Annotated in this window: 54 protein-coding genes (1 of these 54 running past the window's edge); 39 read left to right on the top strand and 15 right to left on the bottom strand. The window is 61.4% G+C overall.

Annotated elements, in window-relative coordinates:
* On the bottom strand, positions 1–615 hold a 615-nt coding region (locus MOD31_RS16610; protein ID WP_250821151.1), incomplete at its 3' end, for a DUF222 domain-containing protein.
* A gap of 140 nt (positions 616–755) precedes the next feature.
* Between MOD31_RS16610 and MOD31_RS16615 the strand changes: the two genes are divergently transcribed.
* Positions 756–1,739, top strand: coding sequence for a dienelactone hydrolase family protein (locus tag MOD31_RS16615; RefSeq protein WP_250821152.1), 984 nt, complete (start codon positions 756–758; stop codon positions 1,737–1,739).
* Between the two features lie 18 nt (positions 1,740–1,757).
* Here MOD31_RS16615 and MOD31_RS16620 read toward each other — a convergent pair whose 3' ends face one another.
* Positions 1,758–2,846 (bottom strand): YhcG family protein, encoded by a 1,089-nt coding sequence (locus tag MOD31_RS16620; protein ID WP_250821153.1) that lies wholly within the window; start codon positions 2,844–2,846, stop codon positions 1,758–1,760.
* Between the two features lie 60 nt (positions 2,847–2,906).
* Here MOD31_RS16620 and MOD31_RS16625 point away from each other — a divergent pair, with 60 nt between their 5' ends.
* Together MOD31_RS16625 and MOD31_RS16630 are read left to right on the top strand one after the other, a co-directional pair.
* Positions 2,907–3,389: a DNA alkylation repair protein gene (locus MOD31_RS16625; protein ID WP_250821154.1), complete on the top strand. Its 483-nt coding sequence runs from the start codon at positions 2,907–2,909 to the stop codon at positions 3,387–3,389.
* 75 nt (positions 3,390–3,464) lie between these two features.
* The gene (locus MOD31_RS16630) at positions 3,465–4,967 is read left to right on the top strand and encodes an FAD-dependent oxidoreductase (RefSeq protein WP_250821155.1); all 1,503 of its coding nucleotides are present in this window, start codon (positions 3,465–3,467) and stop codon (positions 4,965–4,967) included.
* Here the strand turns inward: MOD31_RS16630 and MOD31_RS16635 are convergent.
* A complete protein-coding gene (locus MOD31_RS16635; RefSeq protein ID WP_250821156.1) occupies positions 4,964–5,953 on the bottom strand; it encodes a hypothetical protein in 990 nt (329 codons plus the stop codon). The genes MOD31_RS16630 and MOD31_RS16635 overlap by 4 nt on opposite strands.
* 78 nt (positions 5,954–6,031) lie before the next feature.
* On the opposite strand from MOD31_RS16635, the gene MOD31_RS16640 reads away from it, so the two are divergent.
* The 3 genes from MOD31_RS16640 to MOD31_RS16650 are packed head-to-tail and all read left to right on the top strand — an operon-like array spanning position 6,032 to position 8,104.
* Positions 6,032–6,520, top strand: coding sequence for a VTT domain-containing protein (locus MOD31_RS16640; protein ID WP_250821157.1), 489 nt, complete (start codon positions 6,032–6,034; stop codon positions 6,518–6,520).
* 31 nt (positions 6,521–6,551) lie between these two features.
* Complete coding sequence (locus tag MOD31_RS16645; protein ID WP_250821158.1) at positions 6,552–7,355, top strand: thioesterase family protein; 804 nt, start codon at positions 6,552–6,554, stop codon at positions 7,353–7,355.
* Positions 7,355–8,104 (top strand): lipoate--protein ligase family protein, encoded by a 750-nt coding sequence (locus MOD31_RS16650; RefSeq protein ID WP_166840580.1) that lies wholly within the window; start codon positions 7,355–7,357, stop codon positions 8,102–8,104. The genes MOD31_RS16645 and MOD31_RS16650 overlap by 1 nt, the downstream gene beginning before the upstream one ends.
* 36 nt (positions 8,105–8,140) lie before the next feature.
* Here MOD31_RS16650 and MOD31_RS16655 read toward each other — a convergent pair whose 3' ends face one another.
* From MOD31_RS16655 to MOD31_RS16665, 3 genes are all read right to left on the bottom strand, one after another.
* The gene (locus MOD31_RS16655) at positions 8,141–8,779 is read right to left on the bottom strand and encodes an MBL fold metallo-hydrolase (protein WP_250821159.1); all 639 of its coding nucleotides are present in this window, start codon (positions 8,777–8,779) and stop codon (positions 8,141–8,143) included.
* The gene (locus MOD31_RS16660) at positions 8,776–9,861 is read right to left on the bottom strand and encodes an S-(hydroxymethyl)mycothiol dehydrogenase (RefSeq protein ID WP_250821160.1); all 1,086 of its coding nucleotides are present in this window, start codon (positions 9,859–9,861) and stop codon (positions 8,776–8,778) included. Before MOD31_RS16660 ends, MOD31_RS16655 begins: the two co-directional genes overlap by 4 nt.
* Before the next feature lie 142 nt (positions 9,862–10,003).
* The gene (locus MOD31_RS16665; protein ID WP_018777778.1) at positions 10,004–10,261 is read right to left on the bottom strand and encodes a mycoredoxin; all 258 of its coding nucleotides are present in this window, start codon (positions 10,259–10,261) and stop codon (positions 10,004–10,006) included.
* Positions 10,262–10,429: 168 nt separating this feature from the next.
* On the opposite strand from MOD31_RS16665, the gene MOD31_RS16670 reads away from it, so the two are divergent.
* A complete protein-coding gene (locus MOD31_RS16670) occupies positions 10,430–11,176 on the top strand; it encodes an SOS response-associated peptidase (protein WP_250821161.1) in 747 nt (248 codons plus the stop codon).
* A gap of 30 nt (positions 11,177–11,206) precedes the next feature.
* Here the strand turns inward: MOD31_RS16670 and MOD31_RS16675 are convergent, their stop codons facing one another.
* Together MOD31_RS16675 and MOD31_RS16680 are read right to left on the bottom strand one after the other, a co-directional pair.
* The gene (locus MOD31_RS16675) at positions 11,207–11,596 is read right to left on the bottom strand and encodes a hypothetical protein (RefSeq protein ID WP_014921999.1); all 390 of its coding nucleotides are present in this window, start codon (positions 11,594–11,596) and stop codon (positions 11,207–11,209) included.
* Positions 11,597–11,642: 46 nt separating this feature from the next.
* Positions 11,643–12,179: a TetR/AcrR family transcriptional regulator gene (locus MOD31_RS16680; RefSeq protein WP_250821162.1), complete on the bottom strand. Its 537-nt coding sequence runs from the start codon at positions 12,177–12,179 to the stop codon at positions 11,643–11,645.
* Positions 12,180–12,237: 58 nt separating this feature from the next.
* Here MOD31_RS16680 and MOD31_RS16685 point away from each other — a divergent pair, with 58 nt between their 5' ends.
* From MOD31_RS16685 to pdxS, 7 genes are all read left to right on the top strand, one after another.
* Positions 12,238–13,293: an FAD-dependent monooxygenase gene (locus MOD31_RS16685; RefSeq protein ID WP_250821163.1), complete on the top strand. Its 1,056-nt coding sequence runs from the start codon at positions 12,238–12,240 to the stop codon at positions 13,291–13,293.
* A gap of 79 nt (positions 13,294–13,372) precedes the next feature.
* The gene (locus tag MOD31_RS16690; protein WP_142939048.1) at positions 13,373–13,717 is read left to right on the top strand and encodes a DUF6504 family protein; all 345 of its coding nucleotides are present in this window, start codon (positions 13,373–13,375) and stop codon (positions 13,715–13,717) included.
* 3 nt (positions 13,718–13,720) lie between these two features.
* Positions 13,721–17,221: a DNA polymerase III subunit alpha gene (locus tag MOD31_RS16695; protein ID WP_250821164.1), complete on the top strand. Its 3,501-nt coding sequence runs from the start codon at positions 13,721–13,723 to the stop codon at positions 17,219–17,221.
* 151 nt (positions 17,222–17,372) lie between these two features.
* Complete coding sequence (gene thrS / locus MOD31_RS16700) at positions 17,373–19,382, top strand: threonine--tRNA ligase (RefSeq protein WP_142939050.1); 2,010 nt, start codon at positions 17,373–17,375, stop codon at positions 19,380–19,382.
* Positions 19,383–19,400: 18 nt separating this feature from the next.
* Positions 19,401–19,994, top strand: coding sequence for an HIT domain-containing protein (locus MOD31_RS16705; RefSeq protein ID WP_166840592.1), 594 nt, complete (start codon positions 19,401–19,403; stop codon positions 19,992–19,994).
* Complete coding sequence (pgsA, locus tag MOD31_RS16710; RefSeq protein WP_142939052.1) at positions 19,984–20,613, top strand: phosphatidylinositol phosphate synthase; 630 nt, start codon at positions 19,984–19,986, stop codon at positions 20,611–20,613. The genes MOD31_RS16705 and pgsA overlap by 11 nt, the downstream gene beginning before the upstream one ends.
* A gap of 255 nt (positions 20,614–20,868) precedes the next feature.
* Positions 20,869–21,795, top strand: a complete 927-nt coding sequence (gene pdxS, locus MOD31_RS16715) for a pyridoxal 5'-phosphate synthase lyase subunit PdxS (protein ID WP_017197521.1) — start codon at positions 20,869–20,871, stop codon at positions 21,793–21,795.
* Positions 21,796–21,856: 61 nt separating this feature from the next.
* Here the strand turns inward: pdxS and MOD31_RS16720 are convergent, their stop codons facing one another.
* On the bottom strand, positions 21,857–23,869 hold the full coding sequence (locus MOD31_RS16720; RefSeq protein ID WP_250821165.1) for a M3 family metallopeptidase: 2,013 nt from the start codon (positions 23,867–23,869) through the stop codon (positions 21,857–21,859).
* Between the two features lie 73 nt (positions 23,870–23,942).
* On the opposite strand from MOD31_RS16720, the gene MOD31_RS16725 reads away from it, so the two are divergent.
* On the top strand, positions 23,943–25,208 hold the full coding sequence (locus MOD31_RS16725; protein WP_250821189.1) for a CapA family protein: 1,266 nt from the start codon (positions 23,943–23,945) through the stop codon (positions 25,206–25,208).
* A gap of 3 nt (positions 25,209–25,211) precedes the next feature.
* On the opposite strand, the gene MOD31_RS16730 is transcribed toward MOD31_RS16725, so the two are convergent.
* Positions 25,212–25,982: a type 1 glutamine amidotransferase gene (locus MOD31_RS16730; RefSeq protein WP_250821166.1), complete on the bottom strand. Its 771-nt coding sequence runs from the start codon at positions 25,980–25,982 to the stop codon at positions 25,212–25,214.
* Positions 25,979–27,310 carry a Mur ligase family protein gene (locus MOD31_RS16735; RefSeq protein ID WP_142939057.1) on the bottom strand — a complete coding sequence of 444 codons (1,332 nt, stop codon included), beginning with the start codon at positions 27,308–27,310 and terminating at the stop codon, positions 25,979–25,981. The genes MOD31_RS16730 and MOD31_RS16735 overlap by 4 nt, the downstream gene beginning before the upstream one ends.
* 102 nt (positions 27,311–27,412) lie before the next feature.
* On the opposite strand from MOD31_RS16735, the gene pdxT reads away from it, so the two are divergent.
* The 9 genes from pdxT to MOD31_RS16780 all read left to right on the top strand — a co-directional run bounded on the left by pdxT (position 27,413) and on the right by MOD31_RS16780 (position 37,291).
* Complete coding sequence (gene pdxT / locus MOD31_RS16740) at positions 27,413–28,114, top strand: pyridoxal 5'-phosphate synthase glutaminase subunit PdxT (protein WP_142939058.1); 702 nt, start codon at positions 27,413–27,415, stop codon at positions 28,112–28,114.
* 3 nt (positions 28,115–28,117) lie between these two features.
* A complete protein-coding gene (locus MOD31_RS16745) occupies positions 28,118–28,873 on the top strand; it encodes a YebC/PmpR family DNA-binding transcriptional regulator (protein ID WP_166840600.1) in 756 nt (251 codons plus the stop codon).
* Between the two features lie 65 nt (positions 28,874–28,938).
* Positions 28,939–29,517 carry a crossover junction endodeoxyribonuclease RuvC gene (gene ruvC / locus MOD31_RS16750; protein ID WP_142939060.1) on the top strand — a complete coding sequence of 193 codons (579 nt, stop codon included), beginning with the start codon at positions 28,939–28,941 and terminating at the stop codon, positions 29,515–29,517.
* Positions 29,518–29,630: 113 nt separating this feature from the next.
* Complete coding sequence (ruvA, locus tag MOD31_RS16755) at positions 29,631–30,275, top strand: Holliday junction branch migration protein RuvA (protein WP_142939061.1); 645 nt, start codon at positions 29,631–29,633, stop codon at positions 30,273–30,275.
* Complete coding sequence (gene ruvB / locus MOD31_RS16760) at positions 30,268–31,344, top strand: Holliday junction branch migration DNA helicase RuvB (protein ID WP_024816851.1); 1,077 nt, start codon at positions 30,268–30,270, stop codon at positions 31,342–31,344. Before ruvA ends, ruvB begins: the two co-directional genes overlap by 8 nt.
* 143 nt (positions 31,345–31,487) lie before the next feature.
* On the top strand, positions 31,488–31,871 hold the full coding sequence (yajC, locus tag MOD31_RS16765; RefSeq protein WP_024816850.1) for a preprotein translocase subunit YajC: 384 nt from the start codon (positions 31,488–31,490) through the stop codon (positions 31,869–31,871).
* 114 nt (positions 31,872–31,985) lie between these two features.
* On the top strand, positions 31,986–33,737 hold the full coding sequence (gene secD, locus MOD31_RS16770) for a protein translocase subunit SecD (protein WP_250821167.1): 1,752 nt from the start codon (positions 31,986–31,988) through the stop codon (positions 33,735–33,737).
* Entirely contained in the window at positions 33,737–34,732 is a 996-nt protein-coding gene (gene secF / locus MOD31_RS16775; RefSeq protein WP_142939063.1) for a protein translocase subunit SecF, read from the top strand. Before secD ends, secF begins: the two co-directional genes overlap by 1 nt.
* 165 nt (positions 34,733–34,897) lie before the next feature.
* Positions 34,898–37,291 (top strand): bifunctional (p)ppGpp synthetase/guanosine-3',5'-bis(diphosphate) 3'-pyrophosphohydrolase, encoded by a 2,394-nt coding sequence (locus MOD31_RS16780; RefSeq protein WP_024816847.1) that lies wholly within the window; start codon positions 34,898–34,900, stop codon positions 37,289–37,291.
* A gap of 22 nt (positions 37,292–37,313) precedes the next feature.
* Here MOD31_RS16780 and MOD31_RS16785 read toward each other — a convergent pair whose 3' ends face one another.
* From MOD31_RS16785 to MOD31_RS16795, 3 genes are all read right to left on the bottom strand, one after another.
* Positions 37,314–37,925 (bottom strand): hypothetical protein, encoded by a 612-nt coding sequence (locus tag MOD31_RS16785; protein WP_142939064.1) that lies wholly within the window; start codon positions 37,923–37,925, stop codon positions 37,314–37,316.
* Positions 37,926–38,028: 103 nt separating this feature from the next.
* Positions 38,029–39,687: a DUF349 domain-containing protein gene (locus MOD31_RS16790; protein WP_250821168.1), complete on the bottom strand. Its 1,659-nt coding sequence runs from the start codon at positions 39,685–39,687 to the stop codon at positions 38,029–38,031.
* Between the two features lie 66 nt (positions 39,688–39,753).
* On the bottom strand, positions 39,754–40,548 hold the full coding sequence (locus MOD31_RS16795; RefSeq protein ID WP_208095845.1) for a peptidylprolyl isomerase: 795 nt from the start codon (positions 40,546–40,548) through the stop codon (positions 39,754–39,756).
* Positions 40,549–40,754: 206 nt separating this feature from the next.
* Here MOD31_RS16795 and hisS point away from each other — a divergent pair, with 206 nt between their 5' ends.
* The 3 genes from hisS (at position 40,755) to MOD31_RS16810 (ending at position 44,877) form a co-directional block, all read left to right on the top strand.
* Positions 40,755–42,104 carry a histidine--tRNA ligase gene (gene hisS, locus MOD31_RS16800; RefSeq protein WP_250821169.1) on the top strand — a complete coding sequence of 450 codons (1,350 nt, stop codon included), beginning with the start codon at positions 40,755–40,757 and terminating at the stop codon, positions 42,102–42,104.
* A gap of 109 nt (positions 42,105–42,213) precedes the next feature.
* Positions 42,214–44,007 carry an aspartate--tRNA ligase gene (gene aspS / locus MOD31_RS16805; protein WP_142939067.1) on the top strand — a complete coding sequence of 598 codons (1,794 nt, stop codon included), beginning with the start codon at positions 42,214–42,216 and terminating at the stop codon, positions 44,005–44,007.
* A gap of 87 nt (positions 44,008–44,094) precedes the next feature.
* Positions 44,095–44,877, top strand: a complete 783-nt coding sequence (locus MOD31_RS16810; protein ID WP_223940391.1) for a GNAT family N-acetyltransferase — start codon at positions 44,095–44,097, stop codon at positions 44,875–44,877.
* A 26-nt stretch (positions 44,878–44,903) separates the two neighbouring features.
* Here the strand turns inward: MOD31_RS16810 and MOD31_RS16815 are convergent, their stop codons facing one another.
* Entirely contained in the window at positions 44,904–45,503 is a 600-nt protein-coding gene (locus MOD31_RS16815; RefSeq protein ID WP_250821170.1) for a Vms1/Ankzf1 family peptidyl-tRNA hydrolase, read from the bottom strand.
* Positions 45,504–45,544: 41 nt separating this feature from the next.
* Here MOD31_RS16815 and MOD31_RS16820 point away from each other — a divergent pair, with 41 nt between their 5' ends.
* From MOD31_RS16820 to MOD31_RS16875, 12 genes are all read left to right on the top strand, one after another.
* Positions 45,545–47,038, top strand: coding sequence for a replication-associated recombination protein A (locus MOD31_RS16820; RefSeq protein ID WP_250821171.1), 1,494 nt, complete (start codon positions 45,545–45,547; stop codon positions 47,036–47,038).
* A 204-nt stretch (positions 47,039–47,242) separates the two neighbouring features.
* Positions 47,243–47,863, top strand: coding sequence for a 30S ribosomal protein S4 (gene rpsD / locus MOD31_RS16825; RefSeq protein ID WP_142939071.1), 621 nt, complete (start codon positions 47,243–47,245; stop codon positions 47,861–47,863).
* Between the two features lie 158 nt (positions 47,864–48,021).
* Positions 48,022–48,396: a DUF948 domain-containing protein gene (locus MOD31_RS16830; RefSeq protein ID WP_250821172.1), complete on the top strand. Its 375-nt coding sequence runs from the start codon at positions 48,022–48,024 to the stop codon at positions 48,394–48,396.
* 48 nt (positions 48,397–48,444) lie between these two features.
* The gene (locus tag MOD31_RS16835) at positions 48,445–48,675 is read left to right on the top strand and encodes a hypothetical protein (protein WP_187697181.1); all 231 of its coding nucleotides are present in this window, start codon (positions 48,445–48,447) and stop codon (positions 48,673–48,675) included.
* Positions 48,676–48,789: 114 nt separating this feature from the next.
* Positions 48,790–51,468, top strand: coding sequence for an alanine--tRNA ligase (gene alaS / locus MOD31_RS16840; RefSeq protein ID WP_250821173.1), 2,679 nt, complete (start codon positions 48,790–48,792; stop codon positions 51,466–51,468).
* A gap of 2 nt (positions 51,469–51,470) precedes the next feature.
* Positions 51,471–52,061 carry a Holliday junction resolvase RuvX gene (gene ruvX / locus MOD31_RS16845; RefSeq protein ID WP_142939074.1) on the top strand — a complete coding sequence of 197 codons (591 nt, stop codon included), beginning with the start codon at positions 51,471–51,473 and terminating at the stop codon, positions 52,059–52,061.
* Positions 52,058–53,851 carry an endolytic transglycosylase MltG gene (gene mltG, locus MOD31_RS16850; RefSeq protein WP_142939075.1) on the top strand — a complete coding sequence of 598 codons (1,794 nt, stop codon included), beginning with the start codon at positions 52,058–52,060 and terminating at the stop codon, positions 53,849–53,851. The genes ruvX and mltG overlap by 4 nt, the downstream gene beginning before the upstream one ends.
* On the top strand, positions 53,848–54,702 hold the full coding sequence (locus MOD31_RS16855) for a shikimate dehydrogenase (protein ID WP_142939076.1): 855 nt from the start codon (positions 53,848–53,850) through the stop codon (positions 54,700–54,702). Before mltG ends, MOD31_RS16855 begins: the two co-directional genes overlap by 4 nt.
* Before the next feature lie 26 nt (positions 54,703–54,728).
* Entirely contained in the window at positions 54,729–55,928 is a 1,200-nt protein-coding gene (gene aroC, locus MOD31_RS16860; protein ID WP_142939077.1) for a chorismate synthase, read from the top strand.
* Complete coding sequence (locus tag MOD31_RS16865; protein ID WP_142939078.1) at positions 55,928–56,485, top strand: shikimate kinase; 558 nt, start codon at positions 55,928–55,930, stop codon at positions 56,483–56,485. The genes aroC and MOD31_RS16865 overlap by 1 nt, the downstream gene beginning before the upstream one ends.
* Positions 56,482–57,573, top strand: a complete 1,092-nt coding sequence (gene aroB / locus MOD31_RS16870) for a 3-dehydroquinate synthase (protein WP_142939079.1) — start codon at positions 56,482–56,484, stop codon at positions 57,571–57,573. Before MOD31_RS16865 ends, aroB begins: the two co-directional genes overlap by 4 nt.
* A protein-coding gene (locus MOD31_RS16875; protein WP_142939080.1) for a lipopolysaccharide assembly protein LapB crosses the window boundary here: on the top strand, positions 57,570–57,671 show its beginning. 420 nt of this gene lie beyond the right edge of the window; the window shows 102 of its 522 coding nt (coding positions 1–102); its start codon is at positions 57,570–57,572; the stop codon falls past the right edge of the window. The genes aroB and MOD31_RS16875 overlap by 4 nt, the downstream gene beginning before the upstream one ends.

Consider the following 57,671-nt stretch of genomic DNA (forward strand, 5'->3'; position numbering starts at 1 on the left):
GTACGTCATGGTGTCCGGCGCCGGACGCAAACTCACCATCCGCTCAGCAGCGGCACGACTGGCACGACCCACCACCGACCGCGGATCCCGCCGATACGCAGCAGCCTTCACCGCCGCAACAATCGCCTTATCACCCTTGCCATCAAAAGTCCCGGTATCGGCGGCGAGTTCCTCATCCACCGCACACCGATCCTCAACAGACAAACACGCCGTTTCCTTCACGAGCAACGTGGCCCGCCATTCATTCAAGAGCCCGGCCCGCAACGCTGCCAAAGTGTGGGGCATCTCCACCACCAACGCCTTCGCAAAACCCAGCAAACGCGACCCCCGGTTCGGGGACTCCCGCCTCGCCAACGCCACCTGAGCCCCCACCCCTTTACCTTGGTCAGAGGCGGGAACGCCTTGCTGTGCCTGCTCCTGCCTCTGGGCCAGGTCAAAGGCAACAGCGATCTTGGCCTGCAAACTCGAGATAGCTGACTTCATATCTTCAAGCACCCGCAACTGCTGGATCAGATCACCACTGACGGTGCCCGACAGAACGAACCCTCCGGAGGTGGCAGGAAGACGCGCAGCGGAAACCGCCGCCTCCACTTGCCTTTCCCGAATCCGCTCCATGTCATAACTCTGGCAGGGGGCACTGACATTATTAGAGTCTCATTCCCGGGGAGGTGGCGACAGATCCGGCACTGAACCATCTCACCCTTGCTCACGTCTTCACATCAAGGGAGGATCATCACATCGTCGGGAGGATCGCCGTGGTGCAGCTGGAGAAGTTCGAGAAGTACTTGATCGAAGAGTTCTACGATGACTACCGCTCGGGAGAGATGTCGCATAAGACATTCACCCGGCGGGTGGCGTTCATCATGGGAAGCATGTCGGCTGCAGGGGCGGCCATGGCCTTGGTGGGTTGCACGCCGGAGGAGGTTCCCAAGACCACGGACCCGATGCCCACGCCATCGACCACGTCGTCGGCGGCTTCTCCGGGGAACACCGTGAACGCCACTACCGCGGTTCCCAACGCCAAGAGCCCGTTGTCCGTTCCAGAGGGCGCGGCGGGTCTGGTTACTGCCACAGTGAAGTTCGACTCCGGCGGGACGGAGATCAGCGGTTACCTCGCCCGGCCTGAGGGAAGCCAGAGGGGCCCAGGCGTGTTGATCTGCCACGAGAACAGAGGCCTCACCCCGCACATCCAGGATGTCGCACGGCGTTTTGCCAAGGAAGGGTATGCGGCGTTGGCACTGGACCTCCTCAGCAGGGAGGGCGGGACAGCGTCGATGGACCCGGATGCCGTCCCGGGCGCTCTGACGCAGGCGGGTGCCCAAAGGCACGTGGGTGACTTTAAAGCCGCCTTTGAGTACCTCAATGGCCAGGGTTATGTGGAGGAGGGCCGGATCGCGATGGTTGGCTTTTGCTTCGGTGGCGGGATCACGTGGCAGGCGTCAACAGAGATAGGCGGGCTCAAGGCCACATCGGCCTTCTATGGCCCCGCACCGGACTTGACCAAAGTCCCCACTCTCAAGCCGGCTGTGTTCGGTGTCTACGCCGAGAAGGATGCCCGCATCACCGGCTCCATGCCTCAACTCCAAGAGGCGCTGGATAAAACCAACGTCAAGCACCAGCTCAAGGTGTACCCCGGCGTTGACCACGCCTTCCACAACGACACCAGTGAACGCTACGTGGAGGCCCAAGCCACAGCAGCCTGGAACGACACCCTGGCTTGGTTTAGGGACAACGTCTAGGGGACCCTGCCCGAGAACTCAACGCTGCAAGCGCGCAGCCTCACTAGCCAGCTCGGCCTCCAAGGTCTCAATACTGGGCAGGCTCGCCACCAATTCATCCGGCAAGGAATCGGCGATGGAGGTTTTCCACTCTGCGATGCCAACGGGGGCGTTGAACCCACGCAGTGCGTACTCGGCCACCACGCTGTTCTTCTCCTTACACAACAGCAGTCCGATGGTGGGCTTGTCGTCCGGGTGCGCCAGGAGATCGTCCACCGCAGCCATGTACATCCCAAGCTGGCCCAGGAACCCGGGTTCGAACTTCACGGCCTTGAGCTCTATCACCATGTAGCAGCGCAACTTCAGATGGTAAAAGAGCAGGTCCGCGAAGAACTCGTCGCCGGCAATTTCCAGCCGGACCTGCTCGCCCACAAAGGCGAAACCCTGGCCCAGCTCCAACAGGAATTTCTCCACATGCTTCACCAACTGCTGCTCCAGGTCCCGTTCAGTGTGCCGGTCACTCATGGACAAAAAGTCAAAGACGTAGGGGTCCTTGGTTGCCTGCTGCGCGAGATCCGAATCTGCAGGGACCATAGTGGCCGCAAAGTTGGTGATGGCTTGGCCTGATCGCTCATGGAGACGCGTTGAAATCTGGTGCGTCAGCACGTTGCGCGACCAACCGTGTTGGGCCGCTGCCGATGCGTACCAAAGGCGCGTGGCGGCGTCGTCGAGCTTTTCCAGCAGCGCGATCTGGTGGTACCAGGGCAATGTTGCAAGCGGCGCTTGCAACATTGGGAAGTCAGGCCACGCCTGCGCGAAGCTCTTCATATACCGAAGGTTCCTGGGGGAGAAGCCCTTCGCGTCAGGGAACCGGGTGCGGATGTCGGCGGACAGCCGGGTGACTACTTTGGCACCCCAGCCTTGCTCGGATTCACGTTCGGCCAGCTGTCGGCCAATGCTCCAGTAGGAGTTCAGCAACTCACTGTTGGCGGCCGCCAGAGCCCGGGTCCTGCCGACGCGGACCTGGTCAGCCACCGTGTTGAGCAGTGTGGGGTACCAGTGGGGCATGGACGAGGCCGCCGGGACACCCGGAAATGATGCCTCGGTGGCGAGCTCTTGGGACGGCATGTTGCTCCTGTCGATTGCTGGTGGCACCACGCTATGGGAAGGCACTGACAAAATAGACGGGTGAGTGAAGCCGGTGAATTCGTGGACTACACACTGCAGATGGAGTCCACCTGGGAGAAAGCTGCAGAGGCCAGTGAGCGTTTGGGCGGGACCTTGAAGGTGTATGGCGCGTCGGTGGGCGCCATAAGGGGAATCGTGAGGGATACGCTCAAGCGGTATAAGAACCTCAGCCATGACCACATCACCGCCCTGAGTTCAGAACTGTGGGAAGAGCCGGTCTTTGAGCGTCGCCTCGCGGCTGTGGTTCTGTTGCAGACCAAGGTGCGCATCCTGGTCAACACGGACCTGACCCGCATCGAGGGGTTCATCAGGAGCGCCGGCACCAGGGAATTGGTGGACCCGCTGGCCAAGGATGTGGTGGGACCCCTGCTGGCCCGGCTTGAGGGTTTGGCGAGGGAAAGGGCCGATCGGGTGTTGGATCGTTGGGCGAGTGATCCGGACCCTGAACTGCAACACGCCGCAGCCCTCGTCGTGGCACCCTAAGCTCTTGATAAGCATCAGCGAGGCGCCTAGCGTTTCCCTCAACACATGCCAGTGGATTGGGAGGCGGGTTGTTTGATGAAATCGCTGTGGTTGGACCGCGAATCCCCGTTCACCTCTGATGCGCTTCCCGACGAAAAGCACTATGACACGATTGTGGTTGGCGCGGGCCTCACGGGGATGGTGACGGCGCTGTTGTTGTCCCGGTCCGGCCAGCGTGTTGTGGTTTTCGAAGCCCGCACGTTGGGGGCTGTGAGTACCGGTAACACCACAGGCAAGCTCAGCCTCCTGCAGGGAGGTGTGCTCTCCGCGCTGCGCAGCCAGTACTCCTTGAAGGTGGTCAAGGCGTATGTTGAGGCGAACAAGAGCGGGCAGGCGTGGCTCACGCAATATCTGGAGCAGCAGGGCATCCCGTTTCAACGCCGGACCGCGGTCACCTTCGCAACCACGGACGACGGCGGCCAGCGGCTCCGCAAGGAGGCTGCGGTTTCGCGGGACGCAGGTTTGGACGTCCACTTCAGCCGTGACGCCGGGCTGCCGTTCCCCATAGTGGAGGCTTTGGAACTCGAAGGCCAGGCCCAGATTCACCCCATGGATGTGCTGGAAACCCTTGCCAGGGACATTCGAGGCCATGGCGGCCTCATTGTCGAGGGCATGCAGGTGGAGAACGTAGCTTCCGGGCAGCCTATGGAGGTCTCCACGGGCAAGGGCACTTTCACTGCAGACACTGTGGTGATAGCTACGGGCACCCCAATCCTGGACCGCGGACTGTATTTTGCCAAGCTTGAGCCCAACCGCTCCTATGCGGCTGCGTTGAAGGTCCCGGGCGATCTTCCGACGGGCATGTATCTGTCCATCGATTCACCTACCCGCTCGCAGCGCACCCACCCTACACCCGAGGGAGAGCTGCTCCTGGTCGGTGGTTATGGGCACACGGCGGGCCGGGCTGCATCACCTAAGTCGCATTTGGATGACCTGCTGGGGTGGGCCACCCGGCACTACCCCGGAGCAGAGGTCACCCATACGTGGTCGGCTCAGGATTACCAAGCCACCAACCTGATGCCGTTCTTCGGCAAGCTTCCCCGCGGCCACGGACGCATCTTTTTCGGCACCGGCTACAACAAGTGGGGGATGAGCAACGGGGTAGCGGCAGCCCTATCCATCACCTCGGACATCCTGGGCGGCCAATCCGATTGGGCCACCACCATCCATCACCGCGTCACCTCGCCCCAAGGAGCGCTCCAAGCCGTGCGGTTGAACGCGAGCACCACCAAGCGAATGGTGGAGGACAGGGCAAGAATCAAGGCCAATCCTGACATCACGGATCAAACGCGTCCAGCCGAAGGAACCGGCGTTGTGGGGCTGTACAAGGGTGAACCAGCCGCAGTGTCCACCGTGGACGGCAACGTTTGCATGGTTTCGGCCAGGTGCTCACACCTGGGTGGCATCGTGACGTGGAATGATGCCGAAAAATCGTGGGACTGCCCTCTGCACGGTTCGCGCTTCACCCCCGAGGGCAAATATCTTGAGGGTCCTGCAACCCATCATTTGCAGGAGTCGCCGGTCAAGAAGAAGGACTAGCTCAGCCGATCGATGCGCCGTTGGGCTTGATCGGCGGCGCGGCGTTGCTGGGTTGCGGCCCGCACGGCCCGTTTCTTTTCTGATTCCGCGGATTCTGCATCACGGGTGACTCCAATGAGTTCGGCTTCAAGGGTTGCCAGACGTTTCTTGAGGTCTTCAATGTCGGCTTTGAGTTTGGTTCGGCGATCAGCCAGTGCATTGACGGTGTCCCACGCTTCGGATGCTGCCGCTTCTGCTTCCCTGGCCGTTTGGTCGGCGACGTCGAACTCGCTGCGGGCCTCTTTCAGTGCTGCTTGCTGCTTGGCGGCCCGCCGATCGGCCAAGGACGTCGCTTCTTCCTTGGAGGACTTCTGTTGCGGTGCCTTCCCCTTGGGCGGAGTGTCTTGGGACGTCGGAGTGCTCTTGGCGTGTGGTGGGGGCACCTTCTTGACTGATCTCTCGACTGATCGCTCTTGTGTAGCTTCGGTCGCTTCGTCATCGGGACCTGCCGCAGCTATTGCTCCTGCAAGGTCCACTGCTTCGAAGCCGCTGCCGCTGAGCCCCCTGACCAGCCTGCCCGTTCGTACCGCGGCGGCTGCCCCGGCATCGGCCATGGCCGCCCTGAAAGTCTGCTCAACATCGGACGTTGCGGCCGCGCTCAGTGGAGCCCCCAGCTCTGCAGCGAGATCCCTGGCCGAATGGACGGCTGTTGTCAGCTGACTTTGGCGTTGCTGCCCGAGTTCACGGAATGCTTCGGTGTCCTGCTCCTCCTGGGCGGCTCGTAACGAAATGCCAAAACGTACGACGCCGTCAATTACCTCGGGTTTGTGAACGGCCAGGATGTTGATGGCCCAGGCTCCGGCAGCCGGCTTGGGAAGGCTGCCGATCTCTTGAGCCAAGTCTTTTTGCCCGGCGTCCTTCGCTTTGCGCACCAGAGCAGTACGTTCCGCCGTGAATTCACGAGGTGTCACGGCGTACAACTCCTGGGCGGCGTCGCGGAGGTCCATGGAATCATCCTAGGGTTTGACCGTAGGAGTCCGGGACCTGGTCTTCAGCGAAGCGCTGCTTAGGGTAGCCTAAGTCGAGTGGATCAGATCATGAGTTTGCCCTTCGGCGTCGCACTCGCAGCGCTCTTCGCGATTGTCATGATCCGTGTCAACGTTACTTATTGGATCGGGCGGGGGGCCATGGCCGGGTTCGCACATACCCGCTTCGGTGGTTCTTTGGAGCGGCCCAAAGCTGCCCGCGCCCAGGCGCTGATCCAGCGCTGGGGTCCGTACGCCGTCGTACTGTCTTTTCTGACTGTTGGCCTCCAAACTGCCATTAACCTCGCAGCCGGTGCCGCCCGTATGCCACTCCGACGATATTTGCCCGCAGCTGTGGCGGGGTCTGTGATCTGGGCCCTGCTCTACGCAACCATTGGTCTTGCCGCTCTGGAGGCATGGTTGGCGGTAGCCGCCGCATCACCTGGTGGAGCTGCTGTGGGCGTGGCGGTCCTGGTGACCGCCATTACGTGGGTTGTTGTGTTCCGTCGGCGTCGGGCGAGGGCCAAATCAGCGGATACAGTGGTCTGAGTTCTACAGCTGGATCGGCGAAAGGCCTGGGTTGACTACTGCATTACCGGAACTGGCGGACGGCGACTTTTACTACGAATCACTGGGTGGGGGCCGCTACCGGTCCACCCTTCACGCCCAAGGTGCCTGGAATCCCCACGAACAACATATGGCTCCGGCGTCGGGCATCATCGCAGATGCCTTGGTCCGCCATGAGCCGCGGAACGACGTCCGCCTGGCGCGGATCAGCTACGAAATCCTCGGGCTGATTCCCGGCGGTGAATTCCAGGTCACCACCTCGACGCTGAGGCCGGGAAGGACCATTGAACTCCTTCAGGCAGAGCTTTCGGCAGGGGGTCGCGTGGCTATCCGTGCCGCCGCGTGGCGCATGATCACCAGCGACACCAGCGCCGTGGCCGCGGTGGAGGATGAGTCCATGCCGGCCCCTGATGAATGCAAGCCATGGGATGGGGCGAGCGTGTGGCCCGGTGGTTACATCCGGTCTTTGGAGATGCGCATCGCTGAGGGACACCGTCCTGGATCAGGCAAGGTTTGGATCCGGACGTCTCATCCGCTGACGAACCACAACGACAGCTCCGATGTGGCCCGCCTGTTGGGGCTGGTGGACACCGCAAATGGCATAGCAGCACGCGTTCCTCCGGGTGAAAACAGCTACATTTTTCCAAACGTGGATCTTCAAATCCATATGTATCGCGCTCCGGCCGGTGAATGGCTGGGTCTGGATAACAAGGTCTCTTTCGGAGCGGACGGCATCGGCCTGACCTCCACTGTGCTCCATGACCTCAACGGACCCTTCGGGCGGGCCGAGCAGATCCTGACCCTGAGGAAAAGCTGATGAGCGGGTTGGAAGCAGGGGCCCGCCAGCTCACTGTCTACCGCCAGAAGGAATCCATGGGTGCGGCTGCGGACCTTGATTTCGCTTTGGAGCTGCTTCAGCGTGCCCGTAGCGGAAATCTGGGCCCGTCCCTTCGCCTGTATCGACCACAGCCCACGGTTGCTTTCGGTCAGCGCGACGCCAACTTGCCAGGGTTTCAGGCTGCGGCAGAGGCGTGCCGGGAGCTGGGGTTCGAGCCGCTCATACGCAAAGCCGGAGGCCGCGCCGCTGCGTATCACCAGGGGACCTTGGTCATTGATCACATTGAGCCTCACCCTGACGCGATCGTTCGCGCCAAAGCCCGTTTTTCCGAGTTTGGTGAGCTGCTGGCCGGAGCGCTGAGAAGCGTAGGCGTTCATGCCGCCGTCGGTGAGATTCCCGGTGAATACTGTCCGGGGGAGTTTAGTGTCCACGGCGAGGACCCCGATTTCCCTGCACACCGCATCAAACTGATTGGTACAGCCCAGCGTGTGGTTTCCGGCGGGTGGTTGTTCAGTTCGGTGATTGTGGTGGAGGATTCCAAGCCCATTCGTGAAGTCCTGGCGGCGAGCTACGCGGCGCTTGGATTGGAGTGGGATCCTGCTACTGCTGGTGCGGCCAATGACCTGCTCCCGCACCTGGATGTTCAGTCGGTGGAGGACGCCGTTGTTGAGGCTTACCGCGGGTACGCGGAAGTTCTCGACGGCGACTTCCGCAGCCTAGTGGGGTAGGGGCGTCAGCCCGTACCCCACTATTTGCGCTTGGTGTCAGTGCCCGCGGGCGATCCATTCATCCAGGTGCGGCTTCTCTGCGCCGATGGTGGTGGAATCGCCGTGTCCCGTGCGGACCACGGTTTCCTCCGGTAGTGGCAGGAGCTTTGTCCGGATGGACTCGATGATGGTGGGGAAATCGCTGTAGGACCGTCCGGTCGCACCGGGTCCGCCTTGGAAGAGCGTGTCTCCGCTGAAGAGTGTCTCTTCGCTTGCAAGGTGGAACGAAACGGATCCTGGAGAGTGTCCGGGAGTGTGGATCGCTTTCACCGTTGCGCCGGCCACGGTGAACTCGTCACCGTCCACGATCGCCACATCAGGGTCAACGTGGGGGAACACGGCCTTCCACAGCATCCAGTCTTCCTGGTGCAGGTGGATGGGTGCTGTGACGAGCTCCCGGAACGCACCCGCGGAACTGATGTGGTCATCATGGCCGTGCGTCAGCAAGATGGCTTTGACGGTTCGGCCACCCACGGCCTGGCGAATTGCTTCGGGGTTGTGCGCGGGGTCGATGACGATGCATTCGGTGGCGTTGCCGATGATCCAGACGTTGTTGTCCACGTCCCAGGTTCCGCCGTCGAGGGAGAACGTCCCGGAGGTGACAACGCGATCGATGGTGACGTTTCCGGTGCTCACAGCTCAACCACCGATCGGAGGACTGCGCCATCGTGCATCTTGTCGAACGCTTCTTCCACCTGGTTGATGGTGATGCGTTCGGTGACGAAGGCGTCCAGGTCCAGCTTGCCCTGCTTGTACAGGTCCACCAGCATGGGGAAGTCCCGGGAGGGCAGGCAGTCGCCATACCAGGATGACTTGAGTGATCCGCCGCGGCCGAAAACATCCAACAGTGGCAGTTCCAAGGTCATCTCCGGCGTGGGGACACCAACCAGGACAACGGTGCCTGCGAGGTCGCGGGCGTAGAACGCCTGCTTGTAGGTTTCGGGACGTCCGACGGCGTCAATCACCACGTCTGCGCCGAAGCCACCTGTCAGAGCCCTGATTTCTTCAATGGGGTCGCTTGAGGATGAATCCACGGTGTGTGTTGCACCGAGGTCCTTGGCGCGCTCGAGCTTCTTGGCGTCGATGTCCACGGCGATGATGGTGGTGGCGCCTGCGAGCGCGGCGCCGGCGATGGCTGCTACGCCCACTCCTCCGCAGCCGATCACAGCAACGGAGTCGCCTCGCTTGACGTTGCCGGTGTTGAGCGCTGCGCCCAAACCTGCCATGACGCCGCAGCCGAGCAGGCCGACGGCGGCGGCATCGGCGTCGGGGTCTACCTTGGTGCATTGGCCGGCGGCGACCAGGGTCTTTTCGATGAACGCGCCGATGCCGAGGGCCGGTGAGAGTTCCGTGCCGTCTTCGAGGGTCATTTTTTGGGTGGCGTTGTGGGTGTTGAAGCAGTACTGGGCTTGGCCGCGGTTGCATGCGCGACAGTTGCCGCAGACTGCACGCCAGTTCAGGACGACACGGTCGCCCGGGGCTACGTCTGTGACGTCGGGGCCTACTGCGCTGACAACGCCGGTGGCTTCATGGCCGAGGAGGAACGGAAAGTCGTCGCTGATGCCGCCGAGTTTGTAGTGGAGATCGGTGTGGCAGACGCCGCTGGTGAGGATGTCCACCAAGGCTTCGCCGGAGCCGGGTTCCGGGACGAGGATGGTTTCCAGGGTTGCGGGGGCGCCTTTGGAGCGGACGACGACACCTTTGACTGCGTGGACCATGGGATGTTCCCTTCGGGCTTTTGGGGCGCGGGTCCTTTCTGTGGTGCAAAAAGGGCCCGCTACGGATTCCCATTCTGTCTATCACAGGTGGCAGACAGAGTGGGATTGTTCCGTGCGGGCCCAACAGCGGTGGTGTGGCAGACTATGCGGCCAGTCGGCTCTCCACCTCGGAAGCGGACGGGTTGGTGGCCGCGGTTCCGTCAGGGAAAAGCACGGTGGGTACGGTGCGGTTGCCTCCGTTGAGCTGCTCGACGAGTTCGGCCGTGCCATCTACTTCTTCGATGTTGATCTCGGTGTAGCCGATGCCCTTGGCGTCCAGCTGCTTTTTGAGGCGGTTGCAATAACCGCACCAGGTGGTCGAGAACATGGTGATGGTGCCGGAGTCGGGAGTGAAGTCCACAGAGCTCTCCTCAGTATGGGTTGTTAATGCAGGGTGGTTCGTCGGTAACAACGGTAACCCGCGTCCGAATAATTCCCGTTCGGCAGCAGGGCCGGGTTACGTCACATGCCGGTGCTGGTGCGTTGTCCGAGGAGAGGGCAGACTGTTGCCATGTGTGGACGTTATGTAATGGCTCGTGCGGTGGGGGACCTCCTCGCTGATTTTGACGCCGAACTTGAGAACGAGATTGCGCTGGAGAAGTCGTGGAATGTGGCTCCGACCGATGCCGTTCCTATTGTTTTGGAGAGGCTGATTGACGAGGACGTGAAGCGGCAGCTCCATGTGGCGAAGTGGGGTCTGGTGCCATCATGGGCGAAGGATCCCAAGGCTGGTGCCAGGCTTATCAACGCTCGAAGCGAGACGCTGTTGGAAAAGCCGTCCTTCAAGAAGGCCGCCGTTGCCAGGCGTTGCGCAGTTCCGGCAGACGGTTATTACGAATGGAAGAAGGGCGAGGGTAAGAACAAGCAACCGTATTATGTGCACCCGGGGGATGGCCACGGTTTGGTCTTTGCAGGCTTGTATGAGTGGTGGCGTGACCAGTCTGCATCCGATGATGATCCGGGGCGTTGGTTGCTGTCCATGTCCATCCTGACTGCCGATACCCCAACGGCGGATGAGGCCAAGACCCGGCGCAGTGCCTCGGTGTTTGACGAACTGACTGCCCTCCATGACCGCGTTCCCTTGCCGATGAGCACTGAGACGATGGAAGCGTGGTTGGATCCGAGGGAGAAGGACGCTCAAGGGTTGGTGGATCTGGTCCGCTCCAAGGCGCACGACGCCGCGGCCGGGTGGACGTTGGACGCTGTGGGCGCAGCGGTGGGAAATGTCCGCAATAACTCACCGGAACTCATTGAACCGGTGGAAGCTCTCTTCTAGGAACTACAGGAACTCCAAAGCGTCCAGGACCTACAGAGCTTCGGTGACGGGCACGCCGGATTGGAACTCCCGGCCATCGGCTTCGCTGAAGCCTGTCATGACGTGGCCTTTGCTAAGCCCGTGGATGGCAGACATCGGAAAATTCCCTGTGATGACGTTGCCGGAATGCTCTACGCCTTTGATGTCGTAGTTCTCCTCGGCACTGAGGGAGTGGTTGAACGAATAGAAGGAGATCGCCTCGCCGTTCATGAACTCTATGCCGAGCCTGCGCTGTGAGGAATAGTCCTCGCTGGCAGCAACAAGGCCCACGACGTAAGCGCCGGAGCCTGGTATGTTGCCATCGATTTCGAACCTTGCCACGAGGTTGTCGTCTTCGGCCGAGATGTTGACCTGCTTCAGGAGTGCGTCATTGGTGCTCATGCCACAATCCTGCTCTGTGGACCGGCTGCCGTCCACCCCTTGACTTTCATCCCTCCAACAGACGCAGGATGTTGCGCGCCACTATGGCTGTGTCAATGTCCTGCCCCGTCCTCGCGGTCAGCAGGTGAAGGGCGAGCCCGTCGCTGTAGTCGGAGATTGCTTCCGCCCGGCTGCGTGCTTCAGATATGCCCATGGCGTCGAGCAATTGCGCCAAGGCCGATACCAGCCGCTCGTGCCCGGCAGTGACAACACCTGGCTGGTCTAGGGCAAAGGCGAACCTGGCGCGGGTCAGTTCGGCGTTCTGGTGCGCGAGTCCCATGACTGCTCCGGCGATCTGATCCGCCAAGTCGGCTACCGACGTCGGTATGTCCGTTCCACCCTGCTGCAGCAGGAGGCGGTCACGTTCTTCAACGCGGTCGACGGCGGCCCCCATGAGTGCTGCCCGGTTGCGGAAATAGTTCGAGGTAGTTCCGACGGCGACACCTGCCTGGGCGTCGACGGCCCTGTGCGTGAGTCCTTTGAGTCCCTTGGCAGCAACGACGGCGAGGGCGGCGTCGGCTAGTTCACTTCGGCGGTCCGGCATGGCGAAAGTCTAGCTTCAACCCCTACCGGCACTACAAATGTAGTAGTACTGTGAACCCATGGAAAAGGTGGACATCATTGGTGGAGGGATCGCCGGGCTGGCGCTCGCAGGAATACTGGACCCCGGCAAGTTCGACGTCACCATCTACGAGCAGCGCCCCGAACTCCCCACTGTTGGAACAACCCTCGCCATGTGGCCGGAAGCCCAACGCGCGCTCTCAGAGCTGGGGATACTCGGAGCTGTACGGAGTCGCGGAGCCAAGATCAAAACCGGCGCCCTCCGCCGCCCTTCGGGAGAACCCCTGCTGTCCATGGAAGGTGAAGGCCTCCTTGGAATATCCCGGCCCGAACTCCTGAGGCTGCTGGACACGGCAGTGCCTCGTTCCGTGAGCCGGGCAGTAGCCAGAGTGGACAAGCTGCCGGGTACTGCCGGGCTGACCGTGGGCGCAGATGGCGTCAACAGCATTGTCCGGCGGCACTTCAGAGGCCCGCAGAGCGAAGCAAGGCCAACACCATTCCTGGCCGTCAGGGGAGTCATCCCCGGAACCCCGCTCCCGGAGGACATCGGCGAATACTGGGGGCGTGGCGAGATATTCGGCTTGGCGCCAGCCGAAGGCGGCAGCAACTGGTACGCTTCATTCCGCTCAGACCTGGGGCCGGACAAAGTAGACGTCGCAGAAGCCCTCGAAGTGACACGAAACCGCTACGAAAACCACGCGAGCGCCGTACAGGAAGTACTCGCAAAGGCCAGGCCGGACACCACGCTTGCCCAACGCATCTGGATCTGCCCTCCCCTGATCAAATACTCGCAGGGAAACGTTGTGTTGATAGGGGATGCCGCCCACGCCATGACACCAAACCTGGGGCGGGGCGCCTGTGAAGCGCTGATCGATGCAGTGACACTGGGCAAACTTCTAAATGGGCTGCCCAGTGAAAAGGCGCTCGCAGTCTATGGCAGGAAGCGCATCATGCGCACGCAACTACTCCGGGCTGCTTCTTCCCTCATGGGGACTGTCGCCCTCGCCCAGGGTGCACAACCATGGCGAGACGCCTTGCTCAAGCAAGTTGGAAAGCGAGTATCGCGAACCCGGGAAAGGGCATCAACTTCGAACTAGGTTTTGTCAGGGCGTCGGCGTAAACTGAAATTATTCGAACATACTTTCGAATCAATATTCCGGCGTAAGAGGTGAAGACATGGGGCTGTTCAGCGAGTCAGTAAGCGTGAGCTGCACGGACACCGGCCAGCCGCAGGAAGTCCACTGGAAAGGAACGCAGTACACCGTCACCAACGAACCCGTTCGCTGGTACGAGCGCCGGCAATGGTGGCTTGAAGAAAGCCGTGCACCCCTGGGCGCCGGAGCCGGCCTGGTTGACCACGAGATCTGGCGCGTACAGCTCCTGCCCGCCACCGTCGAATCGAAAACCAGCCACACCATCACCCTCGACCTCGTCCGGCACCTGGGCAGCGGGCGCTGGAGACTCCTGCGCATCCACGACGCCGCGCCATCCAGCGCCGTAGAACCAGAAGAAGCAGCGTGAACCTTGAGCTTTACCCACCTGCACGTCTCCACAGCCTTCAGCGCACACTACGGCGTCTCCTGGCCGGATGAACTAGCCCAAACAGCCGCAACAAACGGAGCCACAGCTCTCGCCTGTACCGACCGTGACGGCCTGTACGGCACCATCAAACACCTCAAAGCATGCATGGACGCAGGCATCCACCCCATCGTCGGGGTAGACCTGGCCGTATTCGACGACGACGGCGACCACCGCACCCAAGTGGCGGGCCGCGTCGTCGTACTCGCCCACGGAAACAACAACGGCGCCGGATACAGGGCACTGTGCCGCCTCATATCCGACGCCCACGCGCGCACCTCCGGGAAAGCCGGGGGAGCAATCCCACCTGCGGTCACCCGAGGCGAACTCGCCTCCAGAACCCTGGACCCCAAAACCCTCAAACCAGTCCTCACCGTACTCGTAGGGCCCGACTCCGACGTAGGCCGGGCCATGAGCGGACGCAAATACCTCAAGCCCAGAACCCTCTTCAAACAATGGATCGACGCCATGCCCCCCGGCACCATGGTGGCCGAAGTCGTTTCCCACCTCAGCGCCCCCGGACAACCACTCAGCACAGCCCACGCCGTACGCATGCTCAAACTCGCCCTCGAATTCAACACCCCCGCAATACTCAGCAACGCCGTCCGCTACTGCGCCCAGGACGGCGCCGCCACTGCAGATGTACTCGACTCCGCACGCACCCTCAAATCCCTTCCGGAACTCTCAACTGAACCCCTCCTCCAGCCAACAGGGCAGGGATGGCTGAAGACCCCGCAACAAATGCACCAACTCGGCAAAGAAATCATGAACGCCGCGGGCCAGGGGAAAGCCGACCTCACCAAACTCCTCGCAAACACAGAAGCGCTCGCCGACAAATGCCGCATCGACCCCATTCTCGACATGGGTTGGAAGAAGCCGGTAGTCCCTGAAGCCTCCATCATCGGCATCACCGCAGACCCCATGGTTGAACTCACCCAACGCTGTGAAGCAGGAATCAACAGACGGTTCCCAGGCATCAACGGAAACCTGGAAAAAAACCTGCGCTCGCGGTTGGAGCATGAGCTGGAAATCATTGCCGGACTCGGTTTTGCTTCGTACTTCCTCACCGTGGCAGAGGTCACCACAATGATCCTCGATATGGGTGTCCGTGTTGCTGCAAGGGGATCCGGCGCGTCAAGTCTGGTCAACTACTTGATCGATATCAGTCAGGTTGACCCGATACGCCACGACCTTATTTTTGAACGTTTTCTCTCCGGCCGGCGGTCCACCCTGCCTGATATCGACATTGATGTGGAAAGTGCTGAAAGGCATAACGTCTACCGAAAGATTTTTGACCGCTTCGGGGCTGAACGAGTCACCCTGATGAGCATGCAAAACGGGTACAGGGCACGTGGTGCAGTGCGGGATGCGGGCATGGCACTGGGGATGCCTGACGAAGAAGTGGGCGAAATTGCCAAGCAGCTGTGGAGATTCTCTGCGCGCAAATTCCGTGAAGCCCTGGTGGAGAAGCCGGAGCTTCGGGATTTTGCGGGGCGGGTGGAACGAGGAGCCCTGGAGGAGAACCAGCAGCTGGATTTGCTGGTGGATCTTACAGAAAGGCTGGATCGCTTGCCCCGGCATATTTCCATGCACCCTTGCGGAGTGATTTTGGGAGATGCCACCCTCCTGGATAGAACTCCGGTCCAACCCAGCGGTATGGGTCTGCCCATGAGCCAGTTCGATAAACACGATATGGACCCCATGGGCATGCTAAAGCTGGATGTCCTGGGAGTGCGCATGCAAAGTGCCATGGCCTTTGCGGTCCGGGAAGTGATTCGGCTTCATCCTTCCAAAGCTGAGGTTGTCGCAGCGGGTAAGCACCCCGTGGAGCCGGGCGGGAATGGTCCCGACTACATTGCTCATGACGGCAGGATTAACCTCAATGCCGTCCCTTTCGACGATCAGGCCACCTTTGAGCTGATACGTAGTACCCACACACTTGGTTGCTTCCAGATCGAGTCCCCGGGGCAGCGTGAACTCATCGGAAAAATGGCTCCCCGGGAATTCAATGACCTGATCATCGATATCTCTCTTTTCCGGCCTGGACCCATGAAGTCGGACATGGTGCGGCCCTTCCTGGAGCATCGCCATGGGTTTGCTCCTGAGATTTACCCCCACCCGGACCTCAAGCCAGTTCTCCAGGAAACGCACGGGGTCACGGTTTTCCATGAGCAGATTTTGAAAACCTTCCACGTTATGACCAATTGCGGCTTGGACAGGGCCGACGAATTTCGTCGAGCCCTGGGCGACGAAGTACATGAGCCGGGAGTAGAAAAGTACTTCCGACGGGAAGCAATCAAAAAATACCCTCCAGAAGTGGTGGATAAAGTTTGGGGGACCCTGAAAGCCTTCGGTAGTTTTGGCTTCTGCAAAGCCCACGGTGCTGCATTTGCCGTACCTACCTATCAGTCAGCCTGGCTCAAGGCCCATCATCCCGAGGCCTTTCTTGCTGGATTGTGGGAACACGATCCCGGGATGTATCCCAAACGGCTGTTGGTCGCTGAAGCGCGCAGGCTGGGGATCCCCATCCTGCCTTTGGATATCAACAGGAGCAAGGCTGAATACAGGGTGGAGAAAATCCATCATGGCTCGGATCAGGGCAAGCTGGGCATCCGCTTGAGCCTGACTGGTATTTACGGGCTTTCAGGAGTGGAACTCAAGAGGATCGTTGCCGGGCAACCTTTCGATTCCCTGGCAGACCTGAGGGCGCGGGCGCGGGTCAGTAAACCGAACATCAAAAGACTGGCCCAGCTGGGCGCCTTTGATGCTTTGCATAAGGACTCCGGAGGAACTGCGAACCGTGCTGACCTTGTGCACCATCTGCAAGCGCTCCAAAGCAGCCCCTCCAAGAAGGCCCCCGATGTCATAGAAGGGCAGCTGTCCTTTGCGCTGGGCGATGTTGAACTGAGAAACCTTGCTCCTGAGCTTCCTGAGCCAACCATGGTGGATAACGTCAGGGCAGAACTTGATCTCATGGCGGTGGATGTCAGCGAACATCTGATGGAAAGTCATCGGCCACTCCTGGACAAATTGGGGGTCACCACGGCAGACAAGCTCCTGGGCTTGCGCAACGGGACCGAAGTCCTGGTAGCAGGGGTCCGAATTGCCACTCAAACCCCGCCCATGCGTGGCGGGCGTCGCGTTGTCTTCATCAGCATCGATGACGGTACTGGCTGCGTGGATTCGGTCTTCTTCCATGAGGCTCAGGAAGACTCCGGGCCTCTGTTGTTTGGTACCCGCCTCCTGCTTATCCGGGGGACCACCAGAAGGACCGGCCCCAAAGGAATCAGCCTCAGTGCCAGCAAAGCCTGGGACCTCAGCCGTCCGGAAGCGTTGCCTTATGCCGAGCTTCTCCCCGCCGAAACCGGGCTACCTGATGGATACACCCACCATGGGCCGCTCCACGGTATTTCCAGGAACCTTGCCATTACTGGTCTGGGAAGCTGAAACCTTGGCACAACCCTGCCTTGAGTAGCCTGATTTAGCCCCGGCGCGCTGCTTTGGCCACCTTCGCTGCAGCGGATACGATTGACGGTGGCTGGCTGTGGTCCCCGTACGCCACAAGCTATGAAGCCTTAACTATGAATAGGAGACACCCGTGTCAGATGCCCAACAGATCACCCTCATCGTCGATGGCGAAGAGACCAAGGTGACGGAAGGGACTACCGGCGCGGAACTCTTCTTCGAGCGCCGCGACGTCGTTGTAGCCCGTGTCAATGGTGTACTCAAGGACCTTGACCAGGTCCTCACCGAGGGTGCAAACGTCGAGGGCGTCACCATCGATTCCCCTGATGGACTCAACGTTCTTCGCCACTCCACGGCCCATGTCATGGCACAGGCTGTGCAGCAGTTGCGCCCCGACGCCAAGCTCGGTATCGGTCCCTACATCACTGACGGCTTCTACTTCGACTTCGACGTTGCTGATCCGTTCACCCCGGAAGACCTGCGCACGCTGGAAAAGATGATGCAAAAAATCATCAACCAGAACCAGAAATTCGTTCGCCGTGTTGTCACTGAAGACGAAGCCCGTGTGGCGATGGCCAATGAGCCCTACAAGCTTGAGTTGCTGGGCAAGAAGAACGATGCAAGCGACGCCGCTGAGGGCGTCAACGTTGAGGTCGGTGCCGGCGACATCACGATTTACGACAATGTAGATCGCAAGAGCGGTGAGAGCATCTGGTGCGATCTTTGCCGCGGACCGCACCTGCAGAACACCAAAATCATCGCCAACGCCTTCGCGTTGACCCGCTCTTCAGCTGCGTACTGGTTGGGTAACCAGAACAACCAGCAACTGCAGCGCATTTACGGCACGGCGTGGCCCACCAAGGAAGCCCTCAAGGCATACCAGGAACGCATCGCCGAAGCAGAGCGACGCGACCACCGCAAGCTCGGCGTCGAGCTGGACCTGTTCTCGTTCCCGGACGAACTGGGCTCGGGCCTTCCTGTCTTCCACCCCAAGGGCGGAATCATCCGCAAGGCCATGGAGGATTACTCACGCCAGCGCCACGTGGACGCCGGATACGAGTTCGTCTACACACCCCACATCACCAAAGGCCACCTCTATGAGGTCTCCGGCCACCTTGACTGGTACAAGGACGGCATGTTCCCGGCGATGCAGGTGGACGCCGAATTCAACGAAGACGGCACAGTGCGGAAGCCGGCGCAGGATTACTACCTGAAGCCGATGAACTGCCCCATGCATAACCTGATCTTCCGTTCCCGGGGGCGCTCTTACCGCGAACTTCCGCTGCGCCTGTTCGAATTCGGATCGGTATACCGCTACGAGAAGTCCGGCGTTGTGCACGGGCTGACCCGCGTCCGCGGCATGACACAGGACGACGCCCACATCTACTGCACCCGCGAGCAGATGAAGGACGAGCTCACCACCACGCTGAACTTCGTTCTGGGCCTGCTCAAGGACTACGGGCTGGATGATTTCTACTTGGAGCTTTCCACCAAGAACGAAGAGAAGTTCGTTGGCGACGACGCTGCGTGGGAGGAAGCCACGCGCACTCTTTCCGAGGTCGCCGCAGCCTCGGGTCTGGAACTCGTTCCGGATCCGGGTGGAGCAGCATTCTATGGCCCCAAGATCTCCGTCCAGGCAAAGGATGCCCTTGGCAGGACCTGGCAGATGTCCACCATTCAACTGGACTTCAACCTGCCGGAGCGCTTCGAACTGGAGTACCAGGCGGCCGACGGCACACGCCAGCGGCCTGTCATGATCCACCGGGCACTGTTCGGTTCGGTGGAACGCTTCATGGGTGTGCTCACCGAGCACTACGCCGGAGCGTTCCCGGCTTGGCTCGCTCCTGTCCAGGTAGTGGGCATTCCTGTGGCCGAGACCTTCAATGACTACATGTTCGACGTCGTCGGCCAACTCAAGGCAGCGGGCATCCGTGCCGAGGTGGACATCTCCTCTGACCGGTTCCCCAAGAAAATTCGTACAGCCAGCAAGGACAAGATCCCGTTCGTCCTGATTGCCGGCGGTGAGGACGCCGAGGCCGGTGCCGTGTCATTCCGCTTCCGGGATGGCAGCCAGGACAACGGCGTGCCCGTGGCCGAGGCGGTCCGCAGGATCGTTGACGCCGTCAAGAACCGCGAGAGCTGACGGAACGGAACACAGACGGTGCAGGAGAACACAGGCGCGGCAGCTGGCCTTCCGGGTGATGCCGACGTAACCGATGACTTCGGATTGGCCGGCGTACCGGACGCGTTTCAGCGCCTGTGGACTCCACACCGGATGGCTTACATCAAGGGCGGGCAGGATCAATTCAAGAACAAGGACGACTGCCCGTTCTGTGTAGGACCCACGCGCTCAGATGAGGAATCCCTGATCGTCCACCGCGGGCGGACCTGTTACGTCGTCCTGAACCTGTTCCCCTACAACCCGGGTCATCTCTTGATCTGCCCCTACCGGCACGTTCCCGATTACACAGACATCACCGTGGAAGAAACCGCCGAGTTCGCCGACCTCACTCAGACGGCTATGCGCGTGTTACGGAAGGTTTCAAATCCGAGCGGCTTCAACCTGGGCATGAACCAAGGGGTGACAGGGGGTGCCGGCATCGCCGCGCATCTGCACCAGCACGTGGTTCCTCGGTGGGGCGGGGACGGAAACTTCTTCCCGATCATCGCACAGACCAAGGCCATCACGCAGACACTCGATGAGGTCCGCAAGCTTGTGGCTGAAGCCTGGCCGGGGGAGTCGAATGCTCAATAGGCATGCGCGCGGCTTCTTCACTTCACTTTTTACTCCTTTAGCGCGTTGGCTCCTGAGGATCGGTGTGTCTCCGGACGCCGTGACTATTGCCGGGACCCTAGGGGTGATTTTGGGCGGACTCGTCCTCTACCCGCTGGGCTTCCTATGGTGGGGCTCTGTGGTGGTCGCCTTCTTCGCCTTCTCGGACGTCGTCGATGGCATCATGGCGAGGCTGCAGGGCCGCAGCGGTGGCTGGGGTAATTTCTTGGATTCCACCTTGGACAGGCTCGCCGATGGTGCGATCTTCGCAGGCCTCACCATCTGGTATTTCACCGGAGGTGAAGATCCTGCTATTGGTACTGCCGCCGTCATCTGCCTGGTACTCGGCATGGTTGTTTCCTATGCCCGGGCTAAAGCCGAGTCCTTGGGCTACCAGGCGAGCGTGGGAATCGCCGAACGCGCGGAACGTTTGGCATCAGTGTTGCTCATCACCGGGCTTACGGGATTGGGCCTCCCACCGGTGGTGTTATTCGGGACCCTGGTGCTCCTGGCCCTGGCGAGTGTCATCACCATTGTTCAGCGCATGTCCACCGTCCGGCGGCAAGCCATGGCCGAAGCCGATGGAACTGCGCCGGCGTAAAGGCCAGAGAACCATAGCTCACGTGTGGAACTGGCAACCGACCAGAGTCCCTGGGCCGCAGTTGTGCACTTGACCTACCACAGTCCGTTGTGTTGCCCTCCAAGGTGGTAATGAATGTACTGCCGGCATGCAAGGTGCGACTACTATTACTAGTACTTGGTCACCTTGACCTGAAACCCGGTGTGCGCTGATTGCGGTCGTGTGGCTGCGCGTGCCTCCGGCAAAAAGGTCGTTTATCTACCCATAGGGGTTTTTGTGTCTACACCAGATGTAAGCAACGAAGCCGGTTCGTCCGCGAACAGCGTCACGGGCAGCAGCCGCGTTAAGCGGGGCATGGCGGAGATGCTCAAGGGCGGCGTCATTATGGACGTCGTTAACGTCGAGCAGGCTCGCATCGCCGAAGATGCCGGTGCCGTGGCCGTCATGGCTCTCGAGCGTGTCCCGGCCGATATCCGCGCCCAGGGCGGCGTGTCCCGCATGTCCGATCCGGACATGATCGATGCGATCATCGCCGCCGTGTCCATCCCGGTCATGGCCAAGGCCCGCATCGGCCACTTCGTCGAAGCCCAGGTCCTGCAGTCCCTCGGTGTTGACTACATCGACGAGTCCGAGGTCCTGACCCCGGCCGACTACATCAACCACATCGACAAGTGGAACTTCACCGTTCCCTTCGTTTGTGGTGCCACAAACCTTGGTGAGGCCCTGCGCCGCATCAACGAGGGCGCGGCCATGATCCGTTCCAAGGGCGAAGCCGGCACCGGCGATGTTTCCAACGCCACCGGGCACATGCGCAAGATCCGCTCCGAGATCGCCAAACTCGCAGCCCTGCCCGAGGACGAGCTGTACGTTGCGGCCAAGGAACTGCAGGCCCCGTACGAGCTGGTCAAGGAAGTTGCCGCCACCGGCAAGCTTCCCGTGGTGCTGTTCACCGCCGGTGGCATCGCGACCCCGGCTGATGCTGCGATGATGATGCAGCTCGGCGCCGACGGTGTGTTCGTCGGTTCCGGTATCTTCAAGTCCGGCAACCCGGCAGAGCGCGCCGCCGCCGTCGTGAAGGCCACCACGTTCCACGACGACCCCGACGTCATCGCCAAGGTCTCCCGCGGCCTGGGCGAAGCCATGGTCGGCATCAACGTCGACGACATCCCCCAGCCCCACCGCCTCGCAGAGCGCGGCTGGTAAACAGCTAAAGAAGTACGACGCCGGGCCGGTCACCTTCCAAGGTGACCGGCCCGGCGTCGTTCTACTCCAGTCCGCGGCGCTTCAGGAGGGGTCCCAGCTCTGCGTCGCGGCCCCGGAAGGCGCGGAACGACTCCAGGGGATCGCGGCTGTTGCCCCGGGAAAGCAGCTCTGATCGGAAGTGATCGCCGTTCGCGCGTGTGAGGCCACCGTGTTCCTTGAACCACTCCACAGTGTCGGCGTCCAGCACCTCGCTCCAAATGTAGGAGTAGTAGCCCGCTGCATACCCCGCACCGGCGAAGATGTGTTGGAAATACCCGGTGCGGTACCGCGGCGGGATCAGCGGGTGCACGATCGCCGCATCAGCCAGCGCCTTGGTTTCGAAGGCGAGAACGTCCTGCGGAACTTCGGACTCGGACAGCACGTGCCAGGCCACGTCCAGAAGTGCGGCCCCGAGGTATTCGGTGGTCGCAAACCCTTCTCCCCATAGCAAGGACTCGTTGAGATTGTCCACGGTGTCAGGGGGGAGTGCCTCCCCCGTGGAATAGTGGCGAGCATAGTTGGCCAGGACCTCGGGCCACATGATCCACATTTCGTTGACCTGGGACGGATACTCCACAAAGTCCCGAGGTACGGACGTCCCGGAGAACCGCGGATAGGTCACGTCGGAAAACAGGCCGTGAAGCGCGTGGCCGAACTCATGGAAAACTGTACGGACTTCGTCCAAGGACAAGAGCGTGGGCTCACCCGGTGCCGGTTTGGTGATGTTGAGGTTGTTGATCACCACGGAACGGGTTCCCAGCAGGCTGGATTGTTCTACAAGGGAATTCATCCAGGCACCTCCGCGCTTTGACTCACGGGTGTAGTAGTCGCCCAGGAAGAGGCCCAGCCCGCTGCCGTCTTCATGTCGGACCTCCCAGACGCGGACGTCAGGGTGATAGCCTTCCAAATCATCGCGCTCATGGAAAGTCACCCCGAAGAGTTGTGTCGCAGCATGGAATACTCCGTCGTTGAGCACAGCATCGAGGCTGAAAAAGGGGCGGAGAGCCTGTTCATCCACCTTAAACTTTTCCTTGCGAACCCGGGCAGAGTAGTACGCCCAATCCCACGGCTCAAGTTCGTGGCCGGCGACTTCCGCTAAAGCCTCCGCCTCCGATTCGGCATTCCTCACGGCTGCGGGGGCCAGCCGAGCCAGCATTGCCTTGACCTCACTGAACCCGGGTGCCGTCTGCTGGTCAATCACCAGCTCAGCAAAGTTGGCAAATCCCAAGAGCGCCGCCTTCTCAGCCCGCAATCGGGCAGTGGCCTTCACCAGGTCACGAACGTCCAAGGCGCCGCCATCGGTGCCGCGTGCCAGGGATGCTTCGTAAAGCCGACGGCGGATGGCCCGGTTTTCCAAGGACGCCAAAGCGGGTTGGTTGCTGGGCTGGATCAGGGTCAGTAAGTACTTACCGTCATGCCCCGCATTCCTGGCTGCTTCCGCGGCGCCGGTGATCGCTTCAGCCGGCAGCCCTGCCAGCTCCTCGGCGTCGTTCAGGAGAAGGGCGGCAGACTTCATGGCCTCTTTGACGCGTTGGCCAAATTCAGTGCCCAATCGTGAGAGCTCGGCGTTGACTTCACGCAGGCGGTGTTGTCCGGCGGCATCGAGCTGGATGCCTGACTGCCGGAACTCTTTGAGGTACTCCTGCACCAGCCGGGACGACTCCGCATCCAATCCTGCTGTGTCGATTGCGGCGAATCGCTCATAGAGTCCGCGATTCATGTAAACCGCGTCTTGATGTGCTGACAGTTTGGGGGACAGCTCTGTTTCCAGCGCTTTGATGGCGTCCGAAGCATCAGCGGAAACCATTGTGAAGAAGGCTGCGGCAGCCCTGCTGAGCAGTTGTCCTGACCGTTCCATGGCCACGGCTGTGTTTTCCAGGGTGGCGGGCTCCGGGTTGTTCGTGATGCTGGCGATTTCATCCAGATGTGCGCTCAAACCCTCCTCTACGGCCTGGGAGTAATGCTCGGCCGAAATGCCGGCGAAGGGCGGAAGCCCATAGGGCAGATGGCTGGGGCTCAAGAGTGGGTTGGTCATGAAGTGACTCTTTCACGTAAGAATCGTGTCCTCAAGAGCGGCACGCCCGGATGCGTCGGGCCAGCGCCGTAGGATGAAAGTCATGGGCAAGATCACATTTTCCGGGGGACGGTTCCGTACTCACAGGGCGGCACTCGTGGTGAGCGGTATTGCTCTAGCCCTGTCCCTGAGCGCCTGCGGCGTTCTTGCAGAAAACGATGACGCTGAACGCAGCACCGGCGCCTCGGCCCCTGCTGCCCAGACACCCAGTCCGACGCGCACTCCGGCACCAAACCCCACCCCGGGCAAAGGCCCCGCCTGTCCGGAGCTCCGCTGCACCTCCATCACGGTGACAGGTGACATGCTGGTTCATACCCAGCTCTGGCAACAAGCGAGAGCTGACGCAGCTGCGGCGGGTCAGCCCGGCTACACTTTCGTCCCGCTTCTCGAAGGACAACGACGCTACATTCGCAACAGCGACCTCGCCATTTGCCACCAGGAAACACCCGTGGCTGGTCCGGATGGGCCGTTCTCTGCCTACCCGTCCTTCAACGTACCGCCGCAAATCATTACGGCCTCAAAGGATGTTGGATACAAGGCCTGCACGACGGCCAGCAATCACACCATTGACCGCGGCACCGAAGGTTTGCTCCGGACGCTGGACGCCCTGGACGCAGCGGGCCTAAAGCACACCGGTTCCTACCGGACGGAGGCGGCATCCAAGGAGATACTCATGCTCCAGACGGACGCCGCCAAAGTGGCCGTGATTATTGGAACGTATGGCCACAATGGTCAGATCCCGGAATACCCTTGGCTGGTTGACGAGCTGGATCCGGCGGCAATGATCGCGAAGGCAAAACAAGCCAAGGCCCTTGGGGCCAACATCGTCCTGGGAGTCATGCACGCCGGCGACGAGTACGCCAGCGAAGCCACTGCCCAGCAGCAGGAGGTTGCGCACGCGTTGGTGGACAGCGGCCAGTTCACCATGATCTACGGCCACCACACGCACTCGGTGCTGCCGATCGAGAACTACAAAGGCACGTGGATTGTGTACGGGCTCGGCAATGGTGTCACTGAATTGTCACCGTGGTACGTCGTGAACAACGAAGGACTATTGGTCAGGGCACAATTCAGTCAAAACACCTCAGGTGTATGGACTGCTTCTGACCTCGCATGGGCCCCCTCGGTTATTGTTCGGGACCCCTATCGATGGTGTTCCGTAGCCAGCGACGCACCACAAGGGGTCTGCGCGACCCCTGCGGCCGATGCCGCAACCCACCAGCGAACCAAAGCGGTTGTAGAGTCCATGGGAGCAGCCACCGCGGGAGCGCACGAACTGCTGATCACCAAGGAAAAGTAGCGGCTACCGCGGCCGGCGGGCTGCGTGTTCGCGCGCAAGGCGGGCGTAATCGTCGTCGGGCTTTCCTGGCACGAAGCTGCCGAACTTGCGTTCGGCTGCTGTGCGGATCAGGAAGTCCGCAATGGCCGGGTTCTTTGGGAGCAACGAACCGTGCAGGTAGCTCGCTACAACATTGTTGTAACGGGCGCCCTCGTGCCCGTCCTTGCTGTTGTTGCCTGCGCCTTTTGTCACCGTGCCTAATGGCTCGACGCCGGGCCCCAACGTAGTCTGCCCACTGTGGTTCTCATAGCCAAGGATGTCGCCGAACTCGGTGGACTTCATGGTCACGTTGCCAATGAGGCGCTCGTCAGTACCATGGGTTTCCACGTCAAGGATGCCGATGCCCGGAATCACAGGGCCCGTGCTGGTCTTGAAGAACTTCCCGAAAAGCTGGTAGAGCCCACAGATCACCAGCATGGGAGCGCCCTCGTCCGCCAGCTGCTTCAGCTGGCCGGCACGCGATTGGAGATCGTCTTGGATCACCAGCTGGCCGCTGTCCTGCCCGCCTCCGCCCACAATGATGTCGACGTCGTCAGGAAAGTCGTCGCCCACGTTGTACTCGAGAAGCTCCGGAGTGTAGCCATGCCACTTGATCCGTTGTTTCAGGACCAGGGCGTTGCCCCAGTCACCGTAGATGTTCATTTCGCGCGGGTAGAGCTGGAGAACGCGGATGGTCCCCTTGCTGGGCTGTACGTCCGGCGTTGCGTGCGGCGTGGGTTGTGCTTCCGAGGTCATGAGACCACCTCAACTATGGTGATTTTGGCCAGCTCGCGGCGGATGGCGAGCATGGAAGTGTACGTGCAGAAGACCCGTTTGGGTTTGCCCCGCGAGCCGTCAATGAAAGTCCGCAGGGCCGCGGTGATGTCCGGTTCGACCACTCCGAAGTGAACATCGTCATACTGCAGACGCAGCGCCATGTCGTAGGCGCGAACGCCGGTGAGGACCTCCACGCCATCTTCGCGCAGGGAGTCGAATTCAACGTCCCACAGCCAGGACATGTCCCTGCCGTCGGCGTAGTTGTCGTTGATGGCGATCATGGTGGCGTAGCCGCCGGCGGGGAAGGACTTCAGCCCGAGACGGAAACCACTGGGGTTCTTCACGAGCACCAGCTCCAGAGGCTGTCCGTCCACGGTGAGGCTCTCACCGCGCCCGAACGCGGGAGCAACTTCTCCCAAAGCCTTCACGAGCTTAGGTGTATCAACGGGCCCGGTTCCCAAGACGGACCTCGCCAGGGACAAAGCCGCCGCTGCATTGAAGATGTTGTACACGCCGCGTAGTTTCATCGTTGTGGTGACGGTTTCGCCGTCGAACTCAAAGTCGGCGTCCTGGGCTCCAACGCGTCGGAGTACGACGTCGGCTGCCGGCAGATCTACATCCTCACCTGTTTCAGCGGCAACGGAAGTGCCCGAAGGGGACGGGCCGATTGCCGTGGTGCGCATTTCGTCGTCGTTGGGGAAGGTGCTGCGCAAAGATTCGTCGAGGCCGAAGTATCGGACTTCGGGGTGGTGGACGGCATCGAGGGTATTGATGGCGTTGGCAATCCGGGCGACGCGTGGGTCTTCCCGGTTGAGGACAACTGTGCCGGTGGTCTTGGAGGCGATGTGCTCCAGCAGCCGGGCGGTCTTGTCAATTTCCCCGAAGCGGTCCAATTGGTCGCGGAGGACATTCAACAGGAGGCTGTACCGCGGCTCAACCTTGTTGACGAAGTGCACGGCATGGGCTTCGTCCAATTCCAGGATGGCAATGTCTGCGTCCAGCCGACCGCGCCAGTCCACATCACCCAGGAGCGAAGCGGCCACCCCACGGGTGAAGTTGCTGCCACTGCGGTTGGTGAAGACTTTCAGGCCTTGGCTTTCAAGGAGTTCCACCACCATCTTGGTGGTGGTGGTCTTGCCGTTGGTGCCGCTGACCACGGCTACGCCCAGGGGGAGCGAAGCCAGCGTTCGCTGCATGAAGCCGGGATCGATTTTCTCAACCACCAAGCCGGGAAAAGCTGAGCCTCCGCCCCGGAGCCGGGACAGTGTGCGGACCAGCTTGCCGAGGGGAACGCTGAAGGAAAGCATGCTCTGTAATATATCCCAGTCAGGGCATGGAACCGGCTACCTCGCGTGTGGGCTTGGTCAACGCTGACAGCGCCATATGGCCTGGGCCTCTATGATGGTCGAATGACCAACCCCCTTTCTGACGCTTCGTCGCGCGTGGGTTCAGGACTCCGGATCGGCGTGCTGGCTCTTCAGGGCGACTTCCGCGAGCATATCCACGCTGTAGAGGCCGCTGGCGCCACCGGCGTGGGTATACGCCGCCCGTCAGAGCTTGACGACATTGACGGCTTGATCATCCCCGGCGGCGAATCAACCACCATTGACAAGCTCTCCCGGATTTTCGAAGTCCGTGATCCACTTCAAAAGCGGATCGCGGACGGCCTGCCGGTCTACGGCTCCTGTGCCGGCATGATCCTGTTGGCCGATGAAATCGCGGACCCTGCAACTGACCTGCACGGAAATCCGCAGCAGACCTTTGGTGGGCTGGATATCACCGTGCGCAGGAATGCCTTTGGCCGCCAGCGGGAGTCCTTCGAGACCGACCTGGATTTCAGGGGCCTTGAATTCAGCGCAGGGGAGTCCGGTGTGGATCCCGTTCACGCTGTATTTATCCGGGGCCCCTGGGTGGAACGCGTAGGTCCGGGCGTGGAGGTCCTTGCCCAGGTCGACCCCGACCACGCCAGCCACACGGCTACTTTGCACGGAGTGGCTAGAATTGTTGCAGTGCGTTCCGGTCAACTACTGGCCACCTCCTTCCATCCGGAAGTGACGGGAGAGAAACGCGTGCATGAACTCTTTATTCGAATGATCAGAGGAGAAGCGTAAAGCATGTCAGGCCACTCCAAATGGGCGACCACCAAGCACAAGAAAGCCATCATTGACGGCAGGCGTGCAAAGTCGTTCGCAAAACTGATCAAGAATATCGAAGTTGCTGCCCGCATGGGTGGTCCGGACCTCGCCGGCAACCCGGGACTTGAACTTGCCGTCACGAAGGCCAAGAAGACATCGGTTCCCAATGACAACATCGACCGCGCCATCAAACGCGGTGCTGGCCTCACCGGCGAAGTGGTGGACTACACCGAGATCATGTACGAGGCTCGTGGTCCCCAGGGTTCGGCCTTGTTGATCGAATGTCTGACGGACAACAAGAACCGCGCTGCATCCGAGGTGCGCCTTGCAATCTCCCGCAACGGCGGCACCATCGCCGATCCCGGTTCCGTGAGCTACCTCTTCGCCCGCAAGGGTGTTGTGGTCCTGCCCAAGAACGGCCTCAGCGAGGACGACATCCTGATGGCGGTCCTCGATGCCGGAGCCGAAGAAGTCAAAGACAGCGGAGAGAACTGGGAGATCCACTCCGAACCCTCTGATCTTCAGGCCATCCGCGACGCCCTGAAAGAAGCGGGCATCGAATACGAGACAGATGAAGCCGAGTTCGTTCCCTCCATGCAGGTGGAACTGGATGTCGACGGCGCCAAGAAGTTTATGAAACTCGTGGATGCCCTGGAAGATCTTGACGATGTCCAGAACGTCTACAGCAATGCGGACCTCAGCGAGGAAGTCCAGGCTGCCCTCGACGCCGAATAGCCGGCCACGGCGCAGCGCGTCATTTTGACATTTAGCAGCTTCACAGCCACCAGGAAGGCCCGGACTTGACTCTTCGCGTATTGGGAGTCGATCCGGGCCTCACCCGTTGCGGTATAGGTGTGGTGGACATTGAAAAGAACCGCAGGGCCACCATGGTGGCCGTTGGGGTAGTGGGGACCTCTGCTGAGCTCACTCTGGATAAGCGCCTGCTGGTCATTGCCCAAGCCATTGATGAATGGTTGGACCTGCATCAGCCGGACGTCGTCGCCGTCGAGCGTGTTTTCTCGCAGATGAACGTCAGCACGGTCATGGGTGTGGCCCAGGCTTCGGGCGTCGTCATCGCTGCGGCCGCACGCCGTGGCATCCCCGTCGCGTTGCACACACCGTCGGAGGTCAAAGCCGCGGTAACAGGCAGCGGCACGGCCAATAAGGATGCAGTGACCAAGCTCGTTACCAAGATCCTGCGCCTGGATGCTCCACCGAAGCCTGCTGATGCTGCGGACGCTCTCGCGCTTGCCCTGACCCATGCATGGCGCGCAGGTAGTGGAATGGGTTCAGCTACCGGCGCGAACGGTAAGGGCGGTCTCACTCCCGCCCAAAAAGCATGGGCTGACGCGGAAGCAAAAGCGCGCCGCGCACGGTGATTGTCGGCTCGCCTTGTTAGGGTATTCGTAGATATGTTCGGATAGTCCGCTTTGGCCGCAGTATTGACACAGTATTGCGGCAACGGAGCAGGCAGTATTTCAGGAGCCGGGTCTTGATCAGTTTTCTCCGTGGAACGGTAGCCCACGTTGGTTTGTCCACCGCTGTCATCGACCTCAACGGTGCGGGAATGAGTGTCTTTGCCACGCCGCAGACCTTGAGTCACCTCAAGACAGGAACAGAAGCCAAGCTCTTCACGTCCATGATCGTCCGTGAAGATTCCTTGACACTGTTCGGCTTCGCCGACGACGACGAACGGGAAGTCTTTGATGTCCTGCTCAGCGTCAGCGGGGTAGGGCCACGTCTGGCCTTGGCCGTCCTTGCCGTGCATGAACCGGAGGCCATCCGGGTGGCGGCGCACACTGGAGACAGCAAGACGTTTACCAAGGTGCCGGGAATCGGTCCCAAGGTGGCCGGCCGGATTGTCCTTGAGCTCGCCGGTAAGTTGGTTCCCCACGGGACCGGCACAGGCACTGCGCCCGCCGCTGCCCCAAACGCCGAATGGAAGCCGCAGGTTGTCGCAGCCATGACCAGCTTGGGCTGGTCCGAGAAGGACGCCAACGGCAGCATCGACAAAGCAATGGCCGACTCCCCGGAACTCGTGGACGCAGGAAACGTGGCCCAAATCCTCCGGGCAACGCTGCGTTGGTTGGGTCAGGATGGGGCGCGCGCAGGCAATCGTGTAGGCAGCCGTGGCTGAGCAGTCACTCGTCAGCGGGGGAGAGGAACCGGAAGAGCGGGTCATTGAAGCCGCACTCCGGCCCAAGAACCTGCACGATTTCGTGGGACAGCATCGGGTCCGCAAACAACTGGCATTGGTACTCGAGGCATCCAAAATGCGTGGCCGCAGCGCCGATCACGTGCTGATGTCAGGGCCGCCAGGACTAGGCAAGACAACCCTTGCCATGATCATCGCAGCGGAAATGAACGCGCCGTTGCGTATCAGCAGCGGCCCGGCCATCCAGCACGCGGGAGATCTTGCCGCCATCCTTTCCTCCCTATCGGAGGGGGAGGTCCTTTTCCTCGACGAAATACACCGCATGTCCAGGCCGGCGGAAGAAATGCTGTACATGGCCATGGAGGACTTCCGCGTGGACATTGTGGTGGGCAAGGGCGCTGGTGCAACCGCCATTCCTTTGGAACTGCCACCTTTCACCCTGGTGGGCGCAACAACCCGAGCTGGGCTTCTTCCGGGGCCTCTGAGGGATCGATTCGGATTCACCGGGCACCTTGAGTTCTACTCCGTCGCCGAACTCGAGCTCGTCCTGCGGCGCTCCGCGGGCCTACTGGACCTGAAGGTCAACTCTGCGGGCTTTACGGAGATAGCGGGCCGGTCCCGGGGAACGCCACGTATCGCCAACAGACTGCTTCGCCGTGTCCGTGACTGGGCGCTGGTTCATGGCATTGAGCAGATTGATGCACGTTCAGCTTCAGCGGCTCTGGATATGTATGAAGTAGACGAGCGTGGATTGGACAGGCTTGACCGGTCCGTTCTTGAAGCCCTGATCACCAAGTTCAACGGCGGTCCAGTGGGATTGTCCACTTTGGCTATCGCCGTGGGGGAAGAACCCGAGACGGTGGAGACCGTGGCTGAGCCGTTCCTGGTCCGTGAGGGTCTTTTGGGACGCACTCCGCGGGGCCGGATCGCGATGGCGTCCGCCTGGACGCACCTTGGCTACGCCGTCCCGGCCGGGGTGTTCGGTCAGGAGACACTGGCACTGTTTGGTGAGGATGAAAACCACGCCGAAAGCGTGGATACCGTGGGTTAACACCCTCTGTTCAGCTTTTCCCACTAGACTGGTATGACGCTCGGCACGTTCGAGTCCTTGATCCATGCCCGCTCTGCGGATCTGCCAGGGACGTTGCCGTGAACCAAAACGTAAGTACAGAACGGAACTTCCCTGTGGATCCAATGACCATATTGCTGTTCGTCATGTTGGGACTCTTTGTCTTCATGATGTTCCGCCGCAACAAGAAGACCCAGCAGCAGCAGGCTGAGATGCAGTCAAAGTTCGCTCCCGGGGTTGACGTCATGACCAGCTTCGGTCTCTTTGGCCGCATCGTGTCCATCGACGAAGCCGAGAACAAAGTCGTGATTGAGCTTTCGCCGGGTAACCAGGCAACGGTTCACCGTCAGGCTGTCACCAAGGTGGTCGAGACCACCCCCGAGGAAGCGCCCGTTGTTCCGGATGATGCGTCATCCCTGACCGCCGCGCAGACGGAAGCTCCTGCCGCCGTCGAGACCCCGGAAGAAACCATCGCGCGCCTCAACAAAGAGGACAAGAAGGACAACTAGCACCGTCAGTCGCGGCGACACCGCGCAAGGCAACTTCTACGGCAGCGGAGAGCCGCCGGCAGACGCTTACCAGCGTCGGCCGGCGGCTGTCCGGCGATAACAGGAAGATCGATAATGGCACGGACCGGCCCCAAAAACTCAGCCCGCAGGGTGCTGACCTGGCTTGGAGCAATTTTCGTTGTATTAACCGCTGTCCTGGCTGGCGGAGTAGTGACTGGCAACGCCAGTTGGGCTCCCAAGCTCGCTTTGGACCTCGAGGGCGGAACCCAGATGATTCTGGCCCCCCGGGTAGAGGGTTCCAGCGAGATCAATGAGGAGCAACTCAACCAGGCAGTAGCCATCATCCGGCAGCGTGTGGATGGCTCCGGTGTTGCCGAAGCTGAAATTAGCACCCAGTCCGGCCGGAACGTTGTGGTCAGTCTTCCGGGTACGCCTTCCAAGGAGACCCGCGACCTCATTCAAGCTTCGGCTGACATGAACTTCCGCCCAGTCATCACTTATGGCGACCCGGCAGCCGTTCCTGCGGAGCAGCGCACACCTGAGGACCAGCTTCCCAAGCCCACGGCGGAGCCGGCGAATGCCAGCGACATCAACTGGGTCACCGCGGACATTGTCCGGGAATTCGAAGCGCTTGACTGTGTGAACCCGTCACCGGAAAAACGTGATCGTTCGGATCCCGCCAAACCGCTGGTCACCTGCGAGGCAGCCACGGACAAGACTCCGGCCATCAAGTACATCCTTGGGCCCGTGGAGGTCAAAGGCCAGGACATCAGCGATTCCACTTTTACCCAGGTTCAGGGCGCTCAGGGCTCCGTGACAAATTCCTGGGGCGTGAACATCGTGTTCAACGCGGATGCAACCGCAAAGTTCAAAGCAGTCACCGAACGCCTCAACCAGTTCTACGCTGCGGCGCAGGCCCAGGGTACTGATGATCCAAAGTCACAGTTCGCCATTGTCCTGGACGACAAAGTTCTTTCCGCCCCGCGCGCCTTGGCTGTGATCACTGATGGAAAGCCCCAGATCACTGGTAACTTCACCCAGGCGTCGGCAAAGGCCCTCTCCGATCAACTCCGCTACGGCGCCCTGCCCATCAGCTTTGAGATCCAGTCACAAGAGCAGATCTCCGCGACGCTGGGTGGCGACCAACTTCGCCTCGGCTTGCTTGCAGGGATGATCGGCCTGTTGCTTGTTGTTGTCTACTCGCTCTTCCAATACCGTGCCCTTGGGCTCGTGACCATCGCATCCCTTGTGGTGGCGGGTGTGCTGACCTATCTGGCGATCGCCATCCTCGGGTGGACGGAAAACTACCGTCTGTCCCTGGCCGGTGTGGCTGGTCTGATTGTGGCCATCGGCCAGACCGCGGACTCGTTCATTGTCTACTTCGAGCGCATCAGGGATGAACTGCGCGAGGGCCGTGGACTGGTTTCCGCTGTCGAGAACGGCTGGAAGCGTGCCAAACGGACAGTTCTGGCCTCCAAGGCCGTCAACCTCCTCGCGGCCCTGGTCCTCTACTTCGTTGCTGTTGGCAACGTCCGCGGCTTTGCCTTCACCCTTGGCCTGACCGCCCTGGCCGACCTTCTGGTGGTGTTCATGTTTACGCACCCCATGCTGCAGGTTTTGGCCCGCACCAAGTTCTTTGGTGAAGGACACCGTTTCTCCGGGCTTTCTCCCGACCGTCTCGGCGCAGTTCCGCTCTACCTTGGCGCCGGCCGGCTACGCACGCCGGACGAAAAGCCCGCTGTGGTCCGCCCGCGCAACACCGGTGCGGCTGCCGAAGCCGAACGTCGCATGACCATTGCCGAGAGGCGCCTTGCCGAGAAGGGCCAGCTCACTGGTACTTCGAACGGCACCAAGGAGGAGAAGTAATGACTACGAGCTTCGCAACCTTCGGCCATGAGCTCTACACGGGCAAGCGCTCGTACAACTTCGTAAAGTCGAAGAAGATTTGGTTCATCATCGCTGCGGTCGCCGTAGCGCTCTCCATCCTGGTTCCTGTCGCCAAGGGCGGCTTCAACCTCGGAATCGAATTCCGTGGCGGTTCCGAATTCACTGTTTCAAACGTGAGCACCACGGATGCGGCACTCGGCGAGAAGGCTGTTCATGACGTCGTGCCCGGAGCCATCCCGCGCGTTGCCAACGTGGCAGGCAACACCATGCGCATCCAAACGGACCAGTTGACCGACGACGAGACGAACCGCATCAAAGACGGTCTCACAAGCGCCTACGGGGTGACCGAGAACGAGGTAACGTCCAACTTCGTGGGACCAACCTGGGGCCAGGACGTGACGCGTCAAGCCCTGATTGGTTTGGTGGTCTTTGTTGGGTTGGCCGCTGTCCTGATGGCGCTGTACTTCCGAACCTGGAAGATGTCGCTGTCCGCACTTGTTGGCATGCTCGTCACGATGTTCACCACGGCGGGTGTCTACGCGCTGAGCGATTTTGAAGTCACGCCGTCGGCAATCATCGGGTTCCTGACCGTCCTCAGCTACTCGCTGTACGACACAGTGGTGGTCTTCGACAAGATCCGTGAAAATACCGCGGACATTTCCACGTCAACGCGCCGCACGTTCAGCGAAGAGGTCAATCTGGCTGTCAACCAAACGTTGGTCCGCTCCATCAACACCATGATGGTGGCTATCCTTCCGGTTGCGGCGATCCTCTTCATTGGGGCCGGACTCCTGGGTGCCGGCACGCTGCGGGACCTGTCCTTGGCACTGTTCGTGGGCATCCTCATCGGTACTGCCGCCACGATTTTCATCGCCGCACCGCTGTACGCTTGGCTGCGGCAGGGCGAGCCTGAACTGGTGAAGCAAGCCAAGAAGGTGGCTCACCGCAGGAATGAAGCCACAGTCCAGGTCTGAACTTAGCCCGAACAGCTAGTTGGGTTGCCTTGAGCCGGTCCCCGCATCAGTGCGGAGGCCGGCTCTTTGACTTGCCCGTGTCATCGTCATGTGCTGCCCGGTTGCAGAAGCATTCACCTGCGGGAATAGACTGGGAGAATTAAATCGCTTGTGAGGGGTACTTCTGTGGAAGAACGTGCGACGTCGGCACCACCGGCGGGCGGGGATGACAGCCGCAAAGCTGTGGCAGTTCCGGCAACGAGTGTGCCCGGACGGACTGCTGCTGCGGTTCCGGTCGATGCTCCCGGCGTGCGTCCCACCTTTCCGGGGCGGAGGGAACGCACCCGCTCCCGGCTTGCCCGCCTGACGGGCCGGGGCATTGCTCCTTACTCGCCCATTTTGGAACCACTGCTGCGTACAGTCCGGGCAAATAATCCCAAAGAGGATTTCGATCTGATCCAACGCGCCTTCGCGGTGGCAGAGCAGAGCCACCAAGGACAAAAGCGCAAGAGTGGTGATCCCTACATCACCCATCCGGTGGCAGTGGCCACCATCCTGGCTGAACTCGGTATGACAGGGACAACCCTGGCGGCTGCGTTGCTCCACGACACCGTGGAGGACACCCCGTACACACTGGCTGACCTGACACGGGACTTCGGCCCCGAAGTTGCCATGTTGGTGGACGGTGTCACCAAGCTGGACAAAGTCAGTTTCGGTGAGGCTGCCCAGTCTGAGACCGTTCGTAAGATGGTCGTGGCGATGGCCAAGGACATTCGCGTCCTGATGATCAAGCTGGCGGACCGCCTCCACAATGCGCGGACCTGGCGTTTCGTTTCCGCGGAGTCCTCATCACGCAAGGCCCGCGAAACTCTGGAGATTTTCGCACCCCTGGCGCATCGCCTGGGTATGAACACCATCAAGTGGGAACTTGAAGACCTCTCCTTCGCAGCGCTGTACCCCAAGGTGTACGAGGAAATCGTGCGAATGGTGGGCGACCGCACTCCAGAACGCGAAAAGAGCCTGAGCGTCATCCGCAACCAGATCGCTGATGACCTTCGGACCGCTCGGATCAAGGCGACCATCACAGGCCGGCCCAAGCACTACTACTCGATTTATCAGAAGATGATCGTCCGCGACAAGGACTTCGACGACATCAACGACCTCATGGGCGTGCGGGTTCTGGTGGATTCCGTGCGAGATTGTTATGCCGCGCTGGGGACTTTGCATTCACGGTGGAACCCGCTTCCGGGCCGGTTCAAGGATTACATCGCCATGCCCAAGTTCAACATGTACCAATCCCTGCATACCACCGTGATTGGCCCCGGCGGCAAGCCCGTGGAGATTCAGATCCGCACCCACGAGATGCACCGGCGTGCAGAATACGGTGTGGCAGCCCACTGGAAGTACAAGGATCAACCCAACCGGACCGCACAGGGACCCGGCAGCCCGCGTGACGGTGACATGGGTTGGCTGCGGTCGCTGGTTGATTGGCAACAGGAGACCTCCGATCCCGGAGAATTCCTTGATTCACTTCGCTACGAGATCAACGCCCGCGAAGTCTTCGTCTTCACCCCCAAGGGCGAGGTCATGGCCCTTCCGGCCGGGTCAACTCCTGTGGACTTCGCCTACGCTGTGCACACCGAGGTGGGCCACCGAACCATCGGCGCCCGCGTCAACGGGAAGCTGGTTCCACTCAACAGCGAGCTCAACCACGGCGACTGGGTTGAGATCTTCACCTCCAAGGCAGAAGGCGCCGGCCCCAGCCAGGACTGGCAGCACTTCGTCAAATCTGCCCGTGCACGCAACAAGATTCGCCAGTGGTTCACCAAGGAACGCCGCGAAGAAGCGATTGAGCGTGGCAAGGACATGCTGACCCGGGCCATGCGCAAGCAGAACCTGCCCCTGCAGCGCCTGATGACGCACGATGCTTTGTCCGCCGTGGCAGAGGACTTCCACTACGTTGACATTTCCGGGCTGTACGCCGGCGTAGGTGACGGGCACACGTCAGCTCAGTCGGTCATGGAAAAGCTCGTTGAGCACCTGGGCGGTCATGAGACACCCGACGAAGACCTGGACGAAGTCAGTATCCCCACCCAGGTTGCGAAGTCGAAGTTCTCTGACTCCGGCGTCATTGTGCGGGGTGTGGGCGATGTCTGGGTCAAGCTGGCCCGGTGCTGCACCCCGGTACCGCCGGATCCCATTCTTGGCTTTGTGACCCGTGGTTCAGGAGTCTCTGTCCACCGGACGGACTGCACCAATGTGTCGGGTCTCCGGGACCAGCCGGACAGAATTGTTGAAGTTGAGTGGGCACCCACCCAGTCCAGTGTTTTCCTCGTGGAAATTCAGGTAGAAGCCCTGGACCGGAAGTCCCTTTTGTCGGATGTCACCCGCATTTTGTCCGAGAATCATGTCAACATCCTGGCAGCGTCGGTGCATACCTCCAGTGACAGGGTGGCAATCTCGAAATTTGCCTTCGAGATGGGTGATCCCAAGTATCTGCACCACGTCTTGAACGCCGTCCGCCGGATCGACGGAGTTTTCGACGTCTATAGGACCACTGGAAACCGCAGGCGCAGCTAACAGGGTCTCAGCTGTCAGGGTCTCAGCTAGCGGGCTCTGGTGAGGCAAGTTGAGCCAGGGTGGCCAGGGCCCGCCTCTTGTGAGGGACGCGCGGACTCGCTTCGACGGCCAGAACGAGCAGCCGGAGCTTGATGCCGAGCTCTTCCCGTGCCAGAAGACGCTTCAGCGCAGGTAGAGCCCGGTCAGTTTCCACATGGAGGGCGATGTCAGCTGCGGTCCGAAGCGGGCTGCTGACCAGCATTCCTCCCAGGCTGACGACGTCCATCTGACCTAGCCGGACTTCGTGCAGGGTGCATGCGATGCTGCCCCGCATGCTGGAGATGCGGTGTTTCGCGTCAACCAGCAGAGACAGGTGCTCGGGTGCTTTGGCGCAACCGTAAATCCACGCTGCTGTGAGCCGACCGGCGACAACCTTGGTTCGGATGCGTTCCGGGAGTGTAAGGGCCGCTGCGCGGGCTCTGAGGCGGTGGGTGACAGTCACACCAGGTGAGGCATAACTCTTCCCGTAGAGGGGCAGCAGGATGCCATCGAATGCCATGCCCTGCAGTTCGTTCCACGAGAAGATGCGGCTGGGGGAATAGAGCTCGGATATGACCGGCTCCTGCAATTGGGGGGCGGTAACAGCGAGGACCATTCACCGATCATTCCGCGTGGCCACCTTACGAGTACAGGCTCCGCCCGGGTTATGTGGATAACCCGGGGCGGAGCCTGCAGAAAAAGTGCCTTCTCAGAAATCGCTAAGCGAGGTCACTGGCGGAGCGCTGGATCTGATCGAGCCATGCTTGACGTGCTTCCAGGGCTTCGCGCGCGGCCTTGATCCGGCGCTGGTCGCCGGCCTTTTCAGCCTTCTCCAGATCGTCCTTGAGGCCCGCAATGGCTGATTCGAGCTGTGACAAGGCGCTGTTGGTGCGGGCCTTGGTTTCCGGGTTGCTCCGGCGCCACTTGTCTTCCTCGGCCTCACGGACAGCGTCTTCAACCTTGCGAAGCCCGGCTTCGATCCTGCCCATATCGGCGCGGGGAACCTTGCCGGCATCTTCCCAACGGTCCCGGATTGACTGGAGGGCCTTCTTGGCAGCGTTGAGGTCGTTGATGGGCAGGAGTGCCTGCGCTTCAGCCACCAACTGTTCCTTTACGGCCAAATTCGCCGTGTATTCCTGGTCGATCTGGTCATTGGCGGCCTGGCGGTTGCTGAAGAAGACGTCCTGGGCGGCGCGGAAGCGGCCCCACAGTGCGTCATCGTCCTTGCGGCTTGCCCGAGGAGTGGTCTTCCACTGGTCCATCAGCCGGCGGTACTCGCCTGCGGCGAATCCCCAGTCAGTGGAGGTGGAGAGTGCTTCGGCCTCTGCGATGAGGGCTTCCTTGGCGGACTTTGCAGCGGAGTTATTGCTGTCCAGCTGGGAGAAGTAGGCGCGGCGGTGACGATCAAAGACCGTCCGAGCCGAACGGAAGCGCTTCCACAGAGCATCTTCGTTGCTGCGACCGAGCCTGACCCCGCTCTTCTGCGCGGCCTTCCACGTTTCAAACAACTCGTTCATTCGTGCGCTGGAGGTCTTCCATTGGATCTGCGCGGGGTCCTGACCGGCAATTGTCTCAGCTTCGGCAACGATTGCTTCGCGTGCTGCGAGCTCACTGGCGCGCACTGCGTCGTGGGCGGCTTTCTCCGACTTTTCCAGTTCAACGATCTGGGCTGACAGAGCATCCAAGCGGGCCTCGGCAGCACGGATGTCGCCCACCATGTTGCGCTCCGCGAGCTGCTCACGCAAGTGTGTGACCGTCTTCTGCATGTCCGTGGCAGGGGCCTTTGACTCCACGCGGTGTTCGAGCAGAACAACCTGCGCAATGACGTCGTCGAACTTGCGGGCGAAGTAGCCAAGTGCCTCGTCCTTGCTGACGCCGGGGTACTGACCAACGGCGATTTCTTCGCCGTCCAATGTCAGGAACACATGGCCGTCACCCTCGGCGCGTCCCCATTTGGCTGCCTCGGCGAGCGAGGCCGCGGAAACCGCGGGTGCAGCAGGAACGACGGCGGCGGGAGCCTTGGGGCGGGCAGCGAAAGCAGCGGGGGAGGGCGCCGGCGACGGCGTCGGACGAGGAGCAGCCGGTGCTGCGGGCGAGGCGGTCGGCGCTTCCTCCGTGATCTCCCCGGCAGTCGGAGCTTCCTCGGCTGCCTGAGCTGACTCGGCTGCGTCGTCGGCCGGAGCTTCCCCAGCCACCTGAGCTTCCCCAGCCACCTGAGCTGCCTCGTCGGCTGGAGCGGCTGCGTCTGCCTGAGGTGCCTCGCTGGCTGGAGCATTCTCCCCGGGAGCCGGCGCGCCGGAACCGTTGTTGCCGGTTGCCTCGACGGCTTCTTCGTTGGCCACTACTGCTGTTTCGTCGGATTTCTGACTGTCTGTCACCGCTAAAAGTCTTTCGCTTGGAGGGAACTGCTCAGGTAATGCACTCCGGGCCGGGCCTGGAGCTGGTTACTTCAGAGAAAACGAGTCTATCGTGACAGGTGCCACAGGGGCGCCGTCGCTGGCGTTTTCACCGGGTTTAAGGCCTGCTGCCGCAATCTTGGCAACGACGTCCAGGCCGCTGGTCACCTTACCCACCACGGTGTAACCGCCGGCAGTGTCAGCCGGAATGGTGGTGTCCTTGTAGACGATGAAGAATTGGTGTCCGTTGCCGTAAGCGTTGTTGCCGGTACGTGCCACGGCAATCGTCCCCGCGGGGTATTTATTGTCCGCGGGAGTATTTTCCAGTGGGCCCCACCGGTAATTTCCGTCTTCGGACCCGTCTTCGGTCTTGGCGCCGCATTGAAGGAGTCCGAATGTTTCGGAGGTGGTCAACCGGTGGCAGAACGCTCCCTTGTAGTAGCCGGCGTCGCTGAGGGACTTGAAGACGGCAGCAGCCTGCGGAGCCGCAGTTCCGTTCAGTTCGATGCCGAGTACGCCACTGTTCAAGGCGAGTTCGCCGGTGAAGGTCTTTCCAGCAGCCGTTTCCGGGCCGGGTACGTCGGCGCTGTTCGATGCTGCCGGGGAAGCGGACGGTGAGCTGAGCCCTGCTTCGGCAGCGGCGAACTCCGCCTCGGTGGGGTTGGAGCTGAAGACTGTCAGTTGCAGCACTACGGCCAACACAACCGCCACGCCGGCTGCACTCGCGGCGATGGTGTTGTCGCGTTTGCGTCGCTTGCCCTGTTCCTGCCGCAGGGCACGCTTGGCTTCCATCTGCCTGATGCGCCGTTTCGCTTCGCGGTCATCCCGCGACCTTGTTGCCAAGAGTCCTCCTGATTGTGTCCACTTTTGGTGGCGGCCGACAGGAACCGGGCATGCTGCATTAGATGTGCACGCGCGGAAAGCATAAACTGGCTGCCGCACATAGTTTATGCATGACCGGCTGGACGCCCGCCCTGTAAACGCCGAAAAGGTGTTTAAAGCTGCGGTGCGATGCCAGCGTCAGCTTTCTTCGAGGAGACTTTTCCACCATGGCACGTACCGCCTCCCTGTCCGGATTCCCCGAGTGGCTTCCCCAGGAGCGGTTGGTGGAGCTCCATGTGCTGGATACGCTCCGGAAGACGTTTGAACTGCACGGCTTTTCTTCCATTGAGACCCGTGCGGTTGAGACAGTGGGCCAGCTGCTGCGCAAAGGCGAGATCGACAAAGAGGTCTATGGCCTGAGCAGGCTCCAGGACGATGAGGGTGAGGACGCCACATCGAACAAGGCCGACCCTAACGCCCTGGCCCTCCACTTCGACCTGACCGTCCCCTTTGCCCGCTACGTGGTGGAGAACGCCGGCTACCTGGCGTTTCCCTTCCGCCGGTATCAGATCCAGAAGGTTTGGCGGGGCGAGCGTCCGCAGGAAGGCCGTGCGCGTGAGTTCACTCAGGCGGACATCGATGTTGTGGGCGACGGCGAACTGCCGTTCCGCTACGACGTCGAAATCGCGTTGGTCATCGCTGAGGCCCTCAGTGCGCTGCCGATCCCGGACTTCCGGCTCCGGATCAATAACCGCAAGCTGGCCGAAGGCTTTTATCGCGGCATTGGGCTCACTGACACGGCCGGGGTGCTGCGCAGCATCGACAAATTGGAAAAGATCGGCGCCGCCAAGGTGGCTGAGCTGCTGAAGAGTGAGCTCGGAGCCACGGACGAGCAGGCTGCATTGGCGCTGGAATTGGCTGGCATCCGAACGGAAGACACCTCATTCGTGGAACGAGTGCGTGCACTTGGAGTCAAGGACGACCTCCTGGAAGAGGGCCTGAATGAGCTTCAGCAGGTTATTGAGGCTGCCGTCCAGCGGGCCCCTGGCAAGGTTATTGCCGACCTCAGCATTGCCCGCGGCCTGGACTACTACACCGGAACCGTTGTTGAGACGGTGCTCGTGGGCCACGAGCAGCTGGGGTCCATTTGTTCCGGAGGCCGCTACGACGCGTTGGCGAGCAAGGGCAACCGCAAGTTCCCCGGCGTCGGCCTTTCCATTGGCGTGACCCGACTTGTGTCCCGCATCCTCAGCCAGGAATTGGCCACGGCCTCCCGATCGGTGCCCACGGCGGTGTTGGTTGCCTTGAACTCAGATGACAGCTGGTACGCGGCGCAGGACATCGCCGCCCAGTTGCGCGGCCGCGGCATTGCCACGGAAGTTGCCGCCAAAGCGGAGAAGTTCGGCAAGCAGATCAAGTTTGCGGACCGTCGCGGCATTCCGTTCGTGTGGTTCACCGACGACCACGGCAAGCACCAGGTCAAGGACATCCGCTCCGGCGAGCAGGTAGACGCGGACCCTGCGAGCTGGGCACCGTCGGAAGAGGATCTGCACGTCCGGATCACCACGGCCAGCTAGGCGCCAACCACTGTTCCCTGGTTGTGGCGGGAGCCGTGGCCGGGGCGGGTAAACTCGGACGGGACCGCTTTGCAGCGGTCCCTCTAAATTTCATGCTGAAAGGAATGCTGTGCTGCGCACACATGACCTCGGATCCCTTCGCTCCGAGCACATTGGACAAACCGTTACCCTGGCCGGCTGGGTGGGCCGCCGCCGTGATCACGGTGGCGTTGCATTCGTTGACCTGCGTGATGCCTCCGGTGTCGCCCAGGTGGTTGTCCGTGAGGAAGAGGTCTTCCACGGCCTTCGGAACGAGTACGTGCTGCAGGTGACGGGTACCGTCAACAAGCGTCCTGAAGGCAACGAGAACCCGGCTCTGGCCACGGGCGACATCGAGGTTATCGCGGACAACGTTGTTATCCTCAACACCTCCGAGCCTCTCCCGTTCCAGATTGACGAGCACGTGGAGGTCGGCGAGGAAGCCCGGCTCAAGCACCGTTACCTTGACCTTCGCCGCCCTGGCCCCGCCCGCAACATGCGTCTGCGTTCCGAGGCAAACCGTGTGGCGCGCGAACTCCTGCACCAGCGTGGCTACGTGGAAATCGAGACCCCGACGTTGACGCGTTCGACGCCGGAAGGCGCCCGTGACTTCGTTGTTCCGGCGCGTCTTGCCCCGGGCTCCTGGTATGCGCTTCCGCAGTCGCCCCAGCTTTTCAAGCAGCTCCTCCAGGTGGGCGGCTTCGAAAAGTACTACCAGATTGCCCGCTGCTACCGCGACGAGGACTTCCGCGCGGACCGCCAGCCGGAATTCACGCAGCTGGACATCGAAGCCAGCTTCGTTGACCAAGATGATGTCATTGAGCTCGGTGAAGCGATCGTCAAGGCGTTGTGGCAGCTGATCGACGTCGAGATCCCCACGCCGATCCGCCGCATGACGTACCTGGACGCCATGGCCAAGTACGGCTCAGATAAGCCTGACCTGCGCTTCGGCGTCGAGCTGACTGAACTGACCGAGTTCTTCAAGGACACCAACTTTGGCGTCTTCAAGGCACCGTACGTTGGCGCCGTGGTCATGCCGGGCGGTGCTTCCCAGCCGCGGCGTACCTTGGACGGCTGGCAGGAATTTGCCAAGCAGCGTGGTCACAAGGGCCTGGCCTATGTCCTCTTCAAGGAAGACGGCGAATTGGCTGGCCCGGTGGCCAAGAACCTTACTGACGCCGAGCGCGAAGGTCTGGCGGACGCCGTTGGCGCCAAGCCCGGCGACTGCATCTTCTTCGCCGCCGGCGAGAAGTCCGCAGCCCGCGCCTTGCTCGGTGCTGCGCGAGTGGAAATCGGTCACCGTACCGGCCTGATCGATCCCAAGGACTGGGCTTTCGTCTGGATCGTGGACGCTCCCATGTTCGAGCCCGCTGCCGCAGCTGTCGCCTCCGGTGACGTCGCGGTGGGTGGGGGACAATGGACGGCTGTTCACCACGCCTTCACCTCGCCCAAGCCGGAGTTCCTGGACACCTTTGATAAGGACCCGGAGTCCGCTCTCTCCTACGCCTACGACATCGTCTGCAACGGCAACGAGATCGGCGGCGGTTCCATCCGTATCCATGAGCGCGAAGTGCAGGAACGCGTCTTCCAGCTCATGGGCCTGGACAAGGAAGACGCTGAAACCAAGTTCGGCTTCCTGCTGGAAGGCTTCAAGTACGGCGCGCCTCCGCACGGTGGAATGGCCTTGGGCTGGGACCGTGTGGTTGCTTTGCTCGCCGGAGTGGAGTCCATCCGCGACGTCATTGCCTTCCCGAAATCGGGCAACGGCTACGACCCCCTGACAGCTGCGCCGGCACCGATCACTCCCCAGCAGCGCAAGGAAGCGGGCGTCGACTTCAAGCCCGAGGCCAAGCCTGCCGCCAAGCCGGACACGAAGTCCGAGTAAACGGTAGCCAAAGGCTCTCCACCACGGTGGGGGGCCTTTGGTGTTCCCGCCGCCGAAACCCTCCTGTTGACGAAAAGGTGCCGCTGAATGGTGGAGCAAGCATTTTTGGAATCCCTCATGGACAAGGCCTGGCCTGCGCTGGAACGTGAAGATACGGGGGAGTGGGTCCTGCGTGCTTCGGGCGGTGTGACCCAGCGGGCCAATTCGGTGTGGCCAAGGAACCCTGCCGGTGGGCAGGAGGAAAGCCCGGGCATGGCGCAGTCCGTACGTGCTGCGGCGGAGTGGTACCGGCTTCGCCGGATTCCCTTGATCTTTCAGGTCTTTGACGACTCCCGCAGCGCCGCCCTTAATGCCTACCTGGATGGACAGCGCTACACGCGGCAGTCGGCAACGAAGATCATGGTCCGGGGCACGGAATCTCTGCCGGTGGACTCCTCCGGCCGGGACGTTGAAATCACTGATGAACCATCCGAGGAATGGCTACGGGTGTGGTGGGCCGTCGACGGCCGGGGAGGCGACGCTGAACTGTCGGTCGCTCACAGGATTCTCAGCGCCTGCCCTGCGCTGTACGCACTGGTGAGGGACGACGACGGCGTCCCGGCCGCCGTAGGACGACTCGCTTTGGTTGGTGGCTGGGGCGGGATTTACAGCATGGCGACGTCAACAGGGCACCGGAGGCGCGGATACGGGACCACGGTTCTGGCGGCGTTGTTGAACGCAGGGACCCATCAAGATCTTGAGGGATTCTGGCTGCTGGTCACCGAGGCCAATCACGGAGCACAGCGGCTTTACTCCCACGCCGGTTTCACTGACTACGGCAGCTACCTGTACCGGCAGGCACCTCTGAGGCGTGCGTCCAGCGGCTGCTAGTTCCGCGGCTGCTCCTCCGCCTGGTGTCAGGCCGGCGGATCAGTCACCGTAATGCGGACGGCGCAGGCGTCGGTAGCGCACTTTGCCAGCACTGATGCCTTTGGAGCCTGAACGTCCAGGAAGGCCAGGCGCGTACGCCCGGCAATGGTGCCAAGGAGGGGCTGGGCAAGAACCTGATCCACCAGTGCGCGGTCGCCGCCCGGGACAATGTACTCAACGCGGTGATCGTTGAAAATGCGCGCAGCGTGTTCTGCCGTGGCCTTGGCGTCGAGGAATCGGTTGCCGCTCTTCGAAGCGAGGATGGCGGACCCGCCAGCGGCGGCCAGGGCGTAACCGCCCTTGCGTACCAGCAGCAAGCCAAGCCCCCGTTCCTGGGCTGCCAGCGAAGCCATGCGGGCCACTTCGGTTGTTCCCCGGCCAGGACGCCCGTCGGCGGGCCAGGGTGCCTTCAGGAGCGCACTCGCACCATCGGCCGCCCTCAGAAGTACCCCGCCGTCGTCGAGGTCTTCGCCAACAGGACCATGGCTCGCCACAAAACGGTCCACCCAGCCCTGCAATCTGTCCGCGGGTACCAAAGCGGTCCGGCTGCCGGGCCTCTGACGAGGGGCAGATGATCGGCGATCCACGTCGATGTCTCCTTTGCTGGAACTATGAGTAGCCTATCCATGTGGAAGATCTCTTTGGTGCCGGTGCAGTGGATGACGACGAGTCCGAGGATCTGCCCGTGTCAGGGGGTCCCTCCGATGCTCACTGGATGGCTTCCCAGCGGAGTCCGCTCGCCGTCAGAATGCGCCCCCGTTCTCTTGACGAGGTAGTGGGGCAGCAGCATTTGCTGGGGCAGGGTTCGCCGTTGAGGCAGCTGGCCGCGGGTGCTGATGCCGCAGGCCCGGCGGGCCCAAGTTCGGTCATCCTGTGGGGTCCGCCCGGCACTGGAAAGACGACGCTCGCCCATGTCATTGCTCGCGGACCGGGGCGTAAGTTCGTTGAATTGTCTGCCATCACCGCCGGCGTCAAGGATGTTCGCCGCGTTATGGACGAGGCCTTGACTGCCCGCGACCTCTACAAGAAGACCACCGTGCTCTTCCTCGACGAGATCCACCGTTTCAATAAAGCCCAACAGGATGCCCTGCTTCCTGGTGTGGAAAATCGTTGGGTGGTGCTGGTGGCGGCCACCACGGAAAACCCGTCCTTCTCCGTGGTCTCGCCACTCCTGTCCCGCTCGCTCCTGCTCACCCTGAAGCCGCTCACCGATGACGACATTTCGGGTTTGCTGCAGCGGGCCGTGGCTGACGCCCGTGGCCTTGCCGGCCGCGTTGAACTCAGTTCCGAGGCGCTGGACCATTTGGTCCGCCTCTCCGGAGGGGACGCCCGGAGGGCTCTGACAGCGTTGGAAGCCGCTGCCGGAGTAGCCTTCGGTGACTCCGCCGCCGTCGAGATTTCCGACGACGATGCGACAGGAACTGATGAGTTCAGCGACACCGACGGCGAAACCGGGCTCGCGAAGGACAGCCTTCCTGAGGCTCCCGTGCTGGTGGAGCTCCGCCACACAGAACGTGCCCTTGATGCTGCGGCCGTTCGCTACGACCGCGCCGGCGATCAGCACTACGATGTGGCCAGCGCGTTCATCAAGTCCATTAGGGGCTCGGATGTCGATGCTGCTTTGCATTATTTGGCGCGGATGCTTGAAGCCGGTGAGGACCCGAGGTTTGTTGCACGGCGGATCGTGATCTCCGCTGCGGAAGATATTGGAATGGCCGATCCCACGGCGCTGCAGACCGCGGTGGCCGCAGCGCAGGCAGTGCAACTGATCGGCATGCCGGAGGGCAGGATTGTGCTGGCTGAGGCGGTGGTCCACCTGGCCACAGCACCCAAGTCCAACGCCGCGTACATGGGTTTGAACAAAGCCGTGGCAGATGTTCGTGCCGGATTCGGCGGTGGCATCCCCATGCACCTGCGCGATGCGCACTACCCGGGGGCAAAGCAGTTGGGTCACGGCAAGAGCTACAAGTACGCCCACGATGAACCACACGGCGTGGCAACCCAGCAGTATCCACCGGATGACCTGGTGGGTAAGGACTATTACCAACCCACTGGTAACGGAGCCGAACGCGATATCGCCGCCAGGCTGGAACGGCTCCGCAAAATCGTGCGCGGGGAGTAGGGCCCTGATCACGACGGCTGCATATGATAGCCCTGCCCATGGTAGGCTTGATCCTTGTCTGGCATGGCCTGACGCACAATCCCACTGAAGATTCCTTCAATAGAGCTGTGCGCCCGGGCTAGTAGCAAGAGGTAGCGGTTGGCCGATGCTCTCCCTGATGGAGGCCAGTAACACTGACACACCGCAGTAATTGGAAGGACACAAGTGGCTAACAACACTCGTGCTCGCCGTACCGCACGTCTTTCGCGTGCACTCGGCATTGCTCTGACCCCCAAGGCCGCCAAGTACATGGAGCGCCGCCCGTACGGCCCCGGTGAGCATGGCCGTGCCCGCAAGAAGCAGGACTCCGACTACGCCGTACGTCTGCGCGAAAAGCAGCGTCTGCGCGCCCAGTACGGCATCCGCGAAGCCCAGATGACCCGCGCCTTCGAAGAAGCACGCCGCACCAAGGGCCTCACCGGTGAAAACCTGGTTGAGCTCCTCGAAATGCGTCTGGACGCCCTGGTGCTCCGTGCAGGCTTCGCCCGCACCATCGCACAGGCCCGCCAGCTGGTTGTGCACCGCCACATCATGGTTGACGGCGTCCGCGTGGACCGCCCGTCCTTCCGCGTTGGCGAAGGCCAGCTCATCCACGTTCACAGCCGCTCCGAGGTTATGCCCCCGTTCCAGGTGGCAGCTGCTGGCGCACACGTGCTCAACAACGTGCCGGCATACCTGGACGTCAAGATTGACGCCCTCCAGGCCCGCCTGGTTCGTCGCCCGAAGCGCTCCGAGGTCCCCGTGATCTGTGAAGAGCAGCTCGTCGTCGAATTCTACGCTCGCTAAATTTCAGCAGCGCATACAGAGAAGCCCGTGGCACACGCCGCGGGCTTCTTTGTATGTAAGGTACCGGGCCAATATAGGTAAGGTACTGGGGGAGGCCTTGCCCAAAGCCCGGAATCGGCTGGTGCGAGGCAGCGAAACGATCCAAGGAGAAGAGTTCTATGTCTGGTGGCGACATCGCCGGCCTCGTCGCAGCAGGAGTGTTTGCACTCCTCGTCCTGCTTTTGGCCGTGCCCATTTTGAAGCTGGGTGGCGTTTTTGACGAAGTGCGGACCTCCATCCGTTCCATCAGCGATGGCGCCACGCCCCTGATGGATGAAGTGACTGCCACGGTGACCACCACCAACCAGCAGTTGAAGAAAGTTGACGGCATTGCCTCCAACGTCTCTGATGCCTCGGCCAACATCTCCGCGTTGTCCTCGCTTGTAGCAGCAACGGTAGGTTCACCCTTGATTAAGGTGGCTGCCTTCAGCTACGGCGTCCGTTCGGCGTTTGCTGGACGCCGCACCACCTCCTCCGGCCGCCGCAGCCGCTGACCCAACCAGCCGCTTCCCCAATCAGCCGCTGAACTACAGGGAGACCTCATGAAACGAATTGTGTGGATGGGCATCGGCGTCGCCATCGGCGTCATCGCCTTCCGTAAGATCACCGAAGCCCAGGCCAATCTTGGTCCGGAAGGGCTGAACCGGGCTGTTGGCCGGATGGCTGATGGCCTGTTCGACTTTGCCGATGCCGTGCGTACGGGGACGCACCAACGCGAAGAGGAATTGCGGGCCGCGTTGGGTATCGACGACGCCGTATCGTCGCGGCGCTAGCGGAGCGGTTCGCCCCCGCGCCCTCAACAGGGCAGAATGGAAAGCTGCGGAACGGCACCAGCCGGTACCGCGCACATCGTGTGCAGTGAATTGAGAAGGGTAAGTAATCAGCTAATGAAGTCGCAGGAGATCACCAAGCGCTGGGTGGACTTTTTTGTCAACAAGGGCCACACCGCCGTTCCCTCCGCGTCGCTCGTTTCCAGCGACCCGTCACTTCTCTTCACTGTGGCCGGAATGGTGCCTTTCATTCCCTACCTCACTGCGCGCGAAGAGCCTCCCTACAGCCGTGCCACAAGCGTCCAGAAGTGCATCCGCACCGGAGACATCGAAGAAGTAGGCAAGACTGCCCGCCACGGCACGTTCTTCCAGATGTGCGGCAACTTTTCCTTTGGAGATTACTTCAAGGAAGACGCCATCAAGTTCGCTTTCGAGCTGCTGACCACCAGCGTTGATGACGGCGGTTACGGACTTCCTGCCGAGCGCCTCTGGGTGACTGTCTACGAAGAGGATGACGAAGCCAAAGAACTCTGGCTCAAGAACACCGGCATTCCTGCCGAGCGTATCCAGCGCATGGGCAAGGCCGACAACTACTGGTCCACCGGACAGCCCGGCCCGGCCGGTCCCTGCTCTGAGATCTACTACGACCGCGGCCCTGCTTACGGCATCGAAGGCGGCCCCCTGGCCGACGAAACCCGCTACATCGAAATCTGGAACCTCGTGTTCATGCAGTACCAGATCGAAAACGTCCGCTCCAAGGTGGACTTCGACATCGTCGGTGAACTGCCGCAGAAGAACATCGACACCGGCCTGGGCATGGAGCGTCTTGCGATGATCCTCCAGGGTGTTGAAAACATGTACGAGACCGACCAGGTCCGTCCTGTGATCGATAAAGCCGCTGAATTGTCCGGCCGCGAGTACACCTCAGCTGAATCCCCGGATGATCCGCACCACACCGACGATGTCCGCATGCGCGTTGTTGGTGACCATATTCGTTCTGCCCTGATGCTCATTGCTGATGGCGTCGCACCGTCCAATGAAGGCCGCGGCTATGTGTTGCGCCGCCTGATTCGCCGCGCCGTCCGCGCCATGCGCCTGCTCGGCGTCGAAAAAGCCTGCCTGCCGGAGCTGCTCCCTGCCTCCCGTGACGCCATGAAGGGTGTCTACCCGGTGGTGGAGACCGACTTCGCGCGCATCAGCCGCATTGCCTACGCCGAAGAAAAGGCATTCCTGCGCACCATCGCTTCAGGTACGGCACGATTGGAAGATGCTGTAGCGGAGTCTAAGGCTGCCGGCGTTCCCCTTTCCGGTGCTGACGCCTTTGCCTTGCACGATACGTACGGATTCCCGATCGATCTGACCCTGGAAATGGCCGAGGAAGCCGGCCTCAAGGTGGACGAGGCAGGCTTCCGTGCTCTCATGCTCGAGCAGCGCCAGCGTGCCCAAGCCGATGCGAAGGGCAAGAAGGGTGGCCACGCCGACCTCAGCGCCTATCAGGAGCTTCTGGGTAAGGGCGAAACGGTCTTCACCGGATACAACGAACTTGAGGGCGAAGCAAAGGTCCGCGGCATCGTCAGCGGTGGCCGGCCGGTAGCCCACGCTTCCACCGGCGAGGAAATCGAGCTTGTCCTCAACGAGACCCCGTTCTATGCCGAAGCTGGTGGCCAGTCTGCTGACACCGGCCTCATCACCGGTGACGGGTTCGTGGTGGAGGTCCTGGACGTGCAGCGTCCCATCAAGGGGCTCAGCGTGCACAAGGCGATTGTCCGCGAAGGTGAGATCGCTTCCGATGCCTTGGTGCGCGCCGCCGTCGACCGTGAACGTCGTCACGCTGCTGAGCAGGCCCACACCGGCACGCACATTGTGCATGCTGCATTGCACCAGATCCTCGGCCCTGAAGCTACCCAGCGCGGTTCCTTCAACAAGGCCGGATACCTGCGCTTTGACTTCGCCTGGGGCGAAGGCCTCAGCACAGCAACGCGGTCTGAAATTGAAGAGGTCTCCAACATCGCCATCCGGAATAACTACCGGGTTGACACCAAGGTGATGGGGCTCGCCGAAGCCAAGGCGCTGGGCGCTATGGCTTTGTTCGGGGAAAACTACGGCAGCGAAGTGCGCGTGGTGGAGATCGACGGCGCGTGGTCCCGTGAGTTGTGCGGCGGTACCCACGTGGCAAATACGTCCCTGATCGGCAGCCTTTCCCTGCTGGGCGAGCAGTCTGTTGGCTCGGGTAACCGCCGTGTTGAGGCCTTTGTTGGCTTGGACGCCTTCCGCCATCTGGCGGCAGAGCGGGCTCTGGTTTCCGAGCTTACGGATTTGCTGAAAGTTCCATCCGGACAGCTTGCTGACCGCATCTCCAGCACCCTGAACAAGCTCAAGGCTGCGGAGAAGGAGCTTGATCGCCTCCGCAAAGAGCAGCTCGCCGCAGCGGCCGCAAACCTTACGGGTACTGCCAAGGATGCTGCCGGTGTTCGGGTTGTAGCCCACGACGCCGGCCAGGTGGGCGGCGCTGATGATCTGCGCAACCTTGCCCTCGATCTCCGCAATCGTCTTGGCTCGGAAGCCTCCACCGTGGCTGTTGCAGGTGTCAGCAAGGACCGTCCCGTCATACTGATTGCCACCAACGAGGCTGCCCGCGAAGCAGGGGTAAAGGCCGGAGCGCTGGTGCGTTTGGCAGCAGGGATTCTCGGCGGCGGCGGCGGTGGCAAGGACGATGTCGCCCAGGGCGGCGGCACCGACGCTGGGAAGGTCTCTGAGGCCCTCACAGCGGTGGTGGATGCGATTGCCAAGCGCTGACGGTGGATTCCAGTTCTGACAGTGACGTCTACCCCCATGGCATCAAGCTGGGGGTAGACGTCGGTACCGTTCGGGTGGGTCTGGCCATCTGCGATCCGGACGGGATCCTGGCCACGCCGTTCAAGACGGTTGGCCGGGACAGCAAGAAAAATTCCGATGTGCGGGTAGTCGTCAAACACGCTGTCGAACTGCCGGCGGTACAGATTTTTGTGGGCCTTCCCCGCACCATGAAGGGCGAGGAACGTGCGTCCGCGCAGATGGCCATGGACTACGCGGATCTCCTTACCAGCGAGCTTCAACGTGCTGGTTTGGACGTTCCCGTAAACCTCGTCGATGAGCGACTTTCAACTGTTACGGCACACCGCAACCTGCACGAAGCTGGCATGAGCAGCAAGAACCACCGTAAAGTGGTTGATCAGGTTGCCGCTGCTGGAATACTGCAGCACGCAATCGACATGCAAAAAGCCAGAGGAACGGACGTTGGCCGCCGAGTGCAGGCACCGGTGCAGTCCGAAAAACCCAGCAGTGCCCCAACGCTGCGGGCTGCCTCCGGTAGTGAATCCGATTCTTCTAAGAGGGGACTGCAACTGTGAGCCCGGTCAACAACGACCCCTCAAGCGGTACCGCCGGCGGCGGTATGCCGCTCACCCGCAAAGAGCTGCGGGCGCGTGAACGATTCCTCGCCACGCAGAACCACAATGTGGTACCCGTTCCCGAAGCGACTCCGGGGGAGGCGACTCCCTCGGCGGAGGGTGAGCCCGAGTTGCCCCGACCAGTCCCCGCGGTACAGCCTGCCCCGGGGGTTAAGCCCGCACCGGCGGATACTCCTGCCGCTGTTGCACCCCCAACGCCTGTGGCACCGCCGACTCCAGTTGCACCGCCGACTCCAGTTGCACCGCCAACGTCCGCAGCGTCCCCGTCGCAGGCCCAGTCGCCTGTTGTTGTGGCTGATGATGCCCCGGTTCATATGGTTGAAGCGCACGATGAGCCCTATGGGCATCAGCAGGACCGCCAGCAACAAGACGTCCAGGAACAACACGATCAGGAGCAACACGTCCCCTCTTTCGAGCAGGGCGGGGTTGATCACGGAGATACTCCGCACGGTAATCTTCACCCCGATGATGCCCATCACGGTGATGTGGAACATGAAGCCCTTTCGGCAGAGCATCCCGAAGCACACGCCGACGGCCACGAGTACGCTGAACACGATGCCCACTACCAGCTCGGCATCCATGACGAACTCCACAATGACGTTCTTCTTCATGACGAGCACCCCCACGACCTCATTGCCCCCGCGGCGAGTCCGGCGTCCAAGGCTGCCGCGAAAAGAGCCCGGCGTCGGCGTCGTGTTGTGGCTCTTCTGATCACGCTGGGTGTCTTCGTAGCCGCAATAGCCATTGGTGCGCAGTTCCTGAAGCCCTTGCTGGGCATGGACAAAGTGACCGATTACCCCGGCCCGGGCACGGGGTCGGTAACCATCACGGTGCCCGAAGGCTCCGGTCCCAAGGCTGTTGCAAACGATCTGGTTGCCAATCGTGTGGTTGCCGATTCCGATGCTTTCGTCAAGGAGTTCCTCAACGAAGGCGGCGAACTCTCGCCTGGATCCTTCACTTTCCGGACTGAGATGAAGAATTCGGATGCTGTGGCCGTCCTGGTGAACAAGGACGCATCCAAGGTGATGTACTTTGCGCTGAGCGCGGGCCTGCGTATCAATGAATCCCTGGAGGCTATCTCCAAGGGTTCGGGCATTCCCATGCAGGAGCTCAACGCCTTGAATCAGGCACCCGGGCAGTTTGGTGTTCCCGCCAAGGCCAAGAGCCTGGAAGGCTTCCTTGCCCCCGGCGAATATCGGTTCGAACTCGGTACGTCCGCCAAGGACATCATCCGGAAGTTGGTGGCCACCACCCTCGATGAACTCAAGGCCCAAGGCGTTACCGACCCCGCCAAGCAGTACGACACCGTGACCATCGCCAGCATTGTTCAGGCCGAAGGTGGTCAGGCGGACTATGGAAACGTGGCTGGAGCAATTTACAACAGGCTCAAGCCCAACAACGTTGAGACCAGCGGCCTGATCCAGTCTGATGCCACGGTGACGTACGGTCTGGGCAAGAAGTCGTTCCACCTCACCGAGGAGGAAAAGGCTGATAAGTCCAATGCCTACAACACCTACGCCAACGTTGGGCTTCCGGTAGGGCCCATTGGCTCGCCGGGCAAAACGGCCATTGATGCTGCGGCCAAACCCACCCAGAACGATTACCTCTACTGGGTGACCATCAACCTGGACACCAAGGAGACCAAGTTCTCCAAGACGTTGGCTGAGCACAACACCTATGTTGAGCAGTACAACGCGTGGTGCCAGGCTAATGCGGGACGGTGTGTGTGAGTCGTCGTGCCGCAGTCCTGGGGCACCCGATTTCACATTCGAAGTCTCCGGCACTGCACTGCGCAGCTTACGCAAAGTTGGGTGTGGACATCGACTACTCGGCGATCGACGTCACTGTTGAGAGGCTCCCATCGTTCATGGAGTCACTTCGCGGTGATGACGCCTGGTGCGGCCTTTCAGTGACCATGCCGTTGAAGTCTGCCATGGTCAAGGAAGTGGACGAAGTCCGCGGCGCCGGCGCCCATCTTGGTGTCATCAACACAGTCGTTTTCGAGCACGACGCCGGACAGGTGCGTCGGGTGGGGTACAACACCGATGTGGCTGGCATCGTCGAAGCGGTCCGCTATGCGGGCGTGGTTGCCGCACCTCATGCGGCCATCCTTGGTGGTGGCGGCACGTCGGCTGCGGCCGTTGCTGCTGCGCAGCAACTTGGCGCCCACCACGTTGACGTTTTCGTTCGTGATGCGGGACGGGCCGGGGATGCGAGAGCCGCCGCGGCCGCCGTCGGAATTTCCCTTGCCGTCCGGCCCTTGACGGAAGCGGCATCTGCTGTGGCCGGGACGGACCTGGTCATCTCCACGTTTCCACCCCGTGCCGCCGATTCCTTGGCGGAGGAGCTGGCGGCGCTGCCCGGCAGCGGCGCCGGCGTCCTGCTGGATGTCGCTTACGATCCCTGGCCAAGCCGCCTGGCGGAAGTGTGGCAACGCCATGGGGGAGCGGTGGTCCCGGGCCTGGAGATGCTGATGTACCAGGCGGCCGAGCAGATCAGGCGCTTTAGCGGCTGTGACGTCGACGCCGCCGTCATAGATGTGATGTGCGACTCAGTCGGGCTTCCCCGGCGAGTGTTCTAGACGCCCTACATGGCAGGATTGGTTATATGTTGCGTTGGTTGACTGCCGGTGAATCCCATGGTCCGGCCCTGATCGGAATTGTTGAAGGCGTGCCTGCCGGTGTTGAACTCACCAGCGGGCAGATTCGTGACGCGCTGGCGCGTCGCCGCCTGGGCTATGGACGTGGTGCCCGCATGAAGTTTGAGCAGGACGAGGTCACCATCATGGGTGGTGTCAGGCATGGTCTTACCCAAGGCGGCCCTGTGGCGATCCAGGTTGGGAACACCGAGTGGCCCAAATGGGAGCAGATCATGTCAGCTGATCCTGTGGACCCTGAAGTCCTCGCCGATCAGGCCCGCAACGCACCGCTGACCCGTCCACGCCCTGGGCACGCAGATTTTACCGGTATGCAAAAATACGGCTTTGACGAAGCCCGCCCGGTCCTCGAGCGTGCCAGCGCGCGCGAAACGGCCACACGCGTGGCCCTTGGTACCGTTGCCGCCCAGTTCCTGAAGCAGTTGGGCATCGAGCTGGTCAGCCACACCGTTTCCATTGCCAGCGTGACCGTCCCCGAGGGCAGGCCCCTGCCGTTGCCGAGGGACGTCATAGCCCTCGACGCCGACCCCTTGCGATGCTTCGACCGCGAGACCTCTAATGCGATGGTGGCAGAGGTGGATGCCGCGCACAAAGAAGGCGAGACGCTGGGAGGCGTGGTAGAGGTACTGGCTTACGGGCTTCCGCCGGGACTGGGCAGCTACGTCCACTGGGATCGTCGACTGGACTCCCGTCTGGCCGCCGCGCTGATGGGCATCCAGGCCATCAAGGGCGTGGAAGTAGGCGATGGATTCCTGACGGCGGCCCGCCGTGGATCTGCTGCCCATGATGAGATCCTCAAAGATGACAACGGCAAGATTGTTCGCCAGACCAACCGGGCCGGTGGCATCGAGGGCGGCATGAGCATTGGTGAAGTGCTTCGCGTCCGGGCTGCCATGAAGCCGATCGCCACAGTTCCGCGCGCGTTGCGCACCATTGACGTCAGCACCGGGGAGCCTGCCAAGGCACATCACCAGCGCTCTGATGTTTGTGCCGTGCCCGCGGCCGGCGTTGTGGCCGAAGCCATGGTGGCATTGGTGCTGGCTGAGGCTGTGGCCGAGAAATTCGGTGGTGATTCTGTGCCTGAGACCCAGCGCAACCTGCAAAGCTACCTTGAAAGCATCCCGGCTACCTTGGACACGGTCGGCCGGTAGTGGTCCGCTCTATCCCGGATGGCCGGCCCATAGTTCTGGTTGGACCCATGGCCGTCGGAAAATCGGCGATAGGTCAGCAGCTGGCCCATCAGATGCGTCTGCCTTTTGTGGACACTGATGCTGTGGTTGTTGCCGCTCATGGCAGCATTGCCGATATTTTCGCAGGCAGGGGAGAACACGCCTTCCGCGAGATTGAAGCGCGGGCTGTGGCCAAGGCCATCGAGTCCGCGAAGATCGATCCGGCCATTATTTCCCTCGGCGGCGGAGCAGTGCTCGACTCCGGGACCCAGCAATTGTTGGGGGAGTGCACCGTGGTCTATCTGGAGTGTGATGCGGAAACGGTCGCTGACAGAATTGCACGCAACACCGGGCGGCCCTTGCTGCAGGGTGACGCCATGACCCGTTGGGAGGCCTTGTTCGCCACCCGACGTCCGGTTTATGAGCGTCTTGCAGACATTGTCATGGATGTCCGTACCGGATCCGTGGCGGAAATCGGCCTCCACTTGGAGGAGCGGCTGCTCCAGCATGCAGCCTTGAAAGAGGAAGTTGAAAAGTGAGCTCCGAAGCAACTGTCATCAAGGTGACCGGTCAGTCCGTTAATGAAAACTACGACGTCGTGGTGGGCCGGGGCCTGTTGGGCACCCTGCCGGCGAAGCTGGGCGAACGTGTCCGCCGCGTTCTGGTGATCCACCCGCGGGCGCTTCGCCTGACCGGCGATACTGTGCGGGACGAGCTCGAAGCTGCAGGCTTCACCGCGCTCACGGCCGAAATCCCGGACGCTGAAGAAGGCAAGCACATCCAGGTGGCGGCGTTCTGCTGGCAGGTGCTGGGTCAGAACGACTTCACTCGATCTGATGCCATCGTGGCTGTCGGCGGCGGTGCAGTAACTGACCTTGCCGGCTTTGTGGCTGCAACCTGGCTTCGAGGGGTCAAAGTCATCCACATGCCAACGAGCCTTCTCGGCATGGTGGATGCCTCGGTGGGCGGCAAGACCGGCATCAATACTGCCGAGGGCAAGAACCTGGTGGGCTCTTTCCACCCGCCGGCTGCTGTCCTGGCTGACCTTGACACTCTTCAGACCCTGCCGAAGAACGAGCTCATTTCCGGAATGGCAGAGGTGATCAAATGCGGTTTCATCGCGGATCCGGCCATCCTTGACCTCGTCGAAAAGAACACCGACGCCGTGATGGACCCCGGATCGGATGTTGTCCGGGAGCTTATCGAACGTGCCATCGCTGTGAAGGCTGAGGTCGTCTCCCAGGACCTGAAGGAATCGGGCCTCCGCGAAATCCTGAACTACGGGCACACCCTGGGCCATGCCATCGAACTCGTGGAACGCTACTCGTGGCGTCACGGTGCCGCTGTATCCGTGGGCATGATGTTTGCAGCCGAGTTGTCGCGAAGCGTTGGCCGTTTGTCCGACGCTGACGCCGACCGGCACCGCACTATTCTGGAAAGCCTCGGTCTGCCCACCACCTACCGCAAGGACCGCTGGCAAGGCCTTCTTGATGGGATGCGCCGGGATAAGAAGTCCCGTGGTGACCTGCTCCGGTTTGTTGTCCTCGATGGCGTGGCCAAACCGGGCATACTGGAAGTTCCTGACACCTCGCTCCTGTTTGCCGCCTACCAGGAGATCGCATCATGACCGTCACTCTTCGTGAAGGCGTCAGCGACTGGCCAACAGCCGGATTCCCGGGAGTCCGCCTGAACCCGGACACTTTGCTGCCAGTGGTTGTCAATGAG

It is taken from the genome of Paenarthrobacter sp. TYUT067, from assembly GCF_023656375.1.
Classification (GTDB): Bacteria; Actinomycetota; Actinomycetes; order Actinomycetales; family Micrococcaceae; genus Arthrobacter.

Excerpts from the sequence above, each read along its gene's own strand:
- MOD31_RS16620 (WP_250821153.1), bottom strand. The coding sequence starts at position 2,846 with ATGCCGTCCCAAGAGCTCGCCACCGAGGCATCATTTCCGGGTGTCCCG.
- MOD31_RS16630 (WP_250821155.1), top strand. The coding sequence starts at position 3,465 with ATGAAATCGCTGTGGTTGGACCGCGAATCCCCGTTCACCTCTGATGCG.
- MOD31_RS16635 (WP_250821156.1), bottom strand. The coding sequence starts at position 5,953 with ATGGACCTCCGCGACGCCGCCCAGGAGTTGTACGCCGTGACACCTCGT.
- MOD31_RS16650 (WP_166840580.1), top strand. The coding sequence starts at position 7,355 with ATGAGCGGGTTGGAAGCAGGGGCCCGCCAGCTCACTGTCTACCGCCAG.
- MOD31_RS16660 (WP_250821160.1), bottom strand. The coding sequence starts at position 9,861 with ATGGTCCACGCAGTCAAAGGTGTCGTCGTCCGCTCCAAAGGCGCCCCC.
- MOD31_RS16670 (WP_250821161.1), top strand. The coding sequence starts at position 10,430 with ATGGCTCGTGCGGTGGGGGACCTCCTCGCTGATTTTGACGCCGAACTT.
- MOD31_RS16675 (WP_014921999.1), bottom strand. The coding sequence starts at position 11,596 with ATGAGCACCAATGACGCACTCCTGAAGCAGGTCAACATCTCGGCCGAA.
- MOD31_RS16680 (WP_250821162.1), bottom strand. The coding sequence starts at position 12,179 with ATGCCGGACCGCCGAAGTGAACTAGCCGACGCCGCCCTCGCCGTCGTT.
- MOD31_RS16685 (WP_250821163.1), top strand. The coding sequence starts at position 12,238 with ATGGAAAAGGTGGACATCATTGGTGGAGGGATCGCCGGGCTGGCGCTC.
- MOD31_RS16690 (WP_142939048.1), top strand. The coding sequence starts at position 13,373 with ATGGGGCTGTTCAGCGAGTCAGTAAGCGTGAGCTGCACGGACACCGGC.
- pgsA (WP_142939052.1), top strand. The coding sequence starts at position 19,984 with ATGCTCAATAGGCATGCGCGCGGCTTCTTCACTTCACTTTTTACTCCT.
- MOD31_RS16720 (WP_250821165.1), bottom strand. The coding sequence starts at position 23,869 with ATGACCAACCCACTCTTGAGCCCCAGCCATCTGCCCTATGGGCTTCCG.
- MOD31_RS16725 (WP_250821189.1), top strand. The coding sequence starts at position 23,943 with ATGAAAGTCATGGGCAAGATCACATTTTCCGGGGGACGGTTCCGTACT.
- MOD31_RS16730 (WP_250821166.1), bottom strand. The coding sequence starts at position 25,982 with ATGACCTCGGAAGCACAACCCACGCCGCACGCAACGCCGGACGTACAG.
- MOD31_RS16735 (WP_142939057.1), bottom strand. The coding sequence starts at position 27,310 with ATGCTTTCCTTCAGCGTTCCCCTCGGCAAGCTGGTCCGCACACTGTCC.
- pdxT (WP_142939058.1), top strand. The coding sequence starts at position 27,413 with ATGACCAACCCCCTTTCTGACGCTTCGTCGCGCGTGGGTTCAGGACTC.
- MOD31_RS16745 (WP_166840600.1), top strand. The coding sequence starts at position 28,118 with ATGTCAGGCCACTCCAAATGGGCGACCACCAAGCACAAGAAAGCCATC.
- yajC (WP_024816850.1), top strand. The coding sequence starts at position 31,488 with ATGACCATATTGCTGTTCGTCATGTTGGGACTCTTTGTCTTCATGATG.
- secD (WP_250821167.1), top strand. The coding sequence starts at position 31,986 with ATGGCACGGACCGGCCCCAAAAACTCAGCCCGCAGGGTGCTGACCTGG.
- secF (WP_142939063.1), top strand. The coding sequence starts at position 33,737 with ATGACTACGAGCTTCGCAACCTTCGGCCATGAGCTCTACACGGGCAAG.
- MOD31_RS16785 (WP_142939064.1), bottom strand. The coding sequence starts at position 37,925 with ATGGTCCTCGCTGTTACCGCCCCCCAATTGCAGGAGCCGGTCATATCC.
- hisS (WP_250821169.1), top strand. The coding sequence starts at position 40,755 with ATGGCACGTACCGCCTCCCTGTCCGGATTCCCCGAGTGGCTTCCCCAG.
- MOD31_RS16810 (WP_223940391.1), top strand. The coding sequence starts at position 44,095 with ATGGTGGAGCAAGCATTTTTGGAATCCCTCATGGACAAGGCCTGGCCT.
- MOD31_RS16830 (WP_250821172.1), top strand. The coding sequence starts at position 48,022 with ATGTCTGGTGGCGACATCGCCGGCCTCGTCGCAGCAGGAGTGTTTGCA.
- MOD31_RS16835 (WP_187697181.1), top strand. The coding sequence starts at position 48,445 with ATGAAACGAATTGTGTGGATGGGCATCGGCGTCGCCATCGGCGTCATC.
- alaS (WP_250821173.1), top strand. The coding sequence starts at position 48,790 with ATGAAGTCGCAGGAGATCACCAAGCGCTGGGTGGACTTTTTTGTCAAC.
- aroC (WP_142939077.1), top strand. The coding sequence starts at position 54,729 with ATGTTGCGTTGGTTGACTGCCGGTGAATCCCATGGTCCGGCCCTGATC.